Below are 57,671 nucleotides of genomic sequence, written 5' to 3'. Positions count from 1 at the left end.
TCACTGGCACGGATACTTCAAGCGCATGGTGTAGGACCCGATAAGCTAGTCGGCCTGATGGTGCAGCGTTCGGCGGAAATGATTATCGGTCTGCTCGCCGTGCTAAAAGCGGGTGGCGCTTATGTGCCTATCGATCCTGAATATCCGTCAGCCCGTATTGAGTATATGCTGAGTGACAGTGAGGCTGCCGTGCTCCTGACCAGTCGCGATCTGGTAGGAGAACACCATTACAGCGCCAACACCCTGTTTATCGAAGATGAGGAAGTATATCAAGGAGAAAGGACCAATCTGGAAGCCACTGCTCAGCCGGAGCATCTGGCTTACGTCATCTATACTTCTGGCTCAACCGGAAATCCGAAAGGAGTTATGCTCCAGCATCGCTCGGTGCTGAATTTTATTACAGGAATGCGTGAAGTGATCGACTTTGCAGCGAACAAAACGATTTTATCGCTAACCACTATTTCGTTCGATATTTTCGTTTTGGAAGCGATTCTGCCGCTGCTAGGCGGAATGACCGTCGTGCTAGGCGACCGCCATCATCAGGTCGATCCTCAGGCACTTGGCGAACTGATTACTGCACATCATATTGACATGCTGCAAATGACGCCATCGCGGCTGCACATGCTGCTGAGTCATGAGGAAGGCTCCCGTGCGCTGCAAGGTCTACAGGAAATTATGGTTGGGGGAGAAGCGCTTCCACCCAGGCTGCTGGAGGCATTGCAGAAATTGAATGGCCCCCGTATTTATAACATGTACGGACCTACGGAAACGACGGTTTGGTCGGCAGTGCAGGAACTTACCCATGCCAATCAGATTGACATTGGACGCCCCATTGCGAATACGCAAATTTACGTCATGGATGCGCAGGACAGATTACAGCCAATCGGTATACCGGGTGAGCTATGCATTGCAGGAGAAGGGCTGGCGCGTGGCTATTGGAACCGCGAGGATTTGACGGCAGAAAAATTTGTGGATAATCCATTTTCAATAGGGACACGAATGTACAGAACGGGTGACCTCGTTCGCTGGAAAGCAGATGGAAATCTGGAGTTTATCGGCCGAATCGACCATCAGGTGAAAGTACGTGGATTCCGGATCGAACTGGGTGAGGTTGAAAATGCTTTGATGAGCCATTCTGCAATTCAAGAGGCTGTCGTCACTGTATATCAAAACAAAGAGCAAGAATCCGTCTTGTGTGCCTACATTGTATTGCATACAGAAGAAACACCAAGCTTAACGGTCATTCATGAACATGCCGCCAAGTTGCTCCCGTATTATTCGGTTCCGTCTTACTTCGTGTTTCTGGATCGGATACCGTTGACACCGAACGGAAAAACCGACCGAAAAGCATTGCCGGAGCCTGAAAAGCTATTCCGACCGGATGTGGCCTATGTAGCGCCGCGAAATGATGTGGAAGAAGCTTTGGCCGCCGTATGGCAAGATGTTTTGGGACGCGATCAGGTGGGCATTCAGGATAACTTTTTTCTGCTCGGAGGCGACTCGATTAAAGCAGTTCAAGTCATCGCACGCATGCGTCTCCACGGGTATTTGCTGGATATCCGACACGTACTGGAGCATCCGTCCATTGAAATCCTGAGCGGCTATGCAGAAACATTGTCCCGTCCGATAGAGCAAGGTCCGATAGATGGAGAAGTACCACTGACACCGATACAACGACATCTACTCGATGGGTTTGAACGGCATCCAGCATCCGAGGCACTTCCTGCCGCAATGTCGGTACTGCTGTTGGCAAAGTCGGGCTTTGACGAGCAGCCATTGCGAGCCGCATTGAAGAAAATCGTAGAGCACCACGATGCTCTGCGCCTTGGCTTATTACAACAGGCTGACGAGTCGGTTACGCAAGCTCACAAAGGACTGCATGAACAGCTAATCACGCTGGAGGTACTGTCGCTTACGGGAACGGAAAGCGAAGCACGCAGCCAGATGGAAGCTGAATGTCAACGGATTCAAAGCAGCCTGCGGCTGTTTGAAGGACCACGAGTTCGGGCAGGGCTTTTCCGTCTGGATAGCGGAGATCATCTTTTCCTTGCTGTAGACCCACTAGTGGCTGACGCCATTTCATGGAATATTTTGCTCGAAGATCTGGCAACAGGCTACGGACAAGCTCTGGATGGGGAAACGATTGTTTTACCGGACAAAACGAACGCTTACCAAACGTGGGCAGAGCATCTTGAGCATTATGCGAATAGTAAAGAGCTGCTCAAGGAGCAGGACTATTGGAACAAGATAGAGTTGTCAGAGTGGAGAACGCTTCCCAAAGACCATGAAGTCATTACGGATTCTGGATCGGAGAGACAAACACATCAGCTCCACCTGCAATTATCAACTGACGAAACCCAGCATCTGATGACACAGGTCAATCATGCCTATAATACCGTGCCGGAGGAAGTACTGCTGTCCGTACTGGGGCAAACAGTGTCTGAATGGTCAGGACAAGAACGGATTGCACTCTACGTGGAGAACCCTGGCCGAGAGCAGGCTGAAACAAATTCGCTGGATATCTCCAGAACGGTAGGGCAGTTTACGTTCGTGTATCCAGTTGTACTGGACATCAAATCTGCGGATGATACAGCGCTGTTGCTCAAGCGTGTGAAGGAAACGGTTCGGCAGGTTCCAAATCACGGATTGGGCTACGGTGCATTGAGATATCTGACCGAAGCCAGCAATCCAACGGATTCTAAACGTTTTCGTCATCCGGAAATTGGTTTCCGTTATATAGACTCCCCACACCCGGAATCGGTTTATTTTTCACTATCGCCGCTGCAAGCTGAAATTGGACCAGGTACCAAGGATGTGATTAATGGTTCATCTTATGCTCTTTATATGGATAGCCGGTTGGAGGACGGAAAATTAAGCATCCGTATATCCTATGACAGGAATGCATATGAAGAGCGCACGGTCAAACAACTTTTCTCCCGCTTCGAAACACACCTGTTGAATACCATTCGTCATTGCCTTGATCAGTCCGGTCAGGAACTGACACCAACAGACGTAGGGGCAGATGATCTGGATATGGAAGAGTTCGAAGAGATGAAGCATTTTTATGAAAGCCTATAAATATTCGATTGAGGGGGAAATCCGATGAGTAAAAGGCTTGAAATCGAAAAAGTGGCCAATTTAACGCCTTTGCAGGAGGGGATGCTCTTTCATACAGTGATGGAGCCGGAATCACAAGCGTACTATGAGCAAGTACGAATGACCATCCGGGGTGAACTGAACCTGGAGGCTCTGCAAAAGAGTTTCGAGACTCTGGTGCAGCGTCACGAAACGCTTCGTTCGAATATTTATCATAAAAGTGCTTCCCGTTCGCGGCTCATCGTATTTAAGGAGCGAAATCCAACGCTTCGTTACGAGAATCTGACGAATATTCCCAAGGCAGAGCAAGCAAAGGCCATTCGCAGCTACGCAGACGCAGAGCGAAACCATCGTTACGATCTGAGCAAGGATTTGCTCATTCGTCTGGCTGTGCTTCAAACCCAAACGAACGCATATACGCTGCTTTTAAGCTTTCATCATATTATTATGGACGGCTGGTGCCTCGGCATCGTTATGGACGAGCTGTTCGCGGCTTATGAAGCGCTGAAAGCGGGTAAGACCGTACAACTGCCAACACCGCAGCCCTATACTGGCTATGCCCGCTGGCTGGATAAGCAGGATAAGGAGGCGGCGAAGGAATACTGGCGGTCCATCCTGAACGGCTATGATCAGCCAGCCGTGCTGCCAACCCTGCCTGTAGCCCATCCGCTCCAGCCAGATACCGGGTACTTGCTGCATGAACATAAAATAACACTCACGGATGAAACAACCCGTCAATTGCGGACGGTGGCTGAACGCAACGGAACAACCCTTAGCAGTCTGTTTCTGGCTGCATGGGGAGTGGTGCTTGGAGGATACAACCAAAGTGAAGACGTCGTCTTCGGCACCGTTGTTTCCGGTCGACCGCCGGAGCTTGAAGGTGTTGAACAGATGTTGGGACTTTTCATTAACACCATACCGGTACGAATCAAATTGGGTGCAGATCAGCCATTCTCAGATCTGCTTCGTGAAGTGCAGCGCAGCGCGATTCAATCACGGGCATATGACTATTTTTCACTCGCTGAAATACAGTCCCAGTCAGCACTCAAGCAGCAACTCATGGACCATTTTGTTGTATTTGAAAACTACCCGCTGCAGGATATGGTTGGCCGGCCTGATCTGAAGGATCGACTTGGATTCGTCATGGAGGACGCCCAGCTGTCCGAAGAAACACCTTACCACTTCAACATCGAAGTGGAGGACGGAAAAGCGCTGAGCTTTATGCTGTCCTACAACAACCATGTCTACAGCGATGAAGGGATGACACGGTTAGCCGGGCATTTGGAGCATGTTCTCGCCCAGATTGCACGTACACCAGAACTCCTGCTGCGGAACATTCGTCTGCTGACCGCTACAGAAGAGGCGGAACTCACCAATGTATGGAGCGGACCGATTGCCGACTATCCTACCGGAACATTTCATGGAATATTTGAGGCACAGGCAGAACGTATCCCGGAACAGATCGCTGTCATCTACGAAGACACCGCACTGACCTATCATGAGCTGAATGAGCAGGCCAATCTGCTTGCTCAAGCATTACAAAACCGCGGGGTCCAACGCGAACATCTCGTCGCCGTGATGCTTGAGCGTTCAGCAGACATGATTATCGCTGTGTTAGGGATTATGAAGGCGGGAGCTGCCTACGTACCTGTCGATCCGATCTACCCGAAAGAAAGAATTGCTTACATGCTTCAGGACAGCGGAGCTACGATTATGCTCACGCAGTCTTCCTTGACTGAACTATTGGCCGATGTGGATTTTGCGAGTGAAGTGCTGGACTTGCCAGCGTTACTTCAACAAGCTTCACAAGCGGAGCATTCCCATCAACAAGCGTCTATCTACGCACCTATTCATGATCCTGAGGCTTTGGCCTACGTCATTTACACATCGGGAACGACGGGCAACGCCAAAGGCGTGATGATCGAGCATCGCCATTACGTAAATACGGCGTGGGGCTATAGAGAAGCTCACCAGTTAAAAGAGTTTCCCGTCAAGCTCCTTCAGATTGCCAGTATGTCGTTCGATGTCTTTGCCGGTGATCTGGCCAAGACATTCGTGAACGGAGGCACCATGGTCATTTGCCCACAGGATGTGCGCAACGATCCTCCAGCTTTGGCCCAGGTTCTCGAACAGCACGAAATTACGACGTTTGAAGTTCCACCAGCCTTGTTGACGCTGCTTATGGACTACGTATATGAACATGGTACAGATGTCAGCGCCATGAAGCTGCTTACTACAGGCGCGGACAGCTTTGGCGTTGAAAACTATCGGACGCTTTTGAATCGCTTCGGCGATACGATGCGCATCATGAATACCTACGGTGTAACCGAAGCGGCTATTGATTCCAGCTTTTATGAAGAAACAGCTGAACGTTTGCCTCCATCAGGTATCGTCCCGATTGGAAAGGCACTGCCGAATCATAAAGTATATATCGTGGATGAGGCTTTTCGTCCGCTCCCTGTCGGCGTAGCCGGGGAGTTGTGTTTGGGCGGCGCTTCTGTGGCCCGCGGTTATTTGAACCGTCCTGACCTGACGGCGGAGAAATTTGTACCGAATCCTTTTGTAAAGGGAGAGCGTCTGTACCGCACCGGAGATCTGGCACGCTGGCTGCCGGATGGCAACATTGATTTCATCGGTCGGATTGACTTTCAGGTGAAAATTCGTGGCTACCGGATCGAACCTGGTGAAATTGAGTCGGCCTTACTCCAATTGGATGAGGTACGCCAAGCGGTGGTCACGGATAGAACGGATAAAACCGGACAAAAGTATTTGTGCGCCTACGTAGCAGGTACAACCGACAAATCCCTTCTGCGGACAGAGCTTGCCAAGCAGTTGCCAAGCTATATGGTGCCCGCACATATTATCGTGCTGGATCAATTACCTTTGACCCATAACGGTAAAATTGATCGACGTGCGCTTCCAGAACCCGAAGATTTTGTGTTGACCGACGTCGAGTATGAAGCGCCGCAGAGCGAACTGGAGCAAACACTCGCTTCCATCTGGGAGGAAGTCATTGGCGTTAAGCCGATTGGTCTGCGCAACAACTTTTTCGAGCTTGGTGGCGATTCGATCAAAGCGTTGCAAATCGCAGCCCGATTAAACGCGAAGGGCCTCAAAATGGACATGAAGGATTTGTTCCGCCATCCGCAGATTGATTTGATTGCTCCTTATATAAAAAAAGTAATTCGGACCATCCCGCAGGGGGCGGTACAAGGTACAGTGGAGTTGACACCGATCCAATGGGAATTTTTTGAGCATCATCGAACAGATCGTCATCATTACAGTCAGGCTGTCATGCTCCAGAACCCCGAAAGATGGAACGAAACCTGGCTGCGAAGTGCCGTGGACAAGCTGACCATGCACCATGATGCCTTGCGCATTACCTTTGATGAACGTGAAAAAGAACCTGTCGCCTATAACAGAGGCACAGCCGAAGGTGAACACTTTACATTGGAAAGCTACGATTTTTCACATGCTGACCAGCCTGAGGAAGAAATCGCGCAGCTCACTGACGCGTTACAAAGCAGTTTTAATTTGCGTAACGGCCCGCTTGTACGTTTGGCTTTAATTCGGCTGCAGGAATCCGATCATTTGTTAATCGTCATTCATCATCTTGTCGTAGACAGTGTGTCGTGGAGAATCCTGCTGGAAGACTTGGAAACAACCTACCAACAGTTAGCTAACGGTGAAAAGCTACAGTTACCCGCCAAGACCGATTCCTACAAAGAATGGGCAGCACGTCTGTCCAAGTATGCACAAAGCGAGCTGGCGCGTCAGGAAATCAGCTATTGGAATACGGTAGAAGCTCGTGAAATACTTCCGCTGCCAAAAGATCATGAGGTTCCAGATAGCCTGATCCGTGACGTGCGCAAATCCGAAGTGACACTCAGCCGGGAAGAAAGCGAAAACCTGCTAAAACATGCGCACCATGCTTACAATACAGAAACAAATGATATTTTAATGACGGCGCTAGGACTGGCTTACCGGGAATGGAGCGGACATGCTGAAATTGCAGTCCAGGTGGAAAGTCATAGCAGGACGGAATTGATTAAAGACATTGACGTATCACGTACAGTTGGCAGGTTTACGTCCGTGTATCCGTTGGTGGTAAATGTGAGCAAACCCGAAGATTTGGCCCATCAAATCAAGCTGGTTAAGGACAATTTGCGACGCGTACCCAACAAGGGTTTCGGCTATGGCATTTTACGCTACTTGACCGACAGGGAGCAGCAGGATAGGGCAGCTCTTTTTTCTGCCAAGCCACCTGAGATCAGCTTTAGCTTTGACGGAGAAGCCAGAGAAGGTACGACATGGCGTACCTCGCCACTATCCACGTTTACTGGTACTGAAATCAACCCTCTGACTGAAAAAGCGTCCAGCTTTGATATTCATGGTGCGGTGACTGACGAAAGACTCCGCATTGTATTCGAATACAACGCACGTGAATATGAAGCATCGACGGTGGAGCGACTTACAGCCAGCTTTAAGAATCATCTGATCGAACTTATTCGCCATTGCTGTGCTAAGGATACAGCAGAACAAAGCCCGACGGATTTTACATATGGGCAATTGTCTCTGGACCAGTTTGAAAATATTGCAAATCGCTTATCAAATAAGCTGTTAAACCACCAAGTGAAAATTAAAGACCTCTATCCGCTATCCCCGATGCAGGAGGGAATGCTATTTCATTCCATACTTGATGAAAAGTCAGAGGCTTATTTCGAACAAACGATTATTACCATTCATGAAGCTATGGATACCAACCTAATCAGCCGAAGCTTACAAAAGCTGATTGACCGATATGATATTTTCCGTACGGTATTCATGTATAAGGAGGCGGATCGTCCGCTTCAGGTTGTACTGGGGGAACGATTAGCTGCTCCTGTCCATATCGAAGATGTGCGTAGTTTACCGGATGCGGAAAAGCACAGACGACTTCAAGCCATTTTACAGGAAGAGCGGCAGAGAGGTTTTGATCTGGAAAAGGAGGTTCTCATCCGGTTAACGCTTGTACAGTGGGATGAGGACACCTCAAAGCTCATCTGGATCTCTCATCATATTATTATGGACGGCTGGTGCCTGAGGACGGTAGCCAAAGATTTTTTTGATATTTACACATCGCTTCGGGACGATACTCCTTTAAAATTAGAGCCTGTCTATCCATTTAGCAACTTTATTCAGTGGTTGGAAAGACAAAATAAAGAGGAAGCAGCAGCATACTGGAAACAATATGTGGCTGATTTTGAAAATGAAACCGTCGTGCCCGGCTATACCCGCTCCGTTGATTCTTCGTTTCAGGCAGAGCAGCTCATATGCACATGGGGGGAGCGGCTGACCCAAGACATGGAGCAAATGGCCAAGCAAAACCGTGTCACCGTCAGCACCTTATTTCAAACCGTTTGGGGCTTATTACTACAAACGTACAACAACAGTAAGGACGTCATTTTCGGGTCTGTTGTGTCGGGCAGACCTGATGAAATCCCCGGTATTGAAAATATGGTCGGATTATTCATTAATACCATTCCCTTACGTATTAAAAGCTCCGCTGAACTGCGGTTTTCCGACTTGCTTACGTCTATACAGGATTCCTTGATGGAGTCCAATCGGTATTCTTATTTTTCCTTGGCTGATATTCAAGCCCATAGTGTACTAAAACAAAACCTGATCCAGCATATTGTCGCCTTTGAAAATTTTCCCGTTTCGGAAGAGCTTACGGGCTTGGAAAAAAATCCTAAAGCCCTCCGTGTTGGTGAAGTAGAGGATATTGAACAGACCAATTATGATTTGAATGTAATCGTCATGCCTGGCCGAGAGCTGGAAATCAAATTTAGCTATAACGCGCTGACGTATAACAAAAATGCGATCAAACAATTGGCTGCTCACCTCATCCAAATGATGAAGCAAGTTATTCAAAACCCAAATATCCGGGTTTCGGAGATTGATCTTTTGACAGCGGAGGAAAAACAGCAGCTCTTATTTGATTTTAACGATACACGGAGACCGTATCCATCGGACCACACCATACATCACGGATTTGAAGAACAGGCAGAGAAAACACCGGATGCAATAGCTATTGTATTTGAAAATCGTGAGCTAACCTACCGCGAATTAAATAAAAAAGCTAATCAACTGGCCACGAAGCTGCGAAAACTGGGGGTTGCGCCGGATACCATCGTAGGCATTTTGACTGAACGTTCACCAGAAATGATTATCGGTATTCTTGGTATTTTGAAGGCGGGTGGAGCCTACTTGCCCCTGGAGCCTTCTTATCCGCAGGAACGGATTATGTTTATGCTTCAGGATAGCGGTAGCGAAATTCTGCTAACCCTATCTGACAAGGGTGAACAGATGAACACTTTCGATTTTTCCGGTACGGTTCTGGATCTGGCCGACATCAGCTCCTACGACTCCGAGGACTTCATTTTTTCCGAATCGACAACGGCAGACGATCTGGCCTATGTCATGTATACATCTGGCTCAACTGGACGTCCCAAAGGTGTCATGATTGAACATCGGAATGTCATACGGCTGGTGAAGAACACCAATTACGTACCATTTGCCGAGAACGAACGCATTTTGCTGACCGGGGCGCTCGTGTTCGATGCCTGTACCTTTGAAATTTGGGGAGCATTGCTGAACGGATTGCGTTTGTACATTGTACCGGAATCCGTAATCTTGGATGCTGTTCAGCTTGGTGAAGCGCTGGATCGATATCATATTACAACGATGTGGCTGACATCGCCCTTGTTTAACCAACTCACACAGCATAAACCAGATCTCTTTGCTTCGCTAAAGCACTTGCTGGTGGGCGGGGATGTGCTTTTACCTGGGATCATTAATACGGTTAGAGCACATTCTCCGGGACTGAACGTTATCAACGTCTATGGCCCCACAGAAAACACAACATTCTCTACTTATTTCCCGATTGATAAGGAATATAACCGCATTCCTATTGGTCGCCCAATTGGCAATTCAACTGTTTATATTTTGGACTCTTCAAGCAGGCTGCTGCCTATTGGTGCTCAAGGGGAAATTTGTGTTGGTGGGGATGGTCTGGCGCGCGGCTATCTAAACAGGGATGATCTGACCCAGCTAAATTTTGTCCCTAATCCATTCATTCCGGGCGAAAAAATATATCGGACAGGTGATTTGGGCAGATGGCTACCGGACGGCAATCTGGAGTATCTCGGACGGATAGACCAGCAGGTTAAAATCCGTGGATACCGTATTGAACCCGGCGAAATTGAAACCCAGCTCATGAAACATGATGCAGTTCGGGAGGCGCACGTAGCGGTAAAAGGCACGAAGGATGGTCAAAAAACGCTCTGTGCTTATATCTCAACCGACGTACTGCTATCCAAGAGTGATATGAAGACCCATTTGACTGGCCAGTTGCCGGATTATATGATTCCTGCCCAGTATGTGTTCCTGCCGGCGTTTCCCTTGACAACGAACGGTAAAATCGACCGCCAAGCATTGCCTGAGCCAGAAATGACCAGCGGTTCCGATATGGAATACGTTGCTCCAAGAAATGAAGTGGAACAACAGTTGACGAACCTGTGGCAAGCGGTGCTTGGCGTTGAAAAGGTCGGCATTGACGACGGCTTTTTCGAGCTTGGAGGTCATTCATTGAAGGCCATTCAACTGGTATCGAAAGTACAGGAATCGAACATTCCGCTGGATATACATCAATTGCTTCAATATCAGACAATAAGAAGTTTGTCTGATCTTTTACAACGTGTTGAAGAGGGCGGAGTGAACGCGGATACGCTCATTGCGAAAGCTCAGGAGGTTGAGCGGGCTATTACAGAAGCGTTTGGTGTACAGGTCTTTCTTCAGACTGTTTCCACCGATAAGCAAAACTATTTGTTCCTGCAAGTGGAGCTTTTTCACGTAGAACAAGTTCAGGCAATCTCAGAATTTATCCAATCTCATATCCATCCAGACCTGCACCCGCATTATATCGTCCGCTGGGGAACCGACGAACCAGATAGAATTCTCGGAGCTATACCGACAAACGAAGAACAAGAAACCTTACTTAAACAACAGGCCGATGTATGGCTTGCCAGCATTGCTGAGTTAAATACTGAGTGGAATACCAATATACTAAGTCTGAATGCTATTGGGCGCTATCCGCTTGCACCAGCTCAGCATTACCATTTGCAACATTTTACAGGCTCGGGTATGGCTGTGCAGTTAGATAGCTACTTGAACACCGAGCGTTTGACCGTAACGATTCAGCGGCTTATTGAACGCCATGAATTGCTAAGAAGCGTACTTGTTCAATCAACCGGAGCATGGGAATGGGAGTTGCGTCCAGCTCCAGAGCATCTTTTTTTACCGACTGTTGATCTCTCCGGTCAGCCGGTACAAGCACAACGCAGGCTTCTTTCTTCCATTGCTTCTAACCTATTTTTAGAACCTTATAAACTTACACAGTCGCTGCAGTATCGAATCGTCCTGATTCGCTTAAATTTACGGGAACATCTGGTATTGCTCCCTTGCTCGCACATCATTTTTGATGCTACGAGCAGTGACATCCTGCGCAGACAACTCCTTGATGAATATTATCGTCCGCAGCAGACGGCACATGCGACAGAAGAGGTGCAATACCGGGAATATGTAAACCATATCCGCCAAGGCCCTCAAGGAATCGGGGATCAGGAAATCAGCGAGCAATTCAAACTCCAAATGTTTGGTGAGAATAATGATCGTATCCATGTGCTGACCGAAGAACGCAACTATGCGGACACTACCAGATATCGTTGGGAGCTGAATTTAAGCGACATTTCAGAGCAGCACGGCGCTGCGAATATGTGGGATATTTCGCTTCAAATGGCTGTACGTTTTTTCAGCAGCTATTTCCAACTCTCTGATGTTCCGCTTTGGATTACTAATTATGGAAGACAATATGGCGACCGAAACTATTTTGGAACCGTAGGCGAGTGTATTGATCATATACCCGTTGTGCTGCAGGAAGATGACTCTGAATCCTATGAAAAGAGTATCCATACCCACCTGGACTTTGCTTCACGCTATCATTTGAACTTTTTCAATCTGATTTTCAATGCTGAAATGGAGAAAGCTTACCCGGTATCCAGCAGCATTTTGAAAAAAGGACTTGAACAGCTGCCTATCGTATTCAACTATTTGGGTGAGGGACGAGAGGATGCAGAATTGCTCGACAATCTGCATACCGAAGGCACACAGGCCAATGTCAACAAGGTTGTTTTTTTTGAGTCAGAGCATGTAGGGGATATTCTGAAAATCTCACTTACCATTCCATATCATGAGAACGACCAGTATATTCATCAAATCTTCCAGACTGCTAGTGACAGGCTCTTGAATGCTTTGACCATTTTGCAGTAAGGAGATGAAGATGTGAATCCATTGTTTAAGGATAGCCGTTTTATCCGATTTTTTGCATCTCGTACTCTTGCCAATATCGCAGACAGCATTTATTCTATCGTCCTGCTGTATTTTGTTCAGCAATCGACACAGTCGGTGGCGATGACCAGCTTCACGTATACGGCCGTATCTGCGGCGTCGATTTTCAGCTTTCTCGTGGGTCCTGTGGTGGACCGTTATTCACCGCCTTTGTTAGCCAGTATCGCCTTGTTTACGCAGGCTGTGCTAATTTTGGTCGTCCCATTTCTCATTCAGGACGGGATGGTCAATCTGGTCGCTATCCTTGTTATTGTCTTCATTGCATCCTGCTTCTCCACACTGTTTTATCCGGCCAATAGTAAAATGCTGCCGCAATTGATAGGCTCGCCGGATTTGATTGTCCGGGCGAATTCCATGATTTTGTCGACGGATCAGGTTATTAATATTGTCGGATATCTGGCTGGAGCCTCGCTCATCATCGCAATGGGGATGAAAAACACGTTTTTTCTAGCCGGCGCGATGCTGTTTCTGGCAGGCTTTGTATATGTCAGGCTCAACAAGCAAATTGATGCTCCTCCGGTGGAAGACACGAACGGAAGGAGTTCGCTAAAGCTTGTGTACTATTTGAACGAATTGAAAGAAGGGTATCTTTTTGTAAAACGGCACACCTTCCTGAGAATTATGCTTCCGTTCTTTGCGCTGACAAACTTTTCGATGGCGATCTTGGTCATTGCCATGCCTTCTATCGCAGTATCCTATGGCTCGCCAATCTATTACAGCTTGCTGTATGTAGCCTACTTTATCGGTATTTTCATCGGTTCCTTTCTGGTCAGTGTATTGAAAAAGAACGGCATTACCATCGCGGTTTCCTGGGTAGCCATGGGACTGGCAATCTATGTTTTTTCCCTTGTGCCCGAGATGTGGATGAAGCTGCTGGCAGCTCTGTTATTAGGCATTTTTACTGGCATCATCAATGTGCTGCAAACGTCTTTGATTCAAATTATTACACCGCTGCCGTTACTGGGACGTGTTACAGCCTTTTTAAACACCTTGTCGAATGCGGCTCTGCCATTAGGGGCCTTGATTGGAGGGGCGCTAGCTTTACGGTTTTCTCTGAGTGAGGTTCTTTTTTTCAGTGGACTGATTACTGTACTATGCGGATTGATTATGTTTCTGGTTAAGGATATCCGCCAGTATCAGATTCCTTCTGGAGAGATTGGAAGAGTTGCCCCTTCCCAGAATTCATAAGCCATGTGCCAATGCCAGGTTCTCATCATAGAACCTGGCATTTTTGTATGTCTGGCCTCGCCATGATAAGGCTTTATCATAGACAAAGGTAAAACTATCGTTACATTTGGACACCAAAGGAGATACAAGATGGCTGAGTCTTTTAAAAAAATATACACAGCGAATTTTCTTCGCTCTTTCGGTGAAAGAAGTATAAACAGCTTATAGCTCGTTTGATACCCAGGGATTTATTCTTCAAATCATGGACGAGACGTGGGATGGGCTGGAGCTAAAAGAACGAATAAATCGGTATAATTTACATGTAGTATTCAGCAAACCTAAATGATATATTATTCATCCGGCCGTAAGATAGGCTGTGATGTAATGGTTCAAAAATTCAAAAGATCGTCTATGAGTTATTATTTACCAGTAGTATGAATCACCAAAGTATGATATATTAATTGTCCGGCCCAAGAAAAGCCGAATGAGAAAATTGATCTTTGAAAACTGAACAACGAGTGAGTAAAACGATTTTGCTTGCAAAATCAAACAAGAGATATTTTTATCTCGTCAGTTTCAACATGAGCTTATCGCTCTTTCTATAAACCAGCTTCGGTTGGTCTTTAATGGAGAGTTTGATCCTGGCTCAGGACGAACGCTGGCGGCGTGCCTAATACATGCAAGTCGAGCGGGGTTATGTAGAAGCTTGCTTCTACATAACCTAGCGGCGGACGGGTGAGTAACACGTAGGCAACCTGCCCACAAGACAGGGATAACTACCGGAAACGGTAGCTAATACCCGATATATCCTTTTCCTGCATGGGAGAGGGAGGAAAGACGGAGCAATCTGTCACTTGTGGATGGGCCTGCGGCGCATTAGCTAGTTGGTGGGGTAAAGGCCTACCAAGGCGACGATGCGTAGCCGACCTGAGAGGGTGATCGGCCACACTGGGACTGAGACACGGCCCAGACTCCTACGGGAGGCAGCAGTAGGGAATCTTCCGCAATGGGCGAAAGCCTGACGGAGCAACGCCGCGTGAGTGATGAAGGTTTTCGGATCGTAAAGCTCTGTTGCCAGGGAAGAACGTCTTGTAGAGTAACTGCTACAAGAGTGACGGTACCTGAGAAGAAAGCCCCGGCTAACTACGTGCCAGCAGCCGCGGTAATACGTAGGGGGCAAGCGTTGTCCGGAATTATTGGGCGTAAAGCGCGCGCAGGCGGCTCTTTAAGTCTGGTGTTTAATCCCGAGGCTCAACTTCGGGTCGCACTGGAAACTGGGGAGCTTGAGTGCAGAAGAGGAGAGTGGAATTCCACGTGTAGCGGTGAAATGCGTAGAGATGTGGAGGAACACCAGTGGCGAAGGCGACTCTCTGGGCTGTAACTGACGCTGAGGCGCGAAAGCGTGGGGAGCAAACAGGATTAGATACCCTGGTAGTCCACGCCGTAAACGATGAATGCTAGGTGTTAGGGGTTTCGATACCCTTGGTGCCGAAGTTAACACATTAAGCATTCCGCCTGGGGAGTACGGTCGCAAGACTGAAACTCAAAGGAATTGACGGGGACCCGCACAAGCAGTGGAGTATGTGGTTTAATTCGAAGCAACGCGAAGAACCTTACCAGGTCTTGACATCCCTCTGACCGCTGTAGAGATATGGCTTTCCTTCGGGACAGAGGAGACAGGTGGTGCATGGTTGTCGTCAGCTCGTGTCGTGAGATGTTGGGTTAAGTCCCGCAACGAGCGCAACCCTTATGCTTAGTTGCCAGCAGGTCAAGCTGGGCACTCTAAGCAGACTGCCGGTGACAAACCGGAGGAAGGTGGGGATGACGTCAAATCATCATGCCCCTTATGACCTGGGCTACACACGTACTACAATGGCCGGTACAACGGGAAGCGAAATCGCGAGGTGGAGCCAATCCTAGAAAAGCCGGTCTCAGTTCGGATTGTAGGCTGCAACTCGCCTACATGAAGTCGGAATTGCTAGTAATCGCGGATCAGCATGCCGCGGTGAATACGTTCCCGGGTCTTGTACACACCGCCCGTCACACCACGAGAGTTTACAACACCCGAAGTCGGTGGGGTAACCCGCAAGGGAGCCAGCCGCCGAAGGTGGGGTAGATGATTGGGGTGAAGTCGTAACAAGGTAGCCGTATCGGAAGGTGCGGCTGGATCACCTCCTTTCTATGGAGAATCGTTTCCGGAGAGCGGAAACATTCAAATTAGCAGGTACATGTACCTGCGACCGGATATTCAATTCGGTTCATCACATTCGTGTGAATGAAATGAATATCCTGAACTTACTCACTCGTTGCTCAGTTTTGAGAGCTCAAACTCTCACATTGGATTTCCAAAATATACTTGTATTCAAGTATTGAGGAATTTGATATGATATTTTTCCGGGGTTAAAGCCGGGGAGAATATTGCACCTTGAAAACTGGATACCGAAACGAAATTGCGTTTTAGAATATTCCTTTAAGCTGATCTTGTGTAAACAAGTGAAATAAAGGTAGCTGCCTTGAATTTCATTCACACGTAAGTGTTGAACCGAAATTCAAAGCAAATCGTATTTACGATGTAAATACTAGGTTAAGCTACAAAGAGCACACGGAGGATGCCTAGGCGCCAGGAGCCGACGAAGGACGTGGCGAACAACGATAAAGCCTCGGGGAGCTGTAAGCAAGCTTTGATCCGGGGATGTCCGAATGGGGAAACCCGGCTGTCTTCATCGACAGTCACTTTCTGCTGAATACATAGGCAGAATAGAGGCAGACCAGGGGAACTGAAACATCTAAGTACCCTGAGGAAGAGAAAACAATAGTGATTCCGTCAGTAGCGGCGAGCGAACGCGGATTAGCCCAAACCAAGGAGCTTGCTCCTTGGGGTTGTGGGACGTCTCACATGGAGTTACAAAGGAACCGGTTAGATGAAGAGGTCTGGAAAGGCCCGCCAGAGAAGGTAAAAGCCCTGTAGTTCAAAACTTGTTCTCTCCGAGACGGATCCCGAGTAGTGCGGGGCACGTGAAACCCCGTATGAATCCGGCAGGACCATCTGCCAAGGCTAAATACTCCCTGGCGACCGATAGTGAAGCAGTACCGTGAGGGAAAGGTGAAAAGCACCCCGGAAGGGGAGTGAAATAGATCCTGAAACCGTGTGCTTACAAGAAGTCAGAGCCCTATGATATTTTCCTTTGGAAAAATCACGGGTGATGGCGTGCCTTTTGTAGAATGAACCGGCGAGTTACGTTCCCGTGCAAGGTTAAGGTGAAGAGCTGAAGCCGCAGCGAAAGCGAGTCTGAATAGGGCGAATGAGTACGTGGACGTAGACCCGAAACCGGGTGATCTACCCCTGTCCAGGGTGAAGGTGCGGTAACACGCACTGGAGGCCCGAACCCACGCATGTTGAAAAATGCGGGGATGAGGTGGGGGTAGCGGAGAAATTCCAATCGAACCCGGAGATAGCTGGTTCTCCCCGAAATAGCTTTAGGGCTAGCCTCGGAAAGAAGAATCGTGGAGGTAGAGCACTGATTGGGTGCGGGGCCCGCAAGGGTTACCAAGCTCAGTCAAACTCCGAATGCCATAGATTTAGTTCCGGGAGTCAGACAGTGAGTGCTAAGATCCATTGTCGAAAGGGAAACAGCCCAGACCATCAGCTAAGGTCCCCAAGTGTGTGTTAAGTGGGAAAGGATGTGGAGTTGCACAGACAACCAGGATGTTGGCTTAGAAGCAGCCACCATTGAAAGAGTGCGTAATAGCTCACTGGTCGAGTGACTCTGCGCCGAAAATGTAACGGGGCTAAACACACCACCGAAGCTATGGCTTGATGCTTTGCATCAGGGGTAGGGGAGCGTTGAATGCGGGTTGAAGGTGTACCGTAAGGAGCGCTGGACTGCATTCAAGTGAGAATGCCGGTATGAGTAACGAAAAGATCTGTGAGAATCAGATCCGCCGAAAGCCTAAGGGTTCCTGAGGAAGGTTCGTCCGCTCAGGGTAAGTCGGGACCTAAGGCGAGGCCGATAGGCGTAGTCGAAGGACAACAGGTCGAAATTCCTGTACCACCGTAATCCGCTATGAGCGATGGGGTGACGCAGTAGGGTAGTGACGCGGACTGATGGATGTCCGTCTAAGCAGTGAGGCTGATGTGTAGGCAAATCCGCACATCGTTAAGGCTGGGCTGTGATGGGGAGCGAAAATTGTAGTAGCGAAGGTCATGATCTCAGACTGCCAAGAAAAGCCTCTAGCCAGGAGAAGGTGCCCGTACCGCAAACCGACACAGGTAGGCGAGAAGAGAATTCTAAGGCGCGCGGAAGAACTCTCGTTAAGGAACTCGGCAAAATGACCCCGTAACTTCGGGAGAAGGGGTGCCTCGGTAGGGTGAATAGCCCGAGGGGGCCGCAGTGAAAAGGCCCAAGCGACTGTTTAGCAAAAACACAGGTCTGTGCGAAGCCGCAAGGCGAAGTATACGGGCTGACGCCTGCCCGGTGCTGGAAGGTTAAGGGGAGTGGTAAGCTCGCAAGAGCGAAGCTATGAACCGAAGCCCCAGTAAACGGCGGCCGTAACTATAACGGTCCTAAGGTAGCGAAATTCCTTGTCAGGTAAATTCTGACCCGCACGAATGGCGTAACGACTTGGGCGCTGTCTCAACGAGAGATCCGGTGAAATTTTAATACCTGTGAAGATGCAGGTTACCCGCGACAAGACGGAAAGACCCCATGGAGCTTTACTGCAGCTTGATATTGAATTTGGGTACGATCTGTACAGGATAGGTGGGAGCCGTAGAACTTTGAGCGCCAGCTTGAAGGGAGGCATCCTTGGGATACCACCCTGATCGTATCTAGGTTCTAACTTGGTACCGTGAACCGGTGCGAGGACAGTGTCAGGTGGGCAGTTTGACTGGGGCGGTCGCCTCCTAAAGAGTAACGGAGGCGCCCCAAGGTTCCCTCAGAATGGTTGGAAATCATTCGAAGAGTGCAAAGGCAGAAGGGAGCTTGACTGCGAGACCTACAAGTCGAGCAGGGACGAAAGTCGGGCTTAGTGATCCGGTGGTACCGCATGGAAGGGCCATCGCTCAACGGATAAAAGCTACCCTGGGGATAACAGGCTTATCTCCCCCAAGAGTCCACATCGACGGGGAGGTTTGGCACCTCGATGTCGGCTCATCGCATCCTGGGGCTGAAGTAGGTCCCAAGGGTTGGGCTGTTCGCCCATTAAAGCGGTACGCGAGCTGGGTTCAGAACGTCGTGAGACAGTTCGGTCCCTATCTGTCGTGGGCGTAGGAAATTTGAGAGGAGCTGTCCTTAGTACGAGAGGACCGGGATGGACGTACCGCTGGTGTACCAGTTGTTCCGCCAGGAGCACCGCTGGGTAGCTATGTACGGAAGGGATAAGCGCTGAAAGCATCTAAGCGTGAAGCCCCCCTCAAGATGAGATTTCCCAATTAGTAAGACCCCTTGAAGACGACGAGGTAGATAGGTTGGGGGTGGAAGTGCAGTAATGCATGGAGCTGACCAATACTAATCGGTCGAGGGCTTATCCTAAAGATAAAGCGCAATGAGTTTCGGATCCAGTTTTCAGGGTGTAACCTTGAACGTATGTACAAGTGACATACAACAAGCGCATGGCTATTCATTCACACGATAAGTGATGAAGCGAATAATCGTACGATAGAATTTGCATAGCAAATTCATGTTTGGTGGCGATAGCGGAGGGGTTCCACACGTACCCATCCCGAACACGACCGTTAAGCCCTCCAGCGCCGATGGTACTTGGACCGCAGGGTCCTGGGAGAGTAGGACGTCGCCAAGCAAGATAAAAGTATGACCTCTATATAAAAAACCGCGATAATCGCGGTTTTTTTGTTTCCAAAAAGATGTGTTTGTCAAAAATCCTGTATGAATGCCATAAGTCAAGACAAGTAAGACAAAAGTAAACCCGTTTTGTTTTTGAAAAAAACATGTTAAACTTTTCTCATAAAAATAAATGTACTTTCTGAGGTGAGTTGAAGTGTTGGAACGTTCTATGGAGAATACAAGGGAATTACACAAAGGAAAGGGAGTGATTTGAAAAAGAAAAGGTGATTATAAATGAGCACTTATCAAACAGTTTTTAGTGATGGATTTGAGCTGAAATATGCTATAAGAGGTAACGGAAGGCCGATATTGGTGATCGGCAGCAGTGTATATTATCCTCGTTTATTTTCAGACCATTTATATAAAAAGTTTCAGTTTATTTTTCTGGATCATCGAGGATTTGCAAAACCGACTCGAGCTTTAAAACCAGAAGACTATACTTTGGATAAAGTTATTAATGATATAGAAACAGCAAGACAATGCCTTCATCTAAATGAATTTATCATATTAGGACATTCCGGGCATGCCTTTATGGCTTTGGAATATGCTAAACAATACCCGGATTATGTTCAAAAAGTGGTGCTATTAAATTCAGCACCTACGAACAGCCAAGAAAGACAGCGGCAAAGCTCTTCATTCTTTTATGAAACGGCCAGCCCAGAAAGAAAGGAACGTTTTGAAAAGGACATTGTTTTATTAGAGGAAGATATCAAAAGAGACCCAGATAGAAGATTTGTTCACATGTGTATACGAATGGGAGCCCAAACCTTTTATGATTATGCTTACGATGCGGCTTATATGTGGAAGGATGTATACACGAATATGCCTATCATTGATTATTTATGGGGAGAAGCTTTCGGTAACATGAATTTAATACAATCCTTGGCGGATATCCATAAACCTGTATATATTAGTTTGGGAAGGTATGATTTTTTGGTTGCGCCAGTTTCTTTATGGGATAGGGTCGATGACACCTACGAGAACGTGAAAAAAGTGATTTTTGAATATAGTGGGCATAACCCAATGTTTGAAGAACCTCATTGTTTTGATCAAACATTAGCTAAATGGATGAATGAAGATCACTAGGATTTTTGCTAAATCATCTCTTAGATGCTCAGAAGCCCGTAAAATGAGAATCACCTTCATTTTACGGGCATTCTTATTGAGCGTTATTTACCTTTTGCACCGATGACAAAATACTATGACTTTGTTATTAGTGACTTGACGGTTTAACTAGGTTCTGTATAATAACCGAAAGGTAATAATGTATTGTTAGTTTTTCGTTGTGCTACTATCAGAAACAATCTAAGACTCATGGAACTGAACAATAGTCGTAAAGCAATGATATGGAGGTCGTTATGAAATACGAAATTATTATATTTGATGTCGATGACACGCTGTTTGATTTTAAAAAGGCAGAGAGTTATGCGCTACATAATACGTTTACCCAATTTGGCTTGCCACAAGGGGCCACGGAGTATAAAGCTAGTTATGATGAAATCAACAGCGTATTGTGGCGAGAGGCAGAGGAAGGACTTATTACCTCAGCGCAACTGCGTGTGGAGCGGTTTAAGCGATTATTTACTTTTCATGATCTAGATTTTAATCCAGATGCTTTTAGTGCTGCATATTTACGTTATTTGGGTGAAGGTGCTTTTTTAATGGACGGAGCGGTTGAATTATGTGATATGCTGTCTGATTGTCGCTTGGCGATCATTACGAATGGAATCAAAGAGGTGCAAACCTCCAGAATTCAGCTTTCACCGCTGCGTGATGTATTTGAACAGATAATTATTTCAGAGGAAGTGGGTTGCCAAAAGCCACAAGCTGGTATTTTCGATTACGCATTTACTAAGCTAGCCATTTCAGATAAGAGTAAGGTTCTCATGGTCGGTGATTCTTTGACCTCCGATATTCAAGGAGGCAACAAATACGGAATTGATACCTGTTGGTTCAACCCTGCTGGGAAAACAAACGCGTCTGGCATTCAACCTACTTATGAAATAAAAAGCCTGATGGAGTTATCGAATCGTGTGCTTTCAAAGCGTCCCATCCTGAATCGTACATCGGCGGAAATCTAGATGAATGAGAAATTGGAAATCAGGATGAATAATGTCGAAATCAGAAGGACGGAAGTTAAAGACACCGAAAAGTTGAATGAATTGTTTAGAGTTGTGATTACAGACACGTTCACTTAAGAAGGCATTGGTCATATGCTGGAAGATATAGAGGACGAAATTGAGACTAAGCGAGCGTATTTGGTAAGTGACATGGAGAGTCACGGTTAGCAACACGGGCACCAAAGTGATTAAACAAGGCAGGCCGGAAAATCGGTCTGCCTTGTTTTGATTTTTTTATCGTCACTGGCCAGATTCACAATTAGCAGGAAATAGCTTTAAGGCGGAAAGTAGAGCTGGTGAAGTCTCCAGAGAGATCCGAGACAACAAGCCCAATTTTCATTAGGCGGTCGCCTCCAAAAATTTCGCCATCAAACGCTACGCGGAAGGGGGAACCGCCATCTTCCACTAAGGTATTACCCGTATGGACTGCAGTATTGCCCTTCGCTCCATGTTCGATAATATACTTTTTATCTGGGTCAAGCCCTTTTAGAGTTAGTCGCCGGATGGGCCCATTGGGTTCTGCTAGTACACGGAAGTACGCAACAAAAGCTTCGGACTGGTCCTCGCTAACGAACATCCAGGCTGTGTCGCCGCGGCCCTCAAATGGACTAAGAAGCCGATACATATCTCCTTGCTGAACAAGGGAACGAATTTCCTTATACTGGGCGATTTGTTTGGCAGCGAGCTCCTTTTCTTCCTTTGTAAATGCGGTTAGGTCAAGTTCGTAGCCAAAATTCCCGCTCATTGCCACGTCGCCGCGTATAGCGAGGGAGGTGATTCGTCCCACCTGGTGATTCGGTACATTCGATACGTGTGCGCCCATGGTACTGGCTGGATACACGATGCTGGTGCCGTACTGGATAGCCAATCTTTCAATGGCATCGGTATCGTCACTGGTCCATGTCTGCGGCATATAGTAGAGCATTCCGGGATCGAATCGTCCACCGCCTCCGGAACAGCTTTCGAACAAGATGTCCGGGAACTGGGAGGTCAGACGTTCCATCAGATCGTAAAGTCCGAGCATATATCGGTGTGCAGTTTCCTTTTGTCGTTCACTAGGAGCTGTAGCCGAAGCAATCTCCGTCATATTACGGTTCATGTCCCACTTGACATAAGTAATCGGAGCGATCGAGAATACGGAGCTAAGCGTCTCATACAAGTAGTCGCATACTTCCTTGCGGGAGAGATCGAGCACCAGCTGGGATCGGCCTTCCGTTCGCCGCCGACCTTCCGCATGCAGGCACCAGTCGGGATGGCTGCGGTACAGTTCACTATCCGGTGATACCATTTCCGGCTCAACCCACAAGCCAAACTGTAATCCTTGTTCATTAACCCGTTTTGCTAGGTCGGCAAGCCCGCCAGGCAGCTTGCGGCGGTCTTCAAACCAGTCCCCAAGCGAATTGTCATCGTTGTCGCGCTTACCAAACCAACCGTCATCTAGAACAAAGAGCTCAATTCCAAGGGGCCCTGCTTCCTTGGCAATCGCTTCGATTTTGTCGGCGTCGAAGTCGAAATACGTGGCTTCCCAATTGTTCACGAGAATCGGACGTTCTTTGTCACGGTAAGCCCCTCGGCACAGACGTGTGCGATAGAGTCGGTGATAGGTGCGTGACATGCCTCCAAGACCTTCTTCGGAAAAGACCAATACGGCTTCAGGGGTCTGGAATGACTGACCCGGCTCAAGCCGCCAGGAGAAGTCAAAAGGATTGATTCCGATACTTACACGAGTCTGATTGAATTGCTCTACTTCTGCCTGTGCGACGAAGTTGCTGCTGTAGATTAGACTGAAACCGTAAACATCCCCACGATCTTCAGTCACATCAGGACGAAGCAGTGCCAGAAAGGGATTCATTTGGTGACTGCTAGAACCCCTTCGGCTCTCGAGCCTAAGAGAGCCGGGTCCGAGATCGCGGCGTTGGATATGTCTTTCCCGAACCCAAGCTCCAGGTAAGTAGAGAGCTTGGTAGTTGGAATCGGCGAAGTCGACAGAGGCGCTCATGGCGTGTTCAATATTTATGGTAGCGCTTCCCTTTTGTTCAAAAAAAGTAGATCTAGCAATGGCACTGTGGTTCGCAAATACAGTATAGAGCAATGTGGTCTTAAGCCCCGAGTATTGATCCTCAAGGATCAAAAAGAGGGTTGTAGCTTCATCATCCGATTCGGCATAGACGGAAGGAAGTCCCTCGAGCTTGGGTTTACCCGGTTCAATACGGTAACCACTATATTTCAGCTCCGTAGTCCGAGTTCCGTCCGCAAGTGCAACCTGGTAAGCTGGTTGACGAAAGTCGCTTGTTCCATACTGGGGGTATTCCTGAGGAAGCGTGTCCAAAGAAATTGTACGGCTGGAAGAAACGGGAGTGGGAGAGAAAGAGCAACGCTCCCTAAGTTCCAATATACTTGCGAGACTTTGGTCATGATGAAGTTGAGCTCCCCAATAGACATGTGCGGGATATCCTTCTACAAGCTGGATAATATAGCTGCAATCCTTGGACTGCAAATGAAACAAACCAAGCGCCTCGTTAACATGAATGTTCATGATATTCACTCCTTAGGGGGTTATCATTATTGTTTTACGTAAGAATACTGATCAATGACAACAAGACTCTCAAGTATTGATGTTAGCCTTTTTTGCATGAGCTCTCCCGAATGACAAGCTTAGTCCCGATCACGCTGTACGCAGGTGGTTCACGTCCCTCAAACCGTTCAGAGAGTAGTTGCACGGCAGCCTTTCCCATCTGTTCGGGATAGGCACGGACAGTGGTTAGCGGAGGCTGCACGAAGGCTGCCATCTCAATGTCGTCGAAGCCGACAACAGCCATATCTTCTGGTACCTTGACTCCATGTCCATGAAGGGCTCGGAGGGCACCAATAGCGAGCGGATCACTTGCAGCGAAGCAGGCTGTCGGTCGTTCCTGTTGGGTTAGGAGTTCGTTCATCATGAGATAACCATCCGCGGTACTCCAGGCACCTATACGGACGAATTGAGGATTGTACAACCCTTGTTCCCGCATGAATCGTTCAAAATAATGGGCCCTTCGCTCACCGTCGCTCTTACCGCCGATAAATCCGATTTGTCGGTGGCCAAGCTCAAGTAGATGTCCGAGTGCCTGATCAACAGCTTGTCTGAAATGAAGTCGTACAGAATCATACTCCAACTGTTCATGGTACTGGTCGACAAGGACAATGGTGTTCTTGTCAGGATGAAGCTTGAATACCTCTTCAGGATCAACGCCGCCCACAACAATCAGACCATCCGCCTTCTGTAAGGTGCCGATGGACGAGCGGCCTCGCAAGGTCTGTCCCAACGTCAGGCCAAGCTCTTCACAGCGCAGTTCGATTCCACGGCGGATCGAGGCGTAATAAGGATCGTCTCTTTCCTCCTCAATAGAACACCACAGCAGGAGGGAGACCGTTTTCCCGGCCCGTTCCGTATTCTGCTTTAATTGCCTCAGCCGGGTAGGCTTATACCCGAGTTGCTCGGCAACCAAAAAAATTCTGTTTTTGGTGTCTGAGCTTACGGACAGTGACAGATCGTTATTTAAAACCCTTGAAACGGTTGCGGCAGACACACCCGCTTCGCGGGCAATGTCTTTAATGGTTGCCAAAAGAGCTCACACCTTTTTAGTTAATAATTTTACTAAAAATCGACTTTATCATAACACATCTCTAAAGTACTTTCAAGATGGACGGTTGAATTTTTTAAACTTTATTTTTGATCTACTACTGTAGAGATTGTTTGTGTTAACATGATGGATATTCTCTTGATGACGGAGGGGTTCTAGGTGAATATTCTGTCACTAGCTCGTAAGTGGTTTGGTCGACTTCGCTTTAAAAGCAAGGTTATAGCGGTATTTCTTCCGCTAATTATTGTTTCTCTGCTTATTCTTGGACTATTGTCCAACCAACTTTTCAGCCGTTCTTTGATAGACCAAACTACCAGCAATGTGGTCGATGAGTCTCAGCTTATCTTGTCTAGGACCGATTACATATTCAGGAGTGTGGAGACGGCGGCCAATATTATGGTCACGAATATTAACCGGATGTATGATTCATACGGTGCCAAACCTGATACTGCCATGGAGCCTATTCAGTTTGGAAACTTGATGCAGAGCCGCCTATCCATTGATTTGTCAATCTTTCGTGAGGTGGATGCCGCTGTCTTCATTGATAACGAAGGGAAGATTTTCGCCTCTTATACCGAAAGCGGGGATGATCGCAAGATCTATAGCATGCTTAAGCGGGTAAGGGAATCTGAAAGTTATGGACAGGCCCTCTGGTTTGATATGGAGAAGAGGGATTTCCTAACACCAGATCCGAGCTCTCCCGTTTTGACACTGGGGAAGACGGTCATTAATATAGACACCGGCGAACCTTATGGAACGCTTTTTCTGTTAGTGAAGGAAGAAGGTTTGTCCGATTACTTTCGTTCCAGCGATCCAGATGCACCCAAATCTTATTATTTTTTAGATAACGAAATGCGCGTGGCTGTGGCAGAAGACAATGAGATGCTGATGAATCCGGTGAATCCACAGCTGGGTGAGGCCATCCAACGTTGTGCCCCTAATGCATCCCATGGAACGTGCTCATTCGAGTATGAGGGCAACCTGATAACGGTCACTGATTATAACCGAATGGAATGGAAGTTGGTCAATATTGTTTCTCTTAGCCTGCTTACAGCTGATGTCCGGCAAAATGTTAGATTGTCGCTATTAATCGGTGTGTTATGCCTTGTTTTTTCCTGGCTGGGTGCTAGCTTTCTGTCCAGAATGGTCGTTAGTCCTCTCGAACAATTGACTAAGGCCATGCGAAAAGTAGTAACTGGTGATTTGCAACCTGTTGCGACAGTCCGTACTGAAGATGAAATCGGTACCATTGCGGAAGCGTTTAACTTTATGGTAAGACGGGTTCGGGAGCTGCTGGATGAGGTAAGGCAGGAACAGAACCGTAAGCGTGAATATGAGCTTGCACTGATAAGCGCCCAAATTAAACCGCATTTTCTGTACAACACTTTGGATACCATTTATGCACTCAATGAGTTAGATCGTAATGAGGAGGCTAGAGATACTACAAAAGCGCTGGCAGATTTTTATCGAATGGTGCTGAACAAGGGACGGGAACTAATCACTTTAGAAAAGGAAGCTCAGATTACTGATGATTACCTGACGATTCTGCAAATCCGTTATCCCGATGTGTTTCGCTATGAAGTGGATATTCCTCCCGAGTTTGAAGGTACACCGATCCCGAAGCTCTCGCTTCAGCCGCTTGTCGAGAATTCGATTTACCATGGCCTTAAGAAGAAAGGAACAAAAGGTTTTATCCGCATTTTTGCCTTTAGACAGGGCGATAAGGTGGTCGTTAGAGTGGAGGACAACGGTGTGGGGATGAACGAAATACAGGTTCAGACCATTATGTCCAGACATTTGCCGGAAGAAGGAATACGATCAATCGGCACCTACAGCGTTCAGCAGCGGCTGAGCCTGTATTTTGGCGAGGAGTATGGGATATCCGTGCAAAGTGTGCTCACGAAGGGAACAACTGTTGACCTGTCGCTGCCGATGCTGCCAAAGGGGAGTGAACACCAAAATGTATAAAGTGATGATTGTCGATGATGAACCGCTGTTCCGAGACTTTCTGCGTATGAAGATAGATTGGGAAATTCATGGTTTTCGGGTTTGCTGCGAAGCAAGGAACGGACAGGAAGCACTTCAGGAAGCCGAGCGGCATCAGCCACATCTCGCCCTCGTAGATATCAATATGCCCTTCATTGACGGAATTGAATTAGCCAAGAGGTTGAAAGTCAAGTTCGAACGCATCGTTATTGTATTCATATCTGGACATAACGAATTTGAATACCTACAGAAGGCGGTTCGAACCGGAGTACAGGATTATTTGTTGAAGCCGTTCAATGCAGAAGAAATGCTCTCGATGTTGGAACGCATTAAGCCGAAGCTACCGGTGCTTCCACAGGAGAGCGAAAGTGCAGAGTTAAGGGGACAGGGCGGCGAAGTGTTGCATAGCAGAGCAGGTATGCCTGATTTGGGCCATCTACGCGATGCGGTTGTGCTTGACCTCCGAATGAAAGACAGTGAAACGCTAGAGGAGGTCCGTAAGGCAATCCGTCAGCTTAGTAAATATAAATGGGGAGACGAATACGCAGATGCGATGCTTATGGGAATCGTATCTTTAGCCCTTTCCTTTGCCAGTGAACGAGGCATTCCTTATGACCGGCTATGGGAAAATGGAGGAGACAATTCTCCTTACGAACGGCTGCGAGAGTTAGATTCCTGGGAGGCTGCTGAAGGTTGGATGCTCGCTCTATACCGCAAGCTGATCCAGCTGATGGAGAATATGCGTCCTACGAAGGCTTCCAATTTATTTGTGGCGGCGATCAACTATATTGAGGAACATTATGCAGACTCAGAGCTGTCTGCTGAGCAGGTTTCGTGCGGAGTATTCGTCGATCCCAGCTACCTGCGCCGCGTATTTCGCAAGGAGTCTGGCTTTTCCATAGTGGATCATATTACACACATCCGAATGAAGAAGGCTAAGGAGCTTTTGCTGAAAGGAAATCGGAAGCTGTCAGAAATCGCTGAAAGTGTAGGATACAGTGACCCCAATTATTTTGGCAAATGCTTCAAGAAACGCTTTGGCATGACACCCACTGAATATGAGCAACTCAAAAAAAGGTAGCGCCTGTCCTGCGAGGCAGGACAACTTCGATTTAAGCCTGGCGGTTTTCCTATATACGGAGAACCGCTGCTCTATTTGTCCCGTTTTTTACTGGTTATGCCCGTTTTATTCCTTAATCAAGAATAGAAGCGGCAGTATACTGTAGTCATGCAAATGAAAGCGCAAACATAAAACACACTGCATGAGGGGGATTAAGCAAATGAAAAAAACTTACAAAAGTTGGAGTGCAGCTTTGCTAGTGCTCACTATGTCGATTGGATTGATTGCTTGTGGGGAAGATAACTCGACCTCTTCCAAGAGCGAGGCAGGGGACGGTACGATCAAATTAAAGGTGTATGCACAACATTTTGATGACGATACCATAAAGCCGTTCGATTATGCGGTGGAAGAGCTTAAAAAGAAGATGCCAAACGTAGAAATTGAACTGGATCCTGCCGTACAGGACGGAGGACAGAAGCTTAAAACCTATGCGGCAACGGGCAATATGCCGGATGTCTATTTAGCGGATTGGGCTGTCCTGCAAACTTTCGCAAAATCGAAAAATGTTGAGGTGCTGGACAGCTATGACACAACGGCCGAATTCAAGAAGAATCTTAACCCGGGTGTTGAATCGCGTTTGATAGCTCCAGACAACCATGTGTATGCTTATCCCGAAACCGGCATTGAATTCCAAATGATCTATTACAACAAGTCGATTTTCGAGAAGGTAGGAATTAAAACACCGCTTAAGACGATTGACCAGATGGCCGATGCAGCGAAAAAGTTGAAAGCTGCTGGTTACGTACCTATGTCAATCTTTGCCAAAGAAAAATGGATTACGACCGCTTTCTATAATGGGCTGGTTACAAGGGAGCAGCCGCGTGGGTTCGGAGCACTTGATGAGAAGGGTGTAAAAGCATTGCCGGAAGCATTCGTAACAGCGGCACAGCAGATGAAGCAACTGCAAACAGCCGGATTATTCGATGCAAACGCGACGAACACCAATTATGATCAGGCTTCGTCCCTGTTTTATCAGGGCAAAGCTGCCATGTTCGTGAATGGACAATGGGAAATTTACAGCTCACAGGAAAAACTGGGCGACCAGGTCGACTGGATGTACTGGCCTGCAAAGGATGAAGCAACCTACGAGAAATCCAAATATTTCATTGACGGCTCAGGTTCTCCACAGGGCTACGCAGTATCATCGAGTAGCAAAAATAAGGAAACAGCCGTAAAGGTAGCGGCATTCCTTGCCACAAAGTCAGCCGAATACAGATACACTCAACTTGGAAGCCCAATTGTTTCGCAGAAAGTGGATAAGCCAATCGCCTCCAATGTTCCAGCAATGATGCAGCGAGTTGTCAAAGAGTTGCTGCCAAATGCGCAGGAATATGCTCAACTTCTGAGTAGTACAAAAATTCAGAACACTATTAATGACAATACTCAGAATTTGATGGTAGACAACTTTTCTGAAAACGATTTTGTGAACAATCTGAATAGCACATTGGACAAAGAAAACTGAGAATTCAGGAACTCGGCTGCCCTTGGCGGCATAAGTCGCTAGGGGATGCTGTTCCGAAGATAAGGGGTGGAAGCAAGACATGAATAAATATTTGGGGAACAAACCGGCACTCGCACTGTTTCTCCTCCCTGCTTTGATACTGTATAGCGTAATTTTGATATATCCCGTTCTGCAAACCGTTCTTCGCAGCTTTTATGATTGGGATGGCCTGAGTACGCTGACCTTTTCGGGACTGAGTAATTATCGGGAACTGTTCTCCGATCCTCTACTTGCTACTTCGCTTAAGAACGGATTAATATTTGCCATTGTTCTGGCGGTCTTTCAGATCGGACTGGGAACACTATTAGCGCTAATCTGTGCTGACCCGCGCACACGCGGGCGAAAAATACTGAAAACGTCTTATTTTATCCCAGTTGTCCTATCGGTAACCGTGGTGTGCCAGCTGTGGATCGCAATCTATGACCCAACTAACGGATTGATCAACCGACTGTTTGATCTCTTGAACATCCCGTACCAGCAAAATTGGCTGAGCTCCCCGACAGCATCGATTATTGCCATTGCCTTCGTTAATGCCTGGCAGTTTATGGGTTATCAATTTGCGTTGTTATATGCGGGAGTTAAGTCAATACCCGAAGACTACTTTGAAGCCGCCACGATTGACGGTTGCACCAAATGGAGAGCGCACTGGCATGTCACGCTTCCACTGATGAGGGAAACGTACAAATTCTGCTTCATTATTGCGATTACCTCTGGAATAGGGGCCTTTGTGCAGATGCTGATTATGACAAACGGAGGGCCCGGTACTACAAACTATACATTGACATTCATGATTTACCGCTATGCTTTTATGGAAAGCAATTATGGGTATGCGTGTGCTGTATCCGTGCTGCTTGTACTAATCTCACTACTGGCAACTGTAGTTATCAATAAGCTGTTCGACCGCGGACAAACCGCCTGATAAGGCGTGTATTGAAAAGGAGAACGAAATGAGTAAAACTGCTTTGAGCAAGTTCAGACAAGCTGTTCTGCAGATACCGCTGTGGTTGTATTTTATTGTTTCGGTCTACCCGTTGTTCTGGATGGTTTCCTACTCGTTCAAGAACAACGATGAGATCTTTGTCTCTAACCCATTTGGACTGCCAACGCATTTTCGTTACGAAAATTACATCAATGCGTGGACGCAATTTAATATTCCCCGTTACTTTCTGAACAGTCTGGTCGTATCAACGATTTCGACTTTGTTCATCCTTTTGCTGGCTCTGATGTTTGCCTTCGCAGTGGCTCGTATGAGATGGAGGTTTCGTTCAGCTGTCCGGACTTATATGATCATAGGAATGTTTATGCCACTGCAGGTTATCATGATACCGCTGGCGATTCTGGTTCGCGATTTTCATCTTACGAATACGTACGGAGCTCTTATTCTTCCTTATATCGCAATTGGGCTTCCTTTCTCGTCAATGATTTTCTATGGATTCCTAACAGCAATTCCTAAGGAGATTGAAGAGGCGGCATGCATGGATGGAGCTAATATTTATAGACTGTTCCTGAAAATCATTATGCCACTTGCATTGCCTGCAATTGCGACGGTAGCCATTTTTCAATTCTTGAACAACTGGAATGAGTTCACTTTGGCCTATATTCTAATTTCTGATGAAAATATGAAAACATTGCCTCTAGGCTTACTTTTCTTCCAGGGTTCCTACAGTACGGATTGGGGAGCCATGGGAGCTGTTATGACTATGGCCTCCTTACCGATGGTACTTGTCTACCTGTTCTTGAGTGAACAAGTGGAGCGGGCGATGACGGTAGGTTCTGCTGTAAAAGGGTAGAAAGGATAAAATGCCCGGCTAGAGAATCAGAAAAAGATTCTCTAGCTGGGCATTTTTGATATGTACATACGTTAATTCAATCCGACGATGGTTTGTGGCTAATCAGAAACCTTACAGTAAAACTAATGAACTTTCTGGCGGTCAGCAGTAGCGGGTTTCCATCGCCCGAGCCTTGGTGAATCATCCGGTCATTCTGTTGGCGGATGAGCCTACGGGCGCACTGGACACGAAGACAAGCATTGAGATTATGGAGCTGTTCCAAGGCTTGAATGAGCAAGGAAAAACCATTGTCCTGGTTACTCATGAACTGGAAATAGCGGAATATGCCAAACGATTGATCAGCTTTCGGGATGGTAACATTGAGCGAGATGAGCCTATTGCAAATAGACGAATTTCATCAAGGGTGGTAAGTCTATGAATCTGATGGAAACGATCCGTATCTATGAACAGCTTAACTACCAACAAGATGCGCTCATTTTTAACGATACTCGGTATTATTATCGGAGTGGCAGCGGTGATTGCCATTATGGTCATCGGGAATGGCTCAAAGGCCAGTATTAAGGAGGAAATCAATAAGTTAGGGAATAATGTACTTTTGGTTGCTCCCGTCATGCCAATGACTGAGGAAGAAATAAATCAGGATACCTTGCCCTCATTTACGTGGACAGATGTCGAGGCATTGGAACAAAAGAGTTCGATTGCAGCAATGATGCCCCGTATTTCAAGCAGTTCAAAAGCTGCATGGGGGCGATATAACTATAATGCAACCATTGTAGGGACATCTGCTTCATTTTATAAGGCCAAAAAGTTTTCCTTTGCCGAGGGCAGAACATTTACCAACGATGAGATGGATAAACATAGGAATGTTGCCATTCTGGAAAGCCAAGCGGTTGTGCGTCTTTTTGGTGGAGATACCAAAGGCGTATTGGGACGAACGTTTCAAATCAAACAGATCCCTTTCAAAGTAATCGGAGTATTGAATTCTCAGCCTGTTACGAATTTAAGCTACAGTACGAATGATCAAATCTACATCCCGGCTACAACCATGATGAACCGTCTGGGTGAGAAAAACATTACTGGTCTGGAGGTATCCGCAAAGTCACCAGGCTTGATGGGTCAGGCTCAATCAGACATATTGGAAAGCTTGCGTGTGACGCATCAGCTAAAACCTTCAGAACCGGATCAATTTCAAGTAATGAGTCTGTCCGAAGCAGCAGGTGCAGCATCCGGTGTAGATAATATCATGACCAGCTTGCTGGGAGGTGTAGCTGTGATCTCGCTTGTGGTAGGGGGAATCGGAATTATGAATATTATGATGGTGTCGGTTATAGAGCGCACGAAAGAAATTGGTATTCGAAAAGCTATTGGTGCCAAGCCAAGAGATATTATGATTCAATTCCTGTCCGAAGCGGTCATTTTTGGTCTGCTAGGGGGGATGCTCGGGGTTGTTACAGGCGTAGGCGCCTCCAAAATAATCGAAGCAACAGCACACATGACCATTGAATTTACAATCTCGCCGATCCTATATTCGTTTCTTAGCTCTACAGGCACAGGTATTCTATTTGGGGTATACCCGGCTTATAAAGCAGCAAGATTAAAACCAATAGATGCATTGAGATACGAATAATTGAATAGGCAATGGTCGCAATACAAAACGTGAATTGCTTCTAGATTTTGGAGGAACAAATACTATGGAAAAAAGCTATGTGCAAAATAGAACCAGAGCTCATCGGATAAAGAAAAATAGAAGAAGACTGACAGCGATTCGATTTCCGGGCGGTCATATGACATGGCAGAGAAACGATCCCAATGGTATGGAAGTGCTGGACAAAGCTGTACGTGATAAGGATTACCATCAGATTGACTGGAATGTGTTACCTAAAGATGCAGAGGGTGCACGTAAGAATGCTGAGCAATTAATTAGTGAATTCATGAGAAATATTGGGACTAGAGAAAAAGCAGTGGTACTCATGCATGACACTTATGGGAAGGAAGAAACAGCCAAAGCCTTGCCTGAAATCATAAGATATTTAAAAAAGCAGGGATATGAATTTAAGACTATCAAGTAACGTACCGATTTCAATCAAAGCATGAAGGGATACGCAATAATATGGATGTTAAAGATCTGGAGGATCTATATTTATCTTGCAAATCAGACCTCTTTGGCTATCTATTGAGGATATTGCATAACAAACAGGATGCTGAAGATTTGTTGCATGAGTGTTTTATTCGGTTTATAAGAGCTTCGCCTGACTTGCCCCAAGATCGTATTCGGTTTTACCTTTTGAGAATTGCCAAAAATTTAGCTATAGATTTAATCAGAAAACGAAAAAAGATGGAGGAATACATTTTACGTAAGGGGCTGCTCCACTATCACTGGGATATCCTTGATTTTGAAATTCAGGAGGAGGTCAATCAAATTCTCTTGATGGCAAGTAATACCGAGCAAAGAACGGTACTTGAATTGCGATTAGTCCAAGGATACTCCATAAAGGAAACGGCTAGAATTTTAAACAAGAGTGAGAATGCAGTGAAGTCTTCGCTTCACAGAGCTTCCCAACGTATTAAATTGAGATATATTTCTTGAACTGATTGGATGAAAAGAGGAGTAGACATAGAGTCTGCTCCTCTTTTCGCTCAATACAGAGATAAAACAATAAGATCGATATTTTCCACCATAATAGATAATAAATATCCCCTTTTTTTGGATTGTTTCTATTTATAATGAAAGCGCACCCATAACAATCAAAGGAGCTGATTTGTTTTGACACGTAACAAACGCTTAAGAAGATTGTCCACTGCCATGTTAACGGTGCCTATGCTCACGATGTTCGCTTCAAGCGCAATGGCAGAGCAGGAATCGAACGGACATAAGCCTCCGGTTTCTACTGGAAGCGGCGTATTTTATGAAATTTATATCAATTCTTTTTATGATTCGAATGGAGACGGACATGGTGATTTGAAAGGAATCACACAAAAGCTTGATTACTTAAACGATGGAAAACCCCATTCGGGTAGGGATTTGCAGGTCAGCGGCCTCTGGCTTATGCCCCTAAATCCATCTCCAAGCTACCATAAATATGATGCAACTGATTACTATCAGGTGGACCCACAGTATGGGAGTCTAAATGATTTCCGCACCTTGATGAAAGCAGCGGACCGAAAGGGCGTTAAGGTGATCATGGACCTTGTTATCAATCATTCAAGCAGCGAGCATCCATGGTTCAAGGAGGCCAGTGCCAACCCGCAAAGCAAATTCCACGACTATTACGTATGGGCGGATGAGAACACAGATTTGGAAGAAAAGGGCTCGTGGGGTCAGCAGGTATGGCATAAGAATCCGAATGGCGAAGGGTATTTCTACAGTACGTTCTGGTCGGGCATGCCGGATCTGAACTTTGACAATCCCGAAGTCCGCAAAGAAATGATCAAAGTCGGCAAGTATTGGCTGCAGCAAGGTGCAGACGGGTTCCGACTTGACGCGGCGATGCATATTTTTAGAGGACAGACGAAAGATGGTGCGGATAAGAACATTGCCTGGTGGAGTGAATTTCGTTCCGAGATGGAGAAGGTAAATCCAAATGTATATCTGGCAGGAGAGGTATGGGACAAACCGGAGACCATAGCTCCTTATTACGGACAGCTCCACTCCTTGTTTAATTTTGACCTGGGCGGAACGATTTTGAAGTCCGTGAAAAACGGCCGAGATCAGGGTATCGCGGCATTCGCCGAGAAAACGCTGCAACTGTACAAATCATATAATAAGGCGGCACTCGATGCTCCGTTCCTGAGCAACCATGACCAGACTCGTGTCATGAGCGAGCTAGGCGGGGATGTGCGAAAAGCCAAGCTGGCCGCTTCCATTCTTTTAACGCTTCCGGGTCAGCCGTTCCTCTATTATGGCGAAGAAATTGGTATGAAGGGAGAGAAGCCTGATGAGTTTCTTCGTGAGCCTATGCGCTGGTACAAGGGAGAGGGCCCTGGTCAAACGACATGGGAGAAACCCAAATACAACAAAGGCGAGGTATCAGTGGAAGCGCAGCTGAGAGACGATGATTCCCTGCTGGAAAGCTATCGCACACTCATCCGTCTGAGGGAAAAACATGAAGCTTTACGCAGCGACAGTCTGCAACCTATACAAGCAGGCTCTGCCAGCGTGACCGCATTTAAACGTACTTCAGGCAAAGAAGCACTGTATGTATATCATAACCTGTCTGGAGAGCCGGTTACCTTGCAGATGAAAGATTCCGATAAGGGTAAATGGAAAGTGGTCTTCTCCACCTCAAAGGATGTGAAGGTGAAGAAAGGAACAGTTAAAATTCCGGCTTACAGTTCTCTTATTACCGAAGAAGACAGAAAGAGCTGAATATACGCAAAATTACCGTTCAGATGAAGCAGGGCATATATCGTTGAATCCAGTTTGGGGTGTTAACAGCACCCCTTTTTTCTATTGAACCGGAAACGTACGTGTTCTAACTATACCGATTTGACGTAAAGCACGCCCCTTAGAGTACACACAGGGAAGGAAAAATGACATTCTCCAGTGTATATTCCAAGGGGCATTATTTAATACCCTCAATCATAGTAAAGATCGGACGATTCCATATGATTATAAAGGGGGTATGCCTTCCGGTATGTTTCGACTCTTGCTCTTGGCAAGCAACTGCTCATCAAACGGCAAATTCTCTTTGATCGCCCACAGATCGTCATAGCTGAGAATACAGCGATCAGCTCTGGACAGATCCTGCCGGCCGGAGCCGGGGTTATGGAAGCCGATACAGTACATTCCTGCACTTTTGGCTGCCTGGACCCCGTTATGTGAATCCTCAATAACGATGCAATGGGCCGGTGCAATGTCTAGCTGCTCGGCGGCGTATAAGAAGATGTCCGGTGCCGGCTTACCCTGCAGTACCTCTTCACCGGTGATTCGAATGTCAAAGTAACGGCCAAGTCCTGTCTTTTCCATAATGAGATCAATCAGCGCCCGCGGAGAGGAAGAGGCCACCGCGACCGGAATCCCTTTCTCTTGCAGCCAGTCCAGCCACCGCTCCAGTCCATCGATCGCCGCAAGGCCCTCGTGTGCAATCATTGTCTGCATCACATTTTTTCGGTGATAGGACAAGGCCTCTTCCACCGTATTGGTGAGCTGATGCCTGTCCAGCACTTGACGCCACATGGATTCGAGTGTCACTCCGACATAGGTGTGATGCTCTTCTTCCGTCATGGGCGCACCGAAATGGGCAAAGGAGCTGCGTTCGACCTCAAAGTAGATCGGTTCGCTGTCTACTAACACCCCGTCCATGTCGAAAATGACCGCTTTGACTGGAACGGACGCGGATAGGTCTCCTGTGCATTCATTATTCGTCGGTGTAACATGATGGATGCTCGTCATGTCCATTCTCCCCCTTGTTAGTAGCTAAATTTAGTTGTCGGAGCCACTAGATTGCAGCACAATCTTGATCGCCTGAGACGAGGGCTGAAGTGTCCGCTCGCTGATATTGCATCCAAGCGTCTTAAAGGCTTCATGGTAGTCATCCAGCGGATACGAGTGGGTAATGATTTTTTTGGCGGGAATGATTTGCTGCTCAATCAGGTAATGCGCCGTGGAGAACGTGCCCAGAGAATCAATCGAACCGATGATTTTAAGGCTACGGTCAACTACCTCTTTCGGATTAAACGAGCTTATCCCATCTCTCAGCCCCACCAGCATCAAATACCCGCCGCTCGCAAGCTGGCTTAGTACCTCAGTGCCGACCACTCCTGTGGTGTCCACAATCATGTCCACCTGATTTTTTAACGGAGCCAGCTTATGAATGGCCGATTCCAGTGTGGCGTGCGCGGACCACCGTTCGGGGGCAATAGAATCCGCTATGGCGAGCCGTTCCTCCGAGATGTCAACAAGGCAACCAGTTACGCCTTTCGAAGCAAGAGCATAGCTGTACAGAATCCCGATCGGACCTGCGCCTATAATAACGGTTGTGAAGTTCGGCAGCAGGTTAATCTGGTTGATTCCGGTCAGCATACAGCTCAGCGGCTCGGTCAGCGTCGCTTCTTCGTAGCTGATATGGTCCTTCAACTTGTACAAAAAACGGTCCTCAGTCACATAATAATCGGTGAACGTACCGTCTGCGCTGACTCCGGTCTCTGTTACGGATTTGTGTGTGCAATGATTTTGTCTTCCTGTCCGGCACATTTCGCATTGGCCGCAGTAGTAAGTTGGATCAATCACCACTCGGTCTCCAGGCTGCAGTGAACTGACGGCTGGTCCTACAGCGATCACATCCCCCGCTGATTCGTGCCCCAAAATCGTAGAAGGCACGGCATGATATTTGCCACTGATGATACCTAGATCCGTACCGCATACGCCAGTCGCCCGAATCCGGACGAGTACATCGTTATCTTTTTTTATCTCCGGGATAGGTCTTTCCTCAAGTGCGACATCCCAAGCTGATTTATATACAAGTGCGAGCATGTATAATTCCTCCTTTTGCTTATTGGGCAGATCGTTAGTGAAGGGTAGCAAGAACGGCGTCAAGCCGTTTAACAATTTCGGCAATCTCATCTTCGGTAGCCGTGAGGGAAGGTCTGACTTTGACCACATTCCCATAACCGTAACGGGAACCTCTCAGAATTAATTGTTGTTCCTCAAATGCGCGATCGATAATCCCGTTGCTTTTCACTGCATCCGGGGCATCGTCCTCGTCTACAATTTCCAGTCCCCACATCAGTCCGACGCCACGAGCCTCACCAATGCAATCATACTTGTCGGCCATCTCCGTCAGTAGGGATCCGAGCAGGCTTCCTTTGGACCGGACGGCTTCCAGAAAACCGGGCTCGGTTACAACCTCCAATGTGGATTTGGCTGCCGTGACCGAGATCAGATTGCTGCCCGAAGTAAAGGAATGTTCGTGCTTCTCCAGGACATCGAGACGAGACTGCATCAATACCGCCGCAACCGGGACTCCAATACCACCCAGACCCTTAGCGAGAGTAATAATATCCGGTTGGATGTCAAACAGTTCACTTGCGAACATGTAACCTGTCCGCCCGATTCCGGTCTGCACTTCGTCTGCAATCAGAATCATCCCATGCTCGTCGCATAGCTGACGGAGGCGCTTGAAATATCCTGCAGGCGGGATGATATTACCTCCGTTGCCCAGAATGGGTTCAATAATCATGCAGGCCACAGACCCTGAGCTTCCATACTCAATGGCGTCCGATATAGCGTCAATACAATGATGACCACACTTGTCTGGTGAAGAATTAAAAGGACAGCGATAACAGTAGGGGGCAGGCACATGCAGAGAATTTGCTGCAACTGAGTTAGGGAAATTCTTGCGACGAAAGGCATTACCGGAAATGCCTGTTGCAAACTGGGTTTGTCCATGATGTGACAGATGCAGACTGATGATATCGGTTGCTCCGGTGTATTTTTGGGCCAGCTTCACAGCACATTCGTTCGCTGTGGAGCCGGTAATATCTCTCATCCATCCGGCGTCTATGCCGTTCGGGGCATACTGGATTAGATGATCTAGGACTTCTTCGACATAAGGCTCTGTAAAAGTAGAAGACATGTGTGCAAGATTGCCGACTTGCTCCTGTACTTTGCTTACGACATGAGGGTGGTTATAACCGAGCGACAAGTTGAAGGTGCCGGATACGCCATCCAAATACTCCTTACCCGAATCGTCAATTAGAGTAATGCCTTTACCATATCTGAAACGTTCTTTGGTCAACGTATGCACGATATTTCCCCTCCATATCAGAATATACATTCTTATTAAGTCATCTTTATAAAGTCTACCACCCTATCAGAGCATAACGAGGCTGAACTCACCTCCCCAAAATAAGAAATCCACCTTCCTTGCCCTCATGGACAAGGGAGCATAATCCGGTGCTTCTGCGATAGGCCTCACCTCCCCTAAGAACTAAAACAATATCATCCTTCCTTGCCCTGATGGGCAAGAGAGTCAACGACTCGGCTGCCCCGATCATTCCACAGATGCGTGAGAATAAGTGCCAGCAGCAAAATCAGAGTAAACCCTCCTAAAATCCAGAGGCTAGCCGCCACTGGCCATTCGCTCATGCTCCAGCCAATTACATATTGAAGCACCGAGCCGCCAATTCCGCCCGACGCAATCAGAATGCTGGTCGTCCGCTCGGTCATTCCTGGAATCAGCACGTTGGCATAGACAAGCGCGATACAGAAGAGTCCAGACATGAATAGACCTGCACCGAAAATTATAAGGTATGTAGCCCATTGGCTGGATATAAACACCATGGCAACTAGGAAACAGAAAGTACCGATTGCACTCCATAGCAGGTAAGGAATATATCCTGCTGACTCTGCAATCCTTCCTGAGAACATACGACCAATGATCATTGCAATCCAAAGCACGCTGACACCCAGCGAGGCTACGGATCCTTGAAGATGTAGCGTCTCTGTCAGAATAGAAGGTAGGAAGTTCATGAGCCCCAGTTCAAGACCCATATAAACAAAGAAGAATATAATGAAGATTCCTAGCAATACACGATGCTGTCCAGAGTAACGGGCTTGTTCAACTGAACGTTCAGTAGTTCGGATGTCTGCTTGGGTAAGGTGAGAGGAGGCGGATGTAGGCATGGTAAGCCACAACAGCGCTAAGATAAAAGTGAGAAGGGAGATGGTGTAAAAGGTTAGATTCCACATTCCAAGCCAGATATACAGGCTAACGATCGCCGGAATAAGCAGTGCACCAAGTGCAAAATAGACATCCAGCTTAGACATGGCCACGGCTTTTTGCTCCTCCGTGAACTCAATGGTAAACGCTCCGATGGACGATTCAATGATGCCTGAGCCGAAACCAACCCAGATGGCCATTGCGATGACCCAATTCCATGAGGGTAGTACACCCAAGATAATGCACGCTGCCACGATACTACCCAGGGCTATGGATAACATGGACTTGCGACCCAGATGCAGAGCCATGAAGGGGGTGAGCAGAACACCGACAAGAAATCCGAAAAACTGCAGGAACAGCAGTAATCCACCATCGCTGTACCCCCGTCCATAGTGAGATAGTAAAGTCGGCAGTAATGCCCCAAGCACCACACTGGTGACGCCGATTAACAGATAGAAAGCACAACTTAAAGCGAATAGTCTCTTCAAGGCCTGTCCCTCCAGTAGGTCATATTTTTTATGTGAGTATTTTTTTACTAGAATATACCATTATATTGGAAATGTATATATATTTTTATATGGAAAATGTAAAAAAATAATTTTACAATTTTACACTTATTTAACTCCAATTGTGTTTAATCCAGTTAAGGTGAAACTTTTATCTAAAGAAACTGCAAGCGGCAGGAGGAAATAAGAACAGTCAAAATTGTTCTCGGACGCCAAACGGCTCATAATTAAGTCATAACTTTGAGTTTGCAATAAAGTTAGTAAGGATACCTAGTAAAGATGCCTAACAGTTGCTTACTTCATAGCAACTATGATTGATAGGGTAGAAAAACGAATGTTAAACGCTTACAATTCAAAAGGGAGAGGGAATTTTATTCGCAAGTTGAGAAGGAGAAACATAAAGAAGGGAAGAAGGAATGCAGTGTAGCATAATTATCAATAGTCAAGTGTACGGCTTTTTGAACTTTACAGCAAAAGGAGTCTACCAAAATGAATTTTTATTTAGAAATCCCGGAGCTTGACCGACATTTTCCTTTCCGGAGTTTTATTAATAAAGGCGACGTGCTTTGCTATCCTCATTGGCATAAAGAAATTGAAATTATTTATGTGACCCAGGGAACCTTGGATCTGGGAATTAACGATATTTCGATACGCATGAAACAAGGTGAAGTTCAGTTTATAAATGGGGGTGATGTTCATTATTTCTTGGCTTCTCCCGACAGCGAACGGGTGGTTATTCAATTTGATCTAAGCTTTTTTCAAGAGGTTTCCACATTAAGTGATCAGAAACGCCCTCTTAGATATATATTTACGGAGATGGAGCAATCAAGCTGGAACTGGCCAGAAGAAACAGCAGCTAAAATGCTTCCTCTGATTCAAAGCATTTATGATGAGAACGTCAACCAACACGAAGGTCATGCTTATATGATCAAAGCCAAGCTGTTCGAGATGTTGACTCTTATTATTCGTGAAGTGCCGAGAAGCATAACCCCAAGGCTTCCTGAACTCTCAGAGAGAACCTTAACACAATCCAAGGACACTCTTTATAAACTGGAACGTATTTTTGAGTATGTGGAATGTCATTATCATGAAACCATCTCGCTGAAGAATGTCGCTGATTATATGGGGTTCAGTCCCTATTATTTCGCCAGGCTGTTTAAGAAGAATACGGGGATGACCTTTGTAGCATTTTTGAATGATTACAGACTGAATAAGGCAAAATGGATCTTGTTGAATGAAAACAATCCGATTACTGAGGTCGCAGAGGCGGCAGGGTTCAGTAGTGTAAAGACGTTTCATCATCTCTTTAAGGAAGCGACAGGAACATCACCATTGAAATACCGCAGGACAATATTCGGGAATAAAACAGCAAGAAATGAGGAGGAAAGCTTTTCATGAGATTTGTATGATAGAGCTATCCGACGAAGTGAAGGGTGAGTTACGAAGACATTAAGATTTATGGATACGTGAGCAACCGATTGATATGCGGTGGGCTTAAATCAGGAGTGGAGGAAGATGAAAATGGACAATCGTATATACAATGTAGTCATCATCGGTTATGGAGGCATGGGAAGCTACCATGTTCAATTGATCGAATCTAATCAGCAACTTGCCGTTGGCGGTGTATATGATATTGTCGATTACCGGATGGAACTGGCTGCGGCTGCCGGCTATAAAACCTACGCTAGCCTGGATGCCGTTCTGGCCGATGAGGCCGTGGATATTGTTTTGATAGCAACACCAAATGATGTTCATAAGGAAATCGCGATTCAGGCGCTACAAGCCGGAAAGCATGTCATTTGCGAAAAACCGGTTACGATAACGAGCGCGGATTTCTTGGATATTGTTGAGGTGGCAAAGAAAGAAAATCGTGTGTTTACGGTACATCAGAACCGTCGATGGGATGAAGACTTCCGAATTATCAAAGATATAATTGGCAATAAGACCGTGGGCGAGCTTTTCCAGCTGGAATCGCGAGTTCAGGGAGCTAATGGCATTCCAGGTGACTGGCGGCAACTAAAGGCGTATGGCGGAGGAATGCTACTGGATTGGGGAGTACATCTGTTGGACCAGCTGCTTCAGATTACGGACAGCAAAATAGAAAGCGTAGCTGCTACCCTAAGCTATATTTTGGGGACTGAAGTGGATGACGGCTTTGCCAGCTTTATTGAGTTCAAGGACGGCCTGACAGCAGTCATTGAAGTGGGTACAACCAATTACGTAAAGCTGCCACGCTGGTATATTAAAGGAACCGAAGGAACCGCAGTGATTCGAGATTGGGATTTGAGCGGAGAGATCGTCACCCGAAATCCAGATGTTGCTCACGTGGAACCCAAGCCGATTCAAGCAGGTCAAGGATTGACGAAAACGATGGCGCCGCCGTCTGAGGAATCCACCCTTAAGTTCCCGATTGAGAAAATACCTGCTGCTGCAGAAAGCTTTTATGAGAATTTTGTCTCCACCATCGAAGGAAAAGCGGAGATTGCGATCAAAAATGAAGAAGTACACCGTGTATTGGTGCTAATTGAAACGATTTTTGAGGCGGCAGCAACCAAAAGCGTGATTCGAAGAACTATTTAGATTTGCTCTATTTTTCGATCCATCATAAGAGAGATATATAGGAACCTGGAGAGAACCAAACAGATTTATTCAATGAAATTTTGGGATGCATTTAAGTAATCAGTAAACCTTTGAAATGGTGAGCAAAATAATTTTGCCCACCATAAAACTCAAGCGGGTATCGCTCCACAACCGAATTCTATGGCTTGATCATTTTTAAGTTGCTTTTTACATAAAAATTAAATCCGCTATTTCCTCCTTAAATCAACACATTTCACTCTAAATCTTCCATGAAAACATAAAATAATCCATGAAAGAGCTAGAATAATCAGTATTAAGGGAATGACATTCCTAGGAGTGTCGGTGATTTGGGGTTTTAAAAACACACTCATAAACATATGGGTGTGTTTTTTGGTGTTGAGAATGAGTCGTTCATGCATTAACAGAATTTTATCATGATTAAGTAATTCGCCAAATCACTCATCATTGATTGAAAGTAGCCCAGATAACAAGATGATGTAACATTTTCCACAGCTTATTACATTAATGTAGACACCTTAACGTACTTAAGAGTATTCTTATGTGTACTTAAGAGGGACCTCATCGCAACCAAAACCAATGAATATGTAAGTATATAAAGGAGGCCCATATATATGAAGTCTCATACCTCTGACCGTATTAAAATCCCGCCAGGATTGTGGGCAGGATTATGTCAGTTAGGGTTTGGCGCCCACGACGTAGCACGCAAAGCACGACTGCCGATCACCATTATTACTGAACCAGTAGTCACCACCGCCCAATATTTCGCGATCTGGCAGGCATATTCTGATCTCATTGGTGACACAGCCCAAGGAATCATCAAGCTTGTGACCGTCTTTGATACAGCGAAGTACCCACCGACTGTCTTAGCGACTTACCACGCTCGGGACTACCGCGACGCTCTAAACCGAATGGCTCGGTACAAACAACTGTGTCCCCCGGAAAACCTACATATCACGGAGGAGGGCGAGCACTGTACAATTGATCTGGAGTGGCTATCTCCCGAGCAGTCTGGTCCGCCGATGCTGGTTGGTAGCACGCTGGCTTGTCTTCTGGAGATTGGGCGCCGGGGCACAGGTCAACCTTTGAAAGCGCAGCTTGTTGAATTTTCGCACTACATGGGCGATATACAAGCCCTTGAAGCTTATTTCGGCTGTCGTATCCGGATTGGTGCAAAATGTAACCGATTGACGCTACATCGAAGAGACCTGGACCGCCCCTTTGTCTCGTACAACGAAGAGTTGCTGGAAATCTTGACTCCTGTTCTGGACCGATCGTTGGATGAACAGCAGCGCAGCCGTTCAATTACCGAGATGGTCAAATGGATCATGAAACGCAGCCTTACAAGAGGGCGCCCCGACATTCAGGCTGTGGCGAAGGAGCTCAGTATGAGCGATCGTACCTTGCAGCGCCGTCTTACTGACGAAAATACGAGCTTCAAGATTCTATTGACAAAAGCTAGACATGAGCAGGCACGAGAGTACTTGGCAGACCCCTCGCTCGATATTAAAGAGGTAGCATTCCTGATTGGGTACGAAGATCAAAACTCGTTTTACCGCGCCTTCCGCCAATGGGAGGGGGATACGCCTTCAAATTGGCGGACTGAACATTTAGGTACAAACTCGATATCCGGAGCACGCTAGGACTGCCTAATGAGTTTTGTCATTTGGCGTGTTAAACAAGAACTTTGGCGCAATATGCTAGTTACTGGACAATCCAGACAAGATAATATAATCACTATCCGGAGCACAATTGTTTTAAAAAAGGAGAAGTGTATTATGGATATGGGATTAAAATATAAAACAGCTTTAGTTACAGGATCAACGAAAGGCATAGGTAAAGCAATTGCCATTGAACTAGCCAAAGAAGGTGTTAATGTACTAATTAATGGACGAAATTATGAAGAGGTAGAACGAACTGTAAATGAAATTAAGTCAGATTTCCCAGCTACCTCCCCTCAAAATGCTACAGCCGATATTGTGGATATTGGACAAAGAGAAGCCTTATTTGAAAAATGCCCCGAAATTGATATTTTAGTTAACAATATGGGTATTTATGAAATTATGCAATATGTGGACGTAGACGATGAAGTATGGGAAAAATACTTCCGCACTAACGTTCTTGCTGCAAATGGATTATCAAAATTTTATTTACCTAAAATGTTGAAAAATGATTATGGTCGCCTTATTTTTATTGCGAGTGAAGAAGCAATTATGCCTTCAGGACAAATGCCTCAGTATGGTATGACAAAATCTATGTTGTTGTCATTGTCAAAAAGCTTATCTAAATTAACAATAGGAACAGAAGTTACAGTCAATACGATCATGCCGGGACCAACGCTCTCTGAGAATGTGCACCAAATAATTGAGAGTATGTATCCTCATGAAGATATGACTTTTTCAGAAAAAGAGAAAGATTTTATGGTTACAAACCTGCCTCAATCTGAAATACAGCGATTTATCAAGCCTATTGAAATAGGAAGACTAGCTACATTTGTATGTAGCCCTTATGCATCTGCATTTAAAGGTTCTCCAATCCGTATGGATGGAGGAATGGTACCGACTATTTTTTAGCGTTTGTGGAGAAACTTGCTGAAATTACGCTGACATTGCGGAACATTATGATAAGATGAAGTCAAATTTCACTCGAGGGTAGGATGAGGATCATGAACCATTTTGCTATGTATGGAAAGTTGATGGCACTTCCAGGGCAAAGGGATGCTCTTGCAGGCATCTTGCTAGAAGCGGCCGATCTGTTGAAGTCGAATACTGACTGCTATTTGTATATAGTCAATGTGTCAGACGACGACCCGAATGCGGTGTATGTGACCGAAGTGTGGAAAGATGCAGATGCTCATGCAGCCAGTCTTAAGAACGAAGAGGTACTGGCGTCGATACAACGCGGCCGACCGTTGATTGTCGGAGCGGAGCCTATTAAACTGCGTGCCCTAGGCGGAAAAGGCCTGTAGGGTTATCACTCAATAACGAGTATTCTAATCACATTAATGAAAATTATTGTTGCATACTACGCAGGAGTTCAAGCAGCAAAGTTATGCTTTAGATATTTCAAGGTCAGAGGTTACATTCGATGTGCAGTCCCAGATGGTTACTTTCCGGATGAATGGTATCAAAATATAGTCAAAATCGGAGGACCTGGGAAAACGCTTTTGTAACAAGTGAAAGGTTGGCAGATAAAATTGGCCCTGGTATAATAAGGGTAATTCACTAAGGAGAGATTTTATTGTCTAGAGCTGTTCTTTACTAATCCAATTCCATAAAAAGAGGTTTTCATGCACCTACTATTCCTCTGCCCAATTTTTGTATTACGGGTGGGATTTGAAAGCTTCGGAATTAGTTAAGAACAACGGATATTACCAGATCCTTAGGGATACCTGTTATAATGAGTCCAATCCGTGTTGTTTCAGCGCGGATTTTTTTGTGGCCCAAATAGCAGTTGATATGAGGGTAGGAATGACGTATGTTCATTCCTGCCCTTTTCCAATTTTTAGCAAAGTGGGATAGAAGGGAATTACTCCAATTGGATCAAATACAACCAGATTTCTTGAATGAAAGATTCAATCTAAGTAAATAGAAAGGTGGACAATATATGAACTTCAAACGAATCGGCTCTTATTAAAAACACTTGATCTTAATTTAATCGAAGCAGCAGCCCGACGTGATATAGGTGCTATTGAAGCTTTGGGTTATAAAACCAGTGATGAATGGCCGGGGCCTGATAAAAATAATGGCACTAGAGGTTTTGATTCTTGGATCATTGTAGATAAGGATAACCAAGAAATTGTTGGAGGGATTGGTTTTTTAGGAGATCCTGACCAGAACGGTATGATTGAGATCGGTTTTGCAACGAATGAAAGCCATCGCCGCAAAGGCTATTGCTATGAAGTCGCTCAAAAAATAATAGAGTGGTCATTAAATCATGAAGAAGTCCAAATCATAACGGCAAGATGCGTACCTGACAATATCAGCTCTAAGAATTTGTTATTGAAGTTAGGATTTCAAATTTGTCACAAGGATGAAGAATTGCTTTATTGGAAATATCAAATGAAGAAAGTAGGAGGGGTTTAGCAGAAAAGAATGCGAATACTGGAGGGTGAAGTTCGCTAAAGTAACTGAGAACGATAGTTCAACGCTATTTTCTCATTAATATCATCATTTTCTTTTGAAATGCCGATATAAAATTGAGTCTAGAGAACTATTTTATACATAAATTTTACCTAAAGGAAGTGGAAAGAGATGTTGAAAAAGAAATGGCTTATCGCCCCGTTGGTTGCGACGACACTGTTTTTCGGTCAATCTGCCTTCGCGGCAAACACGTTTTCTGATGTGGAAGGAACAAAATATGAATGGGCTGCCGAATCAATTCGTTCCATGGTCGATAAGGGCATTGTCAAGGGCTATGAAGATGGGACCTTCAAGCCAAGCAAAACCATAACGAAAGCGGAATTTGTACATATGTTTCACAAGCTTTTTCTAGAAATTGATCGTTCTTCCGGCGAATCTTCCGATTTTGTGGATGCGCGTAAACACTGGGCGAATAAAGATTTTGCAGCAATATTCAACGGGGACTATGTTTGGCCGTATGCTGAAAGTGTTGGGGGGAAATATCCAAACTATCAATTCTATGTCAAGCCTGACAAACCACTGACCCGCTGGGATGTGATGATGATTGCCTCTCTTCGGACGAATTATACCAATCAGACGCTTCATCCTGAGATTGAGGAAGTGATCTCCGCAGCTGCGCAGTACAAGGATATGAAAGTTCGTCAAGCCAATTACAATGATAATTTCTCGGCCTACTATCCGGTGCTGTACATCGACAAGACTGGAGAAGAGTACTCCTATGATGGAGATTCCCAGGATCAAAAGGCAGAAGCATTCTACACCCTAACCAAGATGGGGGTCCTTACCGCTAATGAAGGATACCTTCACCCAAAAGCGCTAGTCACACGGGCTGAAGCTGTTACCATTTTACAGCGTTTGTACGAGGCCACAACGAAGTGATTTTTAGATCAATGATGATCAGATAAAAGCAAAAAAAGATTCAACAAATGGCTTCATTTACACCTCAAAGGGTAGTGCTGTTAGGTTTTGATAAGCCGAGTTCAGAAAAAAACAAATCTAAAAGTATGTTGATGAATATGTGGGAAAATTGAGATTTCAAACCGCTGATCTGAACTGAATATCTACCTGCAAGAGGCTTGTCATTTTCGGACAGATGTTCAGTTTGACGCTGTGTTCTCCAATGCACCTTGCACTGGATCAAGGATGCTCTTGGATGTCACATCTGCTGACAAAGAGTCCATCTACCCGCCATTGAGGCAAAGATTAAGCGAAATCTTAACCAAGGAGGTCAGTGGATGATCGACACTATCCGCTTGCTCATTTTAAGGAAACTACATAAGGAGATAAACGGCTTTGCAGTTTTCTACTTATTTAGCTACGTATCTATGACGATGCCTAAACGTCGATTACTGGAAGGACAATAACTATGTATATGAAGTCGCCAAATTGGCGGCTTTTTTATTTTAACGACAGATGCCAGTTATTAGCTTTCACGAAAAAAGCATCCGCAGTTTCGCGCGGAATGACTGCAACGCATTACAAGTTGGTTGCCAAGCAAGAAATATAATCACAATCTATTACTTGCGTTTATAAAATATATGTATTATATATCACTGTACTTTAATTCATTTTAATGTTTATATTAAATTAATAGCCTTAATCTATATTTTACTACACTCATCTATGATGCTGAAGTTTCTAAGTATCAAGTCTGAACTTCCAGCACACTCCAGTTTTTTTACACTTCCCAGACTACAAACACACTTTTATTTCTAACTACATCTTGAAACTCAAAAATGATTCACTTTTACAGTCGATTACTGTTTTGCTGTATCTATCTTAAATACATAGGAATGTGAACATCTGAATCCCAAAAAACATTTTTGTTTTACCGCCTTTTATGGTGAGGAAAGGGGTTAGACATGAGTAGCATGACTTTGCTTTTTTCGGGACAAGGGTCTCAGTATGTCGGGATGGGAGCGGCATGGCAAGGAGGTTTTTCAGAGGCAGATCTCATCTTTGAAGAAGCTGCTGATATTTTGGGATATGATTTGAAAACTTTATGTATGGAAGGACCCATCTCCCAATTATCAAGAACATCCTACACCCAGCCTGCACTACTCACGATCAGTGTAATCGCATTCAAACGTTACATGCACGATGTTGGGATTATTCCCGAATTTGCGGCAGGGCATAGTTTGGGTGAGTATTCTGCATTGGTAAGCAGCGGAGTCTTGTCGTTTGGCGATGCTTTGCGGGTGGTACAAGAACGGGGGCGCTTTATGGAAGAAGCCTCAGAGGCCGGAGTGGGTTGCATGATTGCTGTTCGGGGAGCTAATTTAAAGCTGCTAGAAGAGCTGTGCGATCACTATGCAGTAACCAGTCAGCCTATTACCATCGCTTGTTATAACTCTACTTATCAATACGTCGTTTCTGGTCATCATGACTCTGTTGCTACGGTGGAAGGGCAATTAGAGCAACGTGGGTTCCAAATTACCCGTTTGCAGGTAAGCGGCCCTTTTCACAGCCCGCTTATGCAGCATGCTGCTGATCGATTAGCATTGGAACTGCAAAAATATACGTTTCATGAACCGCTGTGGCCTGTCATTTCTAATGTTACAGCAATGCCATATACGGATGCCAACAGCATTCGTCAAGGTTTGCATTTGCAAATGATCCATCCAGTGCGTTGGATACAAACGATGCAGTATATGGAGAAACATGGGGTGAAGCAGGGAATTGAATTAGGACCGCGAACGGTGCTGAGAAACTTGGCGAAGGAAACCAACATCGCTTTTGAAGTTCTTTCCTTGGACAGAGACTTGGATCGGATTGAACTGGAACGTCGTTTTTCGCTCCGTGATTGGTTGGTCAAACCACTGGCGGTGGCGGTGTCTACACCCAATGCCAATTGGAATGAGGATGAGTATCATAATGGGGTTATTTTACCTATTCGCAGGTTGGAGGAGTTACTCAAAAGCATAGAATCGGGCAGATCTTCTTCTGCTTATAAACTAAGACGCGAAGCGCTGGAGTGTATTCGCCTGATATTGCAAACCAAACAAGTATCTGCAGGAGAGCAGGAGCAAGTTTTAGACCTTTTAAGGAGGGATCAGAATGGAGCAGTTTCAAACATTAATTGAAATCATTCAGGACCGAGCCAGTAGAGCTGAAAACGGGATTATTTTCATTTCGGGTGATACACAGGAGGAATATGTAAGCTACAGTCAACTTCTGGAGCAAGCACTGCAGGTGCTTTATCAATTGAAGGAAAAAGGAGTACAGCCTGGAGATAAGCTGATTATGCAAATTGAAGAAAATCACACCTTTGTGAATGTGTTTTGGGGCTGTCTGCTCGGAGGAATCGTCCCCGTACCTGTAAGTATCGGGAATAATGATGAACATAAAATGAAGCTGTTTAAAATCTGGAGTACCCTTACTTCCCCTTACATGATTGCGGATCATAAGGTATTAGAGCAGCTAGAAAAGTATTCTCACCAGCATGAGATGCTGGATTTCTTTGATTCTGTTAAAAAAGCGACCTTTTCTAGCCATTATTTTGATTATTCCGATCAGAACAAAGGGATCATTCATGATTCCAGACCGGAAGATTTGGCGTTTATTCAATTTTCCTCTGGTTCGACAGGTGATCCCAAGGGAGTCATGCTAACGCATGAGAATCTCGTATACAATATTCGGGATATCGCCAGTCAAACGGGAATGACTTCAAGTGACGCGTATCTAGGCTGGATGCCGCTCACACATGATTTGGGATTGATCGCTTTCCATTTAACCTGTGTCATTGCTCATGCTAAGCAGCTTATTATGCCGACAGCACTTTTTATAAGACGCCCGTCTTTATGGCTAAAAAAGGTGTCGGAACATAAGGTGACTCAAATCTGCTCTCCTAACTTTGGCTTTAAATTTTTCCTGGATCAATATAAATCTAAAACGGCGGATAACTGGGATTTGTCAAGTGTTCGCATGATTTTAAATGGGGCTGAGCCCATATCGGTGGAGCTTTGCCATGTGTTTATGGAAGCCATGAGTGCACATGGATTAAAAAAAAATATCATGTATCCTGTATACGGCTTGGCAGAGGCAAGCGTAGGTGTTTCTACTCCACCTTTGGATAAAGATAATTTTGTTACTATTCATTTAAATCGGCAGCAACTGCATGTAGGTGAACCTATAGAAGAAGTAGATTCATCCGATAAACGTTGTCTTACATTTGCGGATTTGGGCTACCCCATGGCCAGCACCTCTGTTCGTATTTGTGATGAGCAAAATCAGGTGCTAAAGGATGATGTAATCGGATACACCCAAATTAGCGGCAAAAATGTGACTGCCGGGTACTATAACAATCCCGAGGCTACCGCAAAGGTCAAGACAGAAGATGGCTGGCTCATTACCGGAGATTTGGGTTTTATGAGAAACGGACGATTGGTGATTACAGGCAGAGCCAAGGATATTATTTTCGTGAACGGCCAGAACATTTATCCGCATGATATCGAAAGGATTGCGGAGGAACTGGACGGGGTGGATCTAGGGAAAGTAGCCGTCTGCGGTGTACATGATGCACAAACTAGACAGGATCGTATTGTTGTTTTTGTGATGCACACGAAAAAAATAGAGTTATTTTTGCCACTAGTCCAAAGGCTGAAAAGCCATTTGAATTATCGGGGAGGATGGCATATTCAAGATGTAGTTCCAATCCGCCGTATTCCCAAAACTACTAGTGGAAAGGTTCAGCGCTACAAGCTGGCTCAGAGCTACGAGCAGGGAGAATTTGATGTAGTTTTGGCATCCCTGACCGAGGCCGCTCGAAATATACAGGAAGCGAACTATGCCCCTGTGCCTCAGGGTGAAATCGAGCAAAAACTGATTGGGATTTGCCAAGCTATTTTAAATGTACAATCAATTGGGAAGGAAGACAGCTACTTTGATATCGGCGTAACTTCCTTACAACTCGTTCAGATCGTGGACCAATTAGAGGAACAACTCGGGATTCATATTGAGGTAACGGACTTCTTCTCTTATCCGACTATCGCCAAGCTATCTGGATATATATCCAGTCAGAATTTAGGTCATAAGGTGATTACAGCACCGCAACTGGAATCCAAAGAGGAGTCGGAGGACCGGGATATCGCCATCATCGGTATGTCAGGTAAGTTTCCTCAAGCGGAAACATTGGAGCAGTTTTGGACGAATGTGGCATCAGGCGTTGACAATATCGGCCCGTACAGCGACGAAAGAAGAAAAGATGCCGAAGATTTCATTTCCCGTCTGAATACGGAAGGAAGGAATATGCAAATCGCAGAAGGCGGCTATCTGGATGAAGTAGACAAGTTTGATTACTCCTTCTTTAAGTTGACTCCACGGGAAGCCTCACTCATGGATCCGAATCAACGTTTATTTCTACAAACAGCCTGGAGTACGATTGAGGATGCGGGGTATGGAGGGAAGCAGCTGGCTGGCAAAAAGGTCGGTGTGTATGTCGGTTTTTCCAAAACCAGCTTTGAATACGAGCGTTTGTTGTCCGAGGTGGAACCAGGCGCGATTCCAAATTTCGCCATTGGTAATTTATCGTCCATTATTTCCAGCCGGATTGCGTATTTGCTTGATTTAAAAGGCCCAGCACTGACCATTGATACGGCATGCTCCTCGTCACTCGTGGCGGTGCACCTGGCATGTAAGTCGATTTTAAATGGAGACTGCGAGATGGCTTTGGCAGCAGAGTTAAATAGTTACTTTACCGATGAGCAGATACCCATAAAAATTGTTCACTTTGGCTCACTATTTCGCTTCGTACTCAAGGGTGATCTGGAGCTTTTCTTCTATCACATGCTGGAAAAGGGTATTTACATCTGGGAAGGGCGGAACTGCTTCTTGTCAACCGCTCATACGGAGGAAGATATTGCGTTGATCATACAAGCTGTCAAGGACAGTGTAGATGAACTGCGTAAAGGGGGCTTCTTGCCCGATCTGACCCCAAACGGGAAAGGCCCAGGTACAGGTAAGCAAAGATTGCCTATATCCGACCCTTCAGAAGCATCGACAAGGGACGCGGATGAAATGGTCATCCCACTAACCCCGGATCAAAAGCAGTTCTGGTTCGCTTAATGCCAAGAAACGAAGTGACTCCCGTTCTGACACGCGAACACATTAATGTGAGACGTTAAGGTGAGACGTTAAGGTGAGACGTTAAGCAAACTGTCCAATCCCGCATTTATTTTGCTGAAAAATCGGGTAAAGTGCACCTTGGCGTCTTTACGCTCCAAGTTTGATAAAATGTCAGGTTCTATTCTTTGGACTTGACATTTTTAGTAGTACACCCAGTATGGGCATCAGTTATGTCATCGAATTCAATTGTCATAAATTGACGCATGTCAATGAGTAAACGAAAATATTTGGTTTTTTTGGGATCATTACTGGAAAAAACTATATCCTGCATAATAAGTTAGATAAGCGCATTTAGCCATTGATGGTTTAATAAAACAAATTAGATCCTCGCTTTACCAGATGGATAATTATATTTTATTAGTATGAGGATGGTTTCTTTATACAGTGGACCGTTCATATTTACCTTCTTATGAGAACTTTATCTTGTACCCCTAGCTAGGTTATATCGTGTTTTTTAGGCTAGCCCATAGTTGGAAAGGATAAAATTAATTCCTTGAATACCCCATAGTAAAGGAGTCTGAAAAGATGGTGAATGAGTATTTTTCGACGGAATCTGCTTCCAATCCGCAAAAATCTACGATTACTAATAAACTGTCAAAAATAATCGAAAGTGTATCCCAACTCAGTCCAGACGAATTAGAGCCGCAAAAACATTTTTTAGAACTGGGTTTAGACTCTATTCTTCTGTCTCAGGTGAGACACAGCATTAAAAGTACGTTTGGCTTGGATATCCCGATGAACGAGTTTTTTGAATCACTGACTACGCTGGAGTTGCTGACAAACTATATTGCTGATAGGGTAGCCTCGACCTCTGAAGAATTGACCCGGAATTCGGAGGAGCTTCAGTTGACTGCGTCGTCCAGTGTCACCTCTTCGGTGCCTTCCGTCTTGCCGGGCTGGAGTCAAAAATCCACTACCCCTATAGAAGATCCCGCATCCCATGAAAGCAAGCTATCAAATGAGGATATATTTGCGGGGAGAGAACGAATTTTAGAAATGCAACTTCAACTTATGTCGCAGCAAATGGAAATACTGTGTCAATCTCGGCTTACACCAGTGGCAATGCTTGAATCGCTTTCACTACAAACTGCTGTCGAGCCTCAGACATCCGCGATGAAGGAGATAGCTGCCACAGTTACTTCTGTTTCCCCCGTACAGGCTTCCGTGTCAACTGTTTTGCCAGACGGAAAAGAATCGAAAGCATTTGTTCCCTATCAAAAAATAAATGTGCAAGCCCATAATTCACTTTCACTTAGGCAGGAAAAGCATCTGCAAAAGCTGATTGAACATTATACGATGCGCACACGAAAGACCAAAGAGTATACTCAGCAATACAGGTCTGTATACGCCAATAACCGGAATGTGGCCGGATTTAGGCCTGCTCTCAAGGAAATGGTGTATCAGATTATATCTCAGCGTGCAGAGGGTTCTAAAATTTGGGACTTGGACGGTAATGAATATATTGATTTGACGATGGGGTTTGGGGTCAATTTGTTTGGTCACAACCCATCCTTTATTCGTGAATCGATAGAAAAGGAAATACATAACGGAATGTGCCTTGGACCGATGTCCAATATGGCCGGGCAGATTGCCGAAAAGATTTGCAAGATGACAGGCATGGAACGAATGGCGCTATATAACTCGGGGACAGAGGCGATTATGGTGGCTCTTCGGTTAGCTCGGGCTGCCACCGGGCGGGATAAAGTGGTGATTTTTTCTGGTTCCTATCACGGTACTTTTGATGGAATATTGGCATTGGGGGGGACAACGGATGACAGGGAACAACATTCCACTCCCCTGGCACCTGGTGTACTACAGCACATGGTGGACGATGTCGTTGTGCTCAGTTATGGAACGGACGAGTCACTCCAATATATCCGCTCCCATGCCCATGAACTGGCTGCTGTTCTCATAGAGCCCGTGCAGAGTCGTCGCCCTGATTTCCAGCCCGCAGCTTTTCTGAAGGAAGTACGACAGATTACGGAGCAATCCGGGACCGCGTTCATTTTTGATGAGGTAATTACAGGCTTCCGTATTCAGCCGGGGGGCGCGCAGGCGTGGTACGGGATTGAAGCCGACCTTGTAACTTACGGTAAAATCATTGGGGGCGGGCTTCCCATCGGTATCGTGGCAGGGAAAGCATCGTTCATGGATGGAATTGATGGAGGAGTGTGGAGCTTCGGAGATGACTCTTATCCACCGCATGAGCAACAGCGGACGTTTGTAGCGGGAACTTTTTGCCATCACCCCCTGGCTATGGCAGCTTCCCTGGCCGTACTAGAGCAGTTGGAGAAGGACAGGGGGCAATTGCATAACGAGCTGAATAGTCGTACGAAGGCGTTCGCAGTAGAACTGAATCACTATTTTATGGAGGAACAGATACCTATAAAGGTCGTTTACTTCGGTTCCTTGTTCCGTTTCATCCTTAAAGGTGACTTGGAACTATTCTTCTATCACATGCTGGATAAAGGAATTTATATATGGGAAGGCCGGAACTGTTTTTTGTCAACGGCTCATACTACGGAAGATATAGAGCGGATTGTACAGGCAATTAAAGAGAGTGTTAATGAGCTGCGCAAAGGAGGATTTCTGCCGGATCTGTACCCTCATGAAAACCATCTAAACAAGCCTTTTATTCCTGAAACTGCAACTGCAGACCTTAAGGAATCGACGATTATGCTGACTCCGGATCAGAAGCAGTTATGGTTCGCCTCGGTCTCGGATTCAAAGGAATCGCAGTCGCTTCATGAGACTGTTTTACTGCGTTACCGGGGTCCGCTACATCTTAAGGAATTTAATGAAGCTGTCCATCGCATTGTTAAACGTCACGAAGCCTTACGCACCTTCATGGGAGATGATGGAGAAACGCAGATCATCGCCCCGGCAATGACCCTCAGCATTCCGCTGCATGATATCAGCAGTCTTTCTGTAGAGGAGCAGAAACACGATATTCGTGCTTGGATGGAGAAGGATAGGGAGACCGTATTCCCAATAAGTACGGGCGAACCTTTATTCCGTATCCGGCTTTTAAAAACGTCGAATGAGAAGCACATCGCTGCATTTACATTTCATCATCTGATTGCAGATGGCTGGTCCATCGGAGTGTTTTTCCATGAATTGGAACAATTTTATTCCGCTTGTGTACAGGGGGAACACTGCACGCTTCCCGACCCTGTTCCGTTTCGAGATTTCGCAGCATGGCAGCAAAACCAGTTAGAGGCAGGTGGAGCGACTGCCCTTGCTTTTTGGTCAGATGTACTTGCGAAGCCATTGCCCGCCCTTGACTTGCCGTCTCTCCAACGCAACATCAGCTCTCCTTCTTCGCGCGGAGCACGGCACACCATTGTGGTGGATGCACCTCTGGTGAAGCAACTGAAATCAGTCAGTATTCGGCTTGGCAACAGCATGTTTGTGACTTTATTATCTGTTTTCCAGCTTTTTTTACACAGAGTGACAGGCCAAAATCAAATCATGGTAGGTATTCCAACCGCAGGGCAATCTCATATGGGTGTGTCCCCGCTAATTGGCAACTGCGTTAACTTGCTCCCAGTGATTTGTGAGGTAGACTCTGGAGCAACGTTCACGGAATTCACACAGACGGTCAAGCGAGTAATGCATACGCTGGATGCTTATCAGAAATACAGCTTTGCCGGACTTGCCCAGATAGGATTAAGGCATTTGCCCGTCCTTAACGTGTTGTTTAATATGGATAGGCCCATTCCAGAGTTTCACTATTACGGACTGGAAACAGAATTGTTGGAGCATGAAATATTGTCCACTCAATATGAGTTGTTTCTGAATGTTACGGAGTCTGGTCAGCAGTTGCGGCTTGATTTCGACTATGCTGCGAGTCTTTTTCAACAAGACACTCTGGAAGTATGGGCGCAATACTTTTTACATCTGCTGAGCTCGGTTGTGCAGGAAGACGGAATGCGGATATCTGCGCTGT

Annotated in this window: 29 protein-coding genes, 3 rRNA genes and 3 pseudogenes (2 of these 35 cut by a window edge); 29 read left to right on the top strand and 6 right to left on the bottom strand. The window is 46.0% G+C overall.

Going from position 1 to position 57,671, the window contains the following annotated elements; genetic code table 11:
• The 8 genes from MKY16_RS25430 to MKY16_RS25395 form a co-directional block, all read left to right on the top strand.
• Positions 1-3,078, top strand: the 3' portion of a protein-coding gene (locus tag MKY16_RS25430; RefSeq protein WP_340957709.1) for an amino acid adenylation domain-containing protein. The gene continues 9,603 nt to the left of window position 1, outside the view; 3,078 of the gene's 12,681 nt are visible here — the last part of the coding sequence; its start codon lies off the left edge, out of view; the stop codon is at positions 3,076-3,078.
• 24 nt (positions 3,079-3,102) lie between these two features.
• Positions 3,103-12,465, top strand: a complete 9,363-nt coding sequence (locus MKY16_RS25425; protein ID WP_340957707.1) for an amino acid adenylation domain-containing protein — start codon at positions 3,103-3,105, stop codon at positions 12,463-12,465.
• 12 nt (positions 12,466-12,477) lie between these two features.
• A complete protein-coding gene (locus MKY16_RS25420; RefSeq protein ID WP_340885345.1) occupies positions 12,478-13,731 on the top strand; it encodes an MFS transporter in 1,254 nt (417 codons plus the stop codon).
• 602 nt (positions 13,732-14,333) lie between these two features.
• Positions 14,334-15,889: ribosomal RNA gene (locus MKY16_RS25415) — 16S ribosomal RNA — on the top strand.
• A gap of 403 nt (positions 15,890-16,292) precedes the next feature.
• Positions 16,293-19,241 (top strand): 23S ribosomal RNA (locus MKY16_RS25410).
• 151 nt (positions 19,242-19,392) lie between these two features.
• Positions 19,393-19,509 (top strand): 5S ribosomal RNA (gene rrf / locus MKY16_RS25405).
• The 16S, 23S and 5S rRNA genes sit together here, the layout of an rRNA operon.
• 278 nt (positions 19,510-19,787) lie before the next feature.
• Positions 19,788-20,639 (top strand): alpha/beta fold hydrolase, encoded by an 852-nt coding sequence (locus MKY16_RS25400; protein ID WP_340957705.1) that lies wholly within the window; start codon positions 19,788-19,790, stop codon positions 20,637-20,639.
• Between the two features lie 272 nt (positions 20,640-20,911).
• Positions 20,912-21,634, top strand: coding sequence for a YjjG family noncanonical pyrimidine nucleotidase (locus tag MKY16_RS25395; RefSeq protein WP_340957704.1), 723 nt, complete (start codon positions 20,912-20,914; stop codon positions 21,632-21,634).
• Positions 21,635-21,932: 298 nt separating this feature from the next.
• Here the strand turns inward: MKY16_RS25395 and MKY16_RS25390 are convergent, their stop codons facing one another.
• The gene (locus tag MKY16_RS25390; protein ID WP_340957702.1) at positions 21,933-24,209 is read right to left on the bottom strand and encodes an alpha-galactosidase; all 2,277 of its coding nucleotides are present in this window, start codon (positions 24,207-24,209) and stop codon (positions 21,933-21,935) included.
• A gap of 82 nt (positions 24,210-24,291) precedes the next feature.
• Positions 24,292-25,278: a LacI family DNA-binding transcriptional regulator gene (locus MKY16_RS25385; RefSeq protein WP_340957700.1), complete on the bottom strand. Its 987-nt coding sequence runs from the start codon at positions 25,276-25,278 to the stop codon at positions 24,292-24,294.
• 177 nt (positions 25,279-25,455) lie between these two features.
• Between MKY16_RS25385 and MKY16_RS25380 the strand changes: the two genes are divergently transcribed.
• The 11 genes and pseudogenes from MKY16_RS25380 (at position 25,456) to MKY16_RS25330 (ending at position 36,059) form a co-directional block, all read left to right on the top strand.
• Entirely contained in the window at positions 25,456-27,264 is a 1,809-nt protein-coding gene (locus tag MKY16_RS25380) for a cache domain-containing sensor histidine kinase (protein WP_029518498.1), read from the top strand.
• Positions 27,257-28,363 carry a response regulator transcription factor gene (locus MKY16_RS25375; RefSeq protein WP_029518497.1) on the top strand — a complete coding sequence of 369 codons (1,107 nt, stop codon included), beginning with the start codon at positions 27,257-27,259 and terminating at the stop codon, positions 28,361-28,363. The genes MKY16_RS25380 and MKY16_RS25375 overlap by 8 nt, the downstream gene beginning before the upstream one ends.
• Positions 28,364-28,562: 199 nt before the next feature.
• Complete coding sequence (locus tag MKY16_RS25370; protein ID WP_029518496.1) at positions 28,563-29,864, top strand: ABC transporter substrate-binding protein; 1,302 nt, start codon at positions 28,563-28,565, stop codon at positions 29,862-29,864.
• A 79-nt stretch (positions 29,865-29,943) separates the two neighbouring features.
• A complete protein-coding gene (locus MKY16_RS25365) occupies positions 29,944-30,822 on the top strand; it encodes a carbohydrate ABC transporter permease (protein WP_069011311.1) in 879 nt (292 codons plus the stop codon).
• 28 nt (positions 30,823-30,850) lie between these two features.
• On the top strand, positions 30,851-31,693 hold the full coding sequence (locus MKY16_RS25360) for a carbohydrate ABC transporter permease (RefSeq protein WP_029518494.1): 843 nt from the start codon (positions 30,851-30,853) through the stop codon (positions 31,691-31,693).
• Between the two features lie 112 nt (positions 31,694-31,805).
• Positions 31,806-32,111 (top strand): annotated as a pseudogene (locus MKY16_RS25355) (ATP-binding cassette domain-containing protein); the annotation flags it as partial.
• Positions 32,108-32,254, top strand: coding sequence for a hypothetical protein (locus MKY16_RS25350; protein WP_340957698.1), 147 nt, complete (start codon positions 32,108-32,110; stop codon positions 32,252-32,254). The pseudogene MKY16_RS25355 and the gene MKY16_RS25350, both read left to right, overlap by 4 nt.
• Entirely contained in the window at positions 32,208-33,320 is a 1,113-nt protein-coding gene (locus tag MKY16_RS25345) for an ABC transporter permease (RefSeq protein ID WP_340957697.1), read from the top strand. The genes MKY16_RS25350 and MKY16_RS25345 overlap by 47 nt, the downstream gene beginning before the upstream one ends.
• 136 nt (positions 33,321-33,456) lie before the next feature.
• Positions 33,457-33,762 (top strand): annotated as a pseudogene (locus MKY16_RS25340) (polysaccharide deacetylase); the annotation flags it as partial.
• Between the two features lie 41 nt (positions 33,763-33,803).
• Positions 33,804-34,280, top strand: a complete 477-nt coding sequence (locus MKY16_RS25335) for an RNA polymerase sigma factor (RefSeq protein WP_029518484.1) — start codon at positions 33,804-33,806, stop codon at positions 34,278-34,280.
• A 177-nt stretch (positions 34,281-34,457) separates the two neighbouring features.
• Positions 34,458-36,059 (top strand): alpha-amylase family glycosyl hydrolase, encoded by a 1,602-nt coding sequence (locus tag MKY16_RS25330; RefSeq protein ID WP_029518483.1) that lies wholly within the window; start codon positions 34,458-34,460, stop codon positions 36,057-36,059.
• A 243-nt stretch (positions 36,060-36,302) separates the two neighbouring features.
• On the opposite strand, the gene MKY16_RS25325 is transcribed toward MKY16_RS25330, so the two are convergent.
• From MKY16_RS25325 to MKY16_RS25310, 4 genes are all read right to left on the bottom strand, one after another.
• Positions 36,303-37,085, bottom strand: coding sequence for an HAD family hydrolase (locus tag MKY16_RS25325; protein ID WP_340957696.1), 783 nt, complete (start codon positions 37,083-37,085; stop codon positions 36,303-36,305).
• 30 nt (positions 37,086-37,115) lie between these two features.
• Positions 37,116-38,165 (bottom strand): 2-amino-2-deoxy-D-mannitol dehydrogenase GutB1, encoded by a 1,050-nt coding sequence (gene gutB1, locus MKY16_RS25320; protein ID WP_029518481.1) that lies wholly within the window; start codon positions 38,163-38,165, stop codon positions 37,116-37,118.
• Positions 38,166-38,199: 34 nt separating this feature from the next.
• Positions 38,200-39,468, bottom strand: a complete 1,269-nt coding sequence (locus MKY16_RS25315; protein ID WP_238438022.1) for an aspartate aminotransferase family protein — start codon at positions 39,466-39,468, stop codon at positions 38,200-38,202.
• Between the two features lie 164 nt (positions 39,469-39,632).
• Positions 39,633-40,841, bottom strand: coding sequence for an MFS transporter (locus MKY16_RS25310; protein WP_340957694.1), 1,209 nt, complete (start codon positions 40,839-40,841; stop codon positions 39,633-39,635).
• Positions 40,842-41,348: 507 nt separating this feature from the next.
• On the opposite strand from MKY16_RS25310, the gene MKY16_RS25305 reads away from it, so the two are divergent.
• The 10 genes and pseudogenes from MKY16_RS25305 to MKY16_RS25260 all read left to right on the top strand — a co-directional run.
• Positions 41,349-42,257, top strand: coding sequence for an AraC family transcriptional regulator (locus MKY16_RS25305; protein WP_307354217.1), 909 nt, complete (start codon positions 41,349-41,351; stop codon positions 42,255-42,257).
• Positions 42,258-42,374: 117 nt separating this feature from the next.
• Entirely contained in the window at positions 42,375-43,439 is a 1,065-nt protein-coding gene (locus tag MKY16_RS25300) for a Gfo/Idh/MocA family protein (RefSeq protein WP_039275006.1), read from the top strand.
• A gap of 632 nt (positions 43,440-44,071) precedes the next feature.
• The gene (locus MKY16_RS25295) at positions 44,072-45,100 is read left to right on the top strand and encodes a helix-turn-helix transcriptional regulator (protein ID WP_340957689.1); all 1,029 of its coding nucleotides are present in this window, start codon (positions 44,072-44,074) and stop codon (positions 45,098-45,100) included.
• Between the two features lie 135 nt (positions 45,101-45,235).
• Positions 45,236-46,030, top strand: coding sequence for an SDR family NAD(P)-dependent oxidoreductase (locus MKY16_RS25290; protein ID WP_069011331.1), 795 nt, complete (start codon positions 45,236-45,238; stop codon positions 46,028-46,030).
• A 92-nt stretch (positions 46,031-46,122) separates the two neighbouring features.
• Positions 46,123-46,425: a putative quinol monooxygenase gene (locus MKY16_RS25285; RefSeq protein ID WP_029518474.1), complete on the top strand. Its 303-nt coding sequence runs from the start codon at positions 46,123-46,125 to the stop codon at positions 46,423-46,425.
• A gap of 634 nt (positions 46,426-47,059) precedes the next feature.
• Entirely contained in the window at positions 47,060-47,542 is a 483-nt protein-coding gene (locus MKY16_RS25280) for a GNAT family N-acetyltransferase (protein ID WP_318628396.1), read from the top strand.
• A 168-nt stretch (positions 47,543-47,710) separates the two neighbouring features.
• Positions 47,711-48,478, top strand: coding sequence for an S-layer homology domain-containing protein (locus tag MKY16_RS25275; RefSeq protein ID WP_069011333.1), 768 nt, complete (start codon positions 47,711-47,713; stop codon positions 48,476-48,478).
• A gap of 983 nt (positions 48,479-49,461) precedes the next feature.
• Positions 49,462-50,682 carry an ACP S-malonyltransferase gene (fabD, locus tag MKY16_RS25270; RefSeq protein ID WP_340957687.1) on the top strand — a complete coding sequence of 407 codons (1,221 nt, stop codon included), beginning with the start codon at positions 49,462-49,464 and terminating at the stop codon, positions 50,680-50,682.
• Positions 50,657-53,287 (top strand): annotated as a pseudogene (locus tag MKY16_RS25265) (beta-ketoacyl synthase N-terminal-like domain-containing protein); the annotation flags it as partial. The gene fabD and the pseudogene MKY16_RS25265, both read left to right, overlap by 26 nt.
• Before the next feature lie 963 nt (positions 53,288-54,250).
• Positions 54,251-57,671: the 5' end (the start) of an amino acid adenylation domain-containing protein gene (locus MKY16_RS25260; RefSeq protein WP_445744875.1), read on the top strand. Its footprint extends 5,450 nt past the window's final position; 3,421 of the gene's 8,871 nt are visible here — the first part of the coding sequence; its start codon is at positions 54,251-54,253; its stop codon lies beyond the right edge, outside the window.

This window comes from Paenibacillus sp. FSL L8-0641, assembly GCF_038006265.1.
GTDB lineage: Bacteria > Bacillota > Bacilli > Paenibacillales > Paenibacillaceae > Paenibacillus > Paenibacillus polymyxa_D.
This window is presented reverse-complemented; position numbering and strand designations above follow the sequence as displayed.

What these genes read in the sequence shown, in the direction of transcription:
- MKY16_RS25300 (WP_039275006.1), top strand. Translation starts at nt 42,375, where the DNA reads ATGAAAATGGACAATCGTATATACAATGTAGTCATCATCGGTTATGGA.
- MKY16_RS25305 (WP_307354217.1), top strand. Translation starts at nt 41,349, where the DNA reads ATGAATTTTTATTTAGAAATCCCGGAGCTTGACCGACATTTTCCTTTC.
- MKY16_RS25275 (WP_069011333.1), top strand. Translation starts at nt 47,711, where the DNA reads ATGTTGAAAAAGAAATGGCTTATCGCCCCGTTGGTTGCGACGACACTG.
- MKY16_RS25365 (WP_069011311.1), top strand. Translation starts at nt 29,944, where the DNA reads ATGAATAAATATTTGGGGAACAAACCGGCACTCGCACTGTTTCTCCTC.
- MKY16_RS25325 (WP_340957696.1), bottom strand. Translation starts at nt 37,085, where the DNA reads ATGACGAGCATCCATCATGTTACACCGACGAATAATGAATGCACAGGA.
- MKY16_RS25315 (WP_238438022.1), bottom strand. Translation starts at nt 39,468, where the DNA reads ATGTATATTCTGATATGGAGGGGAAATATCGTGCATACGTTGACCAAA.
- MKY16_RS25360 (WP_029518494.1), top strand. Translation starts at nt 30,851, where the DNA reads ATGAGTAAAACTGCTTTGAGCAAGTTCAGACAAGCTGTTCTGCAGATA.
- MKY16_RS25390 (WP_340957702.1), bottom strand. Translation starts at nt 24,209, where the DNA reads ATGAACATTCATGTTAACGAGGCGCTTGGTTTGTTTCATTTGCAGTCC.
- gutB1 (WP_029518481.1), bottom strand. Translation starts at nt 38,165, where the DNA reads ATGCTCGCACTTGTATATAAATCAGCTTGGGATGTCGCACTTGAGGAA.
- MKY16_RS25290 (WP_069011331.1), top strand. Translation starts at nt 45,236, where the DNA reads ATGGATATGGGATTAAAATATAAAACAGCTTTAGTTACAGGATCAACG.
- MKY16_RS25425 (WP_340957707.1), top strand. Translation starts at nt 3,103, where the DNA reads ATGAGTAAAAGGCTTGAAATCGAAAAAGTGGCCAATTTAACGCCTTTG.
- MKY16_RS25335 (WP_029518484.1), top strand. Translation starts at nt 33,804, where the DNA reads ATGGATGTTAAAGATCTGGAGGATCTATATTTATCTTGCAAATCAGAC.
- MKY16_RS25350 (WP_340957698.1), top strand. Translation starts at nt 32,108, where the DNA reads ATGAATCTGATGGAAACGATCCGTATCTATGAACAGCTTAACTACCAA.
- MKY16_RS25375 (WP_029518497.1), top strand. Translation starts at nt 27,257, where the DNA reads ATGTATAAAGTGATGATTGTCGATGATGAACCGCTGTTCCGAGACTTT.
- MKY16_RS25395 (WP_340957704.1), top strand. Translation starts at nt 20,912, where the DNA reads ATGAAATACGAAATTATTATATTTGATGTCGATGACACGCTGTTTGAT.
- MKY16_RS25285 (WP_029518474.1), top strand. Translation starts at nt 46,123, where the DNA reads ATGAACCATTTTGCTATGTATGGAAAGTTGATGGCACTTCCAGGGCAA.
- MKY16_RS25400 (WP_340957705.1), top strand. Translation starts at nt 19,788, where the DNA reads ATGAGCACTTATCAAACAGTTTTTAGTGATGGATTTGAGCTGAAATAT.
- fabD (WP_340957687.1), top strand. Translation starts at nt 49,462, where the DNA reads ATGAGTAGCATGACTTTGCTTTTTTCGGGACAAGGGTCTCAGTATGTC.
- MKY16_RS25370 (WP_029518496.1), top strand. Translation starts at nt 28,563, where the DNA reads ATGAAAAAAACTTACAAAAGTTGGAGTGCAGCTTTGCTAGTGCTCACT.
- MKY16_RS25295 (WP_340957689.1), top strand. Translation starts at nt 44,072, where the DNA reads ATGAAGTCTCATACCTCTGACCGTATTAAAATCCCGCCAGGATTGTGG.